37 protein-coding genes and 1 pseudogene are annotated in these 40,680 nt (G+C 68.0%); 19 read left to right on the top strand and 19 right to left on the bottom strand.

Annotation, left to right across the window (positions count from 1 at the left end):
- Positions 1 to 203 precede the first annotated feature (203 nt).
- The 4 genes from ACFUEJ_RS21830 to ACFUEJ_RS21815 form a co-directional block, all read right to left on the bottom strand.
- Positions 204 to 629 carry a DUF779 domain-containing protein gene (locus tag ACFUEJ_RS21830; RefSeq protein ID WP_065631317.1) on the bottom strand — a complete coding sequence of 142 codons (426 nt, stop codon included), beginning with the start codon at positions 627 to 629 and terminating at the stop codon, positions 204 to 206.
- 103 nt (positions 630 to 732) lie between these two features.
- Positions 733 to 2,256, bottom strand: a complete 1,524-nt coding sequence (gene adh / locus ACFUEJ_RS21825; protein WP_068971491.1) for an aldehyde dehydrogenase — start codon at positions 2,254 to 2,256, stop codon at positions 733 to 735.
- 157 nt (positions 2,257 to 2,413) lie between these two features.
- Positions 2,414 to 3,706 (bottom strand): GAF domain-containing protein, encoded by a 1,293-nt coding sequence (locus tag ACFUEJ_RS21820; RefSeq protein ID WP_065631318.1) that lies wholly within the window; start codon positions 3,704 to 3,706, stop codon positions 2,414 to 2,416.
- A 123-nt stretch (positions 3,707 to 3,829) separates the two neighbouring features.
- Entirely contained in the window at positions 3,830 to 4,657 is an 828-nt protein-coding gene (locus tag ACFUEJ_RS21815) for an AraC family transcriptional regulator (protein WP_065631319.1), read from the bottom strand.
- Positions 4,658 to 4,694: 37 nt separating this feature from the next.
- On the opposite strand from ACFUEJ_RS21815, the gene ACFUEJ_RS21810 reads away from it, so the two are divergent.
- Positions 4,695 to 5,258, top strand: a complete 564-nt coding sequence (locus tag ACFUEJ_RS21810; RefSeq protein WP_388031797.1) for a maleylpyruvate isomerase family mycothiol-dependent enzyme — start codon at positions 4,695 to 4,697, stop codon at positions 5,256 to 5,258.
- Between the two features lie 236 nt (positions 5,259 to 5,494).
- Here the strand turns inward: ACFUEJ_RS21810 and ACFUEJ_RS21805 are convergent, their stop codons facing one another.
- Positions 5,495 to 5,758 carry a hypothetical protein gene (locus tag ACFUEJ_RS21805; protein WP_058253394.1) on the bottom strand — a complete coding sequence of 88 codons (264 nt, stop codon included), beginning with the start codon at positions 5,756 to 5,758 and terminating at the stop codon, positions 5,495 to 5,497.
- Between the two features lie 83 nt (positions 5,759 to 5,841).
- Here ACFUEJ_RS21805 and ACFUEJ_RS21800 point away from each other — a divergent pair, with 83 nt between their 5' ends.
- Both ACFUEJ_RS21800 and ACFUEJ_RS21795 read left to right on the top strand, forming a co-directional pair.
- Positions 5,842 to 6,249 (top strand): YccF domain-containing protein, encoded by a 408-nt coding sequence (locus ACFUEJ_RS21800; protein ID WP_058253395.1) that lies wholly within the window; start codon positions 5,842 to 5,844, stop codon positions 6,247 to 6,249.
- A 366-nt stretch (positions 6,250 to 6,615) separates the two neighbouring features.
- Positions 6,616 to 7,482: an anti-sigma factor gene (locus ACFUEJ_RS21795; RefSeq protein ID WP_388031794.1), complete on the top strand. Its 867-nt coding sequence runs from the start codon at positions 6,616 to 6,618 to the stop codon at positions 7,480 to 7,482.
- Between the two features lie 81 nt (positions 7,483 to 7,563).
- On the opposite strand, the gene ACFUEJ_RS21790 is transcribed toward ACFUEJ_RS21795, so the two are convergent.
- The 3 genes from ACFUEJ_RS21790 to ACFUEJ_RS21780 all read right to left on the bottom strand — a co-directional run bounded on the left by ACFUEJ_RS21790 (position 7,564) and on the right by ACFUEJ_RS21780 (position 11,112).
- The gene (locus ACFUEJ_RS21790) at positions 7,564 to 9,081 is read right to left on the bottom strand and encodes an ATP-dependent DNA ligase (RefSeq protein ID WP_388031792.1); all 1,518 of its coding nucleotides are present in this window, start codon (positions 9,079 to 9,081) and stop codon (positions 7,564 to 7,566) included.
- 72 nt (positions 9,082 to 9,153) lie between these two features.
- The gene (locus ACFUEJ_RS21785) at positions 9,154 to 10,521 is read right to left on the bottom strand and encodes an MFS transporter (RefSeq protein ID WP_065631324.1); all 1,368 of its coding nucleotides are present in this window, start codon (positions 10,519 to 10,521) and stop codon (positions 9,154 to 9,156) included.
- A 111-nt stretch (positions 10,522 to 10,632) separates the two neighbouring features.
- On the bottom strand, positions 10,633 to 11,112 hold the full coding sequence (locus ACFUEJ_RS21780) for a hypothetical protein (protein WP_388031789.1): 480 nt from the start codon (positions 11,110 to 11,112) through the stop codon (positions 10,633 to 10,635).
- Positions 11,113 to 11,331: 219 nt separating this feature from the next.
- On the opposite strand from ACFUEJ_RS21780, the gene ACFUEJ_RS21775 reads away from it, so the two are divergent.
- Positions 11,332 to 11,772 (top strand): MarR family winged helix-turn-helix transcriptional regulator, encoded by a 441-nt coding sequence (locus tag ACFUEJ_RS21775; protein ID WP_388031787.1) that lies wholly within the window; start codon positions 11,332 to 11,334, stop codon positions 11,770 to 11,772.
- A gap of 60 nt (positions 11,773 to 11,832) precedes the next feature.
- On the opposite strand, the gene ACFUEJ_RS21770 is transcribed toward ACFUEJ_RS21775, so the two are convergent.
- Together ACFUEJ_RS21770 and ACFUEJ_RS21765 are read right to left on the bottom strand one after the other, a co-directional pair.
- Positions 11,833 to 12,465, bottom strand: a complete 633-nt coding sequence (locus ACFUEJ_RS21770) for an MBL fold metallo-hydrolase (RefSeq protein ID WP_058253400.1) — start codon at positions 12,463 to 12,465, stop codon at positions 11,833 to 11,835.
- Positions 12,462 to 13,550, bottom strand: a complete 1,089-nt coding sequence (locus ACFUEJ_RS21765; RefSeq protein ID WP_388031784.1) for an S-(hydroxymethyl)mycothiol dehydrogenase — start codon at positions 13,548 to 13,550, stop codon at positions 12,462 to 12,464. The genes ACFUEJ_RS21770 and ACFUEJ_RS21765 overlap by 4 nt, the downstream gene beginning before the upstream one ends.
- Before the next feature lie 328 nt (positions 13,551 to 13,878).
- Here ACFUEJ_RS21765 and ACFUEJ_RS21760 point away from each other — a divergent pair, with 328 nt between their 5' ends.
- On the top strand, positions 13,879 to 14,154 hold the full coding sequence (locus ACFUEJ_RS21760) for a Rho termination factor N-terminal domain-containing protein (RefSeq protein WP_058253403.1): 276 nt from the start codon (positions 13,879 to 13,881) through the stop codon (positions 14,152 to 14,154).
- A gap of 240 nt (positions 14,155 to 14,394) precedes the next feature.
- On the opposite strand, the gene ACFUEJ_RS21755 is transcribed toward ACFUEJ_RS21760, so the two are convergent.
- Both ACFUEJ_RS21755 and ACFUEJ_RS21750 read right to left on the bottom strand, forming a co-directional pair.
- The gene (locus ACFUEJ_RS21755) at positions 14,395 to 15,282 is read right to left on the bottom strand and encodes a DUF5995 family protein (protein ID WP_068971475.1); all 888 of its coding nucleotides are present in this window, start codon (positions 15,280 to 15,282) and stop codon (positions 14,395 to 14,397) included.
- Positions 15,283 to 15,397: 115 nt separating this feature from the next.
- Complete coding sequence (locus tag ACFUEJ_RS21750) at positions 15,398 to 16,201, bottom strand: LuxR C-terminal-related transcriptional regulator (RefSeq protein WP_388031781.1); 804 nt, start codon at positions 16,199 to 16,201, stop codon at positions 15,398 to 15,400.
- Between the two features lie 95 nt (positions 16,202 to 16,296).
- Here ACFUEJ_RS21750 and ACFUEJ_RS21745 point away from each other — a divergent pair, with 95 nt between their 5' ends.
- Positions 16,297 to 17,874, top strand: a complete 1,578-nt coding sequence (locus tag ACFUEJ_RS21745) for an AMP-binding protein (RefSeq protein ID WP_388031778.1) — start codon at positions 16,297 to 16,299, stop codon at positions 17,872 to 17,874.
- Between the two features lie 214 nt (positions 17,875 to 18,088).
- On the opposite strand, the gene ACFUEJ_RS21740 is transcribed toward ACFUEJ_RS21745, so the two are convergent.
- Positions 18,089 to 18,724, bottom strand: a complete 636-nt coding sequence (locus ACFUEJ_RS21740; protein ID WP_388031776.1) for a pyridoxamine 5'-phosphate oxidase family protein — start codon at positions 18,722 to 18,724, stop codon at positions 18,089 to 18,091.
- 246 nt (positions 18,725 to 18,970) lie between these two features.
- Between ACFUEJ_RS21740 and ACFUEJ_RS21735 the strand changes: the two genes are divergently transcribed.
- Both ACFUEJ_RS21735 and ACFUEJ_RS21730 read left to right on the top strand, forming a co-directional pair.
- Positions 18,971 to 19,552 carry a DinB family protein gene (locus ACFUEJ_RS21735; protein ID WP_388031774.1) on the top strand — a complete coding sequence of 194 codons (582 nt, stop codon included), beginning with the start codon at positions 18,971 to 18,973 and terminating at the stop codon, positions 19,550 to 19,552.
- 136 nt (positions 19,553 to 19,688) lie between these two features.
- On the top strand, positions 19,689 to 20,354 hold the full coding sequence (locus ACFUEJ_RS21730) for a fasciclin domain-containing protein (RefSeq protein ID WP_171011559.1): 666 nt from the start codon (positions 19,689 to 19,691) through the stop codon (positions 20,352 to 20,354).
- A gap of 228 nt (positions 20,355 to 20,582) precedes the next feature.
- Here the strand turns inward: ACFUEJ_RS21730 and ACFUEJ_RS21725 are convergent, their stop codons facing one another.
- The gene (locus ACFUEJ_RS21725; protein ID WP_388031771.1) at positions 20,583 to 22,823 is read right to left on the bottom strand and encodes a molybdopterin-dependent oxidoreductase; all 2,241 of its coding nucleotides are present in this window, start codon (positions 22,821 to 22,823) and stop codon (positions 20,583 to 20,585) included.
- Positions 22,824 to 23,000: 177 nt separating this feature from the next.
- Here ACFUEJ_RS21725 and ACFUEJ_RS21720 point away from each other — a divergent pair, with 177 nt between their 5' ends.
- The 4 genes from ACFUEJ_RS21720 (at position 23,001) to ACFUEJ_RS21705 (ending at position 28,707) form a co-directional block, all read left to right on the top strand.
- Positions 23,001 to 24,434: a flavin-containing monooxygenase gene (locus ACFUEJ_RS21720; protein WP_388031803.1), complete on the top strand. Its 1,434-nt coding sequence runs from the start codon at positions 23,001 to 23,003 to the stop codon at positions 24,432 to 24,434.
- Positions 24,435 to 24,637: 203 nt separating this feature from the next.
- Complete coding sequence (locus ACFUEJ_RS21715; protein ID WP_388031768.1) at positions 24,638 to 26,413, top strand: DUF6777 domain-containing protein; 1,776 nt, start codon at positions 24,638 to 24,640, stop codon at positions 26,411 to 26,413.
- A 71-nt stretch (positions 26,414 to 26,484) separates the two neighbouring features.
- Positions 26,485 to 27,117 carry an LGFP repeat-containing protein gene (locus ACFUEJ_RS21710; RefSeq protein WP_065631336.1) on the top strand — a complete coding sequence of 211 codons (633 nt, stop codon included), beginning with the start codon at positions 26,485 to 26,487 and terminating at the stop codon, positions 27,115 to 27,117.
- Positions 27,118 to 27,186: 69 nt separating this feature from the next.
- Entirely contained in the window at positions 27,187 to 28,707 is a 1,521-nt protein-coding gene (locus ACFUEJ_RS21705) for an acyl-CoA synthetase (RefSeq protein ID WP_388031765.1), read from the top strand.
- Between the two features lie 30 nt (positions 28,708 to 28,737).
- Here ACFUEJ_RS21705 and ACFUEJ_RS21700 read toward each other — a convergent pair whose 3' ends face one another.
- Positions 28,738 to 29,388, bottom strand: a complete 651-nt coding sequence (locus tag ACFUEJ_RS21700) for a hypothetical protein (RefSeq protein ID WP_269553101.1) — start codon at positions 29,386 to 29,388, stop codon at positions 28,738 to 28,740.
- Between the two features lie 137 nt (positions 29,389 to 29,525).
- On the opposite strand from ACFUEJ_RS21700, the gene ACFUEJ_RS21695 reads away from it, so the two are divergent.
- From ACFUEJ_RS21695 to ACFUEJ_RS21670, 6 genes are all read left to right on the top strand, one after another.
- Entirely contained in the window at positions 29,526 to 30,725 is a 1,200-nt protein-coding gene (locus tag ACFUEJ_RS21695; protein WP_388031762.1) for a lipase family protein, read from the top strand.
- 147 nt (positions 30,726 to 30,872) lie between these two features.
- Complete coding sequence (locus ACFUEJ_RS21690; RefSeq protein WP_065631340.1) at positions 30,873 to 31,304, top strand: STAS domain-containing protein; 432 nt, start codon at positions 30,873 to 30,875, stop codon at positions 31,302 to 31,304.
- Between the two features lie 6 nt (positions 31,305 to 31,310).
- Positions 31,311 to 31,772, top strand: a complete 462-nt coding sequence (locus ACFUEJ_RS21685; protein ID WP_269553102.1) for an ATP-binding protein — start codon at positions 31,311 to 31,313, stop codon at positions 31,770 to 31,772.
- A gap of 285 nt (positions 31,773 to 32,057) precedes the next feature.
- Complete coding sequence (locus ACFUEJ_RS21680) at positions 32,058 to 33,227, top strand: hypothetical protein (protein ID WP_137809082.1); 1,170 nt, start codon at positions 32,058 to 32,060, stop codon at positions 33,225 to 33,227.
- A 143-nt stretch (positions 33,228 to 33,370) separates the two neighbouring features.
- Positions 33,371 to 34,168, top strand: coding sequence for a hypothetical protein (locus ACFUEJ_RS21675; RefSeq protein ID WP_211539172.1), 798 nt, complete (start codon positions 33,371 to 33,373; stop codon positions 34,166 to 34,168).
- An 87-nt stretch (positions 34,169 to 34,255) separates the two neighbouring features.
- A complete protein-coding gene (locus tag ACFUEJ_RS21670; protein ID WP_388031758.1) occupies positions 34,256 to 35,569 on the top strand; it encodes a hypothetical protein in 1,314 nt (437 codons plus the stop codon).
- 166 nt (positions 35,570 to 35,735) lie between these two features.
- On the opposite strand, the gene ACFUEJ_RS21665 is transcribed toward ACFUEJ_RS21670, so the two are convergent.
- Positions 35,736 to 36,278, bottom strand: a complete 543-nt coding sequence (locus ACFUEJ_RS21665; RefSeq protein WP_065631344.1) for a dihydrofolate reductase family protein — start codon at positions 36,276 to 36,278, stop codon at positions 35,736 to 35,738.
- A gap of 199 nt (positions 36,279 to 36,477) precedes the next feature.
- Between ACFUEJ_RS21665 and ACFUEJ_RS21660 the strand changes: the two genes are divergently transcribed.
- The gene (locus tag ACFUEJ_RS21660) at positions 36,478 to 37,275 is read left to right on the top strand and encodes an SDR family oxidoreductase (protein WP_388031755.1); all 798 of its coding nucleotides are present in this window, start codon (positions 36,478 to 36,480) and stop codon (positions 37,273 to 37,275) included.
- 21 nt (positions 37,276 to 37,296) lie between these two features.
- On the opposite strand, the gene ACFUEJ_RS21655 is transcribed toward ACFUEJ_RS21660, so the two are convergent.
- The 3 genes and pseudogenes from ACFUEJ_RS21655 to ACFUEJ_RS21645 all read right to left on the bottom strand — a co-directional run.
- Positions 37,297 to 38,256 (bottom strand): phosphotriesterase, encoded by a 960-nt coding sequence (locus ACFUEJ_RS21655; protein WP_058253421.1) that lies wholly within the window; start codon positions 38,254 to 38,256, stop codon positions 37,297 to 37,299.
- A gap of 123 nt (positions 38,257 to 38,379) precedes the next feature.
- The gene (locus ACFUEJ_RS21650; protein ID WP_058253433.1) at positions 38,380 to 39,819 is read right to left on the bottom strand and encodes a cytosine permease; all 1,440 of its coding nucleotides are present in this window, start codon (positions 39,817 to 39,819) and stop codon (positions 38,380 to 38,382) included.
- A gap of 742 nt (positions 39,820 to 40,561) precedes the next feature.
- Positions 40,562 to 40,680: pseudogene (locus tag ACFUEJ_RS21645) on the bottom strand (IS630 family transposase); the annotation flags it as partial.

The following is a 40,680-nucleotide window of genomic DNA, read 5'->3' as shown; positions in this document are numbered from 1 at the left end:
AACCACCCCCACAACGTCAACACCGCCATGAGCAGCATCTGGGGACCCCACGCCCAGAACTACTGGATGAACAACCACATCGACACCGGATACCCCCAGGTCAACGTCGGCTTCGACCAGTGGTGACACACCGCGGACAAACGCAGAATGCGTCGTGGGTACCGGTTTCCGGTACCTACGACGCAATCTGCGTGGGTCGGACCTCAGGGGCCGGCGGTGGCCCCCGTCAGTGGTGGCGACGTCGCCAGCAGGTCGTTCTCCTCGTCGGTGAAAGTCCGTGCACGCGAGAGGAAACGAACCCCTTCCGGTGCCTCGAGACTGAATCCGGCACCGCGGCCTTTCACGACGTCGAGGATCAACTGGGTGTGTTTCCACAGCTCGAACTGGTCACCGTTGATCCAGACCCGAACGGCCGGAATGGGTTCGGGTAATTCGATCTCGCCGACCAGCACGTCTCGCTGGCCCACGCGATACTCCCCGACCGGATAACACATCGGGGCCGAGCCGTCACAGCACCCACCGGACTGGTGGATCATGAGGCCGCCGTGCAGCTCCGACAACTTGGTCAGGAGCTGCACGGCGGAGTCTGTGGCGACCACGCGATCAGGAACACTCTGCTCGGCGGTCATCGTCAATCACCTTTCATCTGCTCCCTGAGGTGCGAGGAGCGCGACCCCTCCGCTCCCTGAGGTGCGAGGAGCGTTAGCGACGAGCCTCGAAGGGCTCGACGGGTCAGAAGAAACCCTTGGCGCTCTGAGCGTAACCGACCAGGAGGTTCTTGGTCTGCTGGTAGTGCTCGAGCATCATGAGGTGGTTCTCGCGACCGATACCGGACTGCTTGTAACCGCCGAAGGCAGCGTGTGCCGGGTAGTCGTGGTAGGTGTTCGTCCACACCCGGCCGGCCTGGATCTCGCGGCCGGCCCGATAGGCAGTCGCGCCGTCGCGGCTCCACACTCCGGCGCCGAGGCCGTAGAGGGTGTCGTTGGCGATGTGCATGGCGTCGGCGAAGTCCTTGAAGGTGGTGACCGCCAGAACCGGGCCGAAGATCTCTTCCTGGAAGATGCGCATCTTGTTGTTGCCCTGGAACACAGTCGGTTTGATGTAGAAGCCCTCCGACAGGTCACCGCCGAGATCCGCCGCCTCGCCGCCGATCAGCACCTCGGCGCCCTCGTCCTTGCCGATGGCGAGGTAGGAGGAGATCTTCTCGAACTGATCGTTGGAGGCCTGCGCGCCCATCATCGTGTCGGTGTCGAGGGGGTTGCCCTGCTTGATCTTTCCGACGCGGTCGACGGCCTTGGCGATGAACTCGTCGTAGATGTCCTGCTGGATGAGTGCGCGGCTGGGGCAGGTGCACACCTCGCCCTGGTTGAGCGCGAACATCGAGAAGCCTTCCAGCGCACGGTCGAGGAACCCGTCGTCGGCGGACATCACGTCGTTGAAGAAGATGTTCGGGCTCTTGCCGCCCAGCTCGAGGGTGACCGGGATCAGGTTCTCCGAGGCGTACTGCATGATGAGCCGGCCGGTGGTGGTCTCACCGGTGAACGCGATCTTGCGGATACGGTTGCTCGACGCGAGCGGCTTGCCCGCCTCGACGCCGAACCCGTTGACCACGTTGAGGACTCCGGCGGGAAGCAGGTCGCTGATGAGGCTGACCAGGTACAGGATCGACGCGGGTGTCTGCTCGGCGGGCTTGAGCACGACCGCGTTGCCGGCGGCGAGCGCGGGCGCCAGCTTCCACACCGCCATCAGGATCGGGAAGTTCCAGGGGATGATCTGGCCGACGACGCCGAGCGGCTCGTGGAAGTGGTAGGCGACGGTGTCCTCGTCGACCTCGGAGATCGAACCCTCCTGGGCGCGGAGGGCGCCGGCGAAGTAGCGGAAGTGGTCGATGGCCAGCGGGATGTCGGCGGCCATGGTCTCGCGGACGGCCTTGCCGTTGTCCCAGGTCTCGGCGACGGCCAGCTTCTCGAGGTTCTCCTCCATGCGATCGGCGATGCGCAGCAGGGCCAGCGAGCGCTCGGCGACGGGGGTCTTGCCCCATCCGGGTGCGGCCTTGTGTGCGGCGTCGAGCGCGAGGTCGATGTCCTCGGCGGTCGAACGTGCGACCTCGCAGAAGATCTTGCCGTCGACGGGCGACGGGTTCTCGAAGTACTGACCCTTCACCGGCGGGGTCCACTGTCCGCCGATCCAGTTGTCGTAGCGCGACTCGTAGCTCATCACCGAGCCATCGGCACCCGGCTTTGCGAAGACGGTCATGGTTGCTCCTTGCGTGTGGGCCTCAAGCTGAGGACGCTCTGCGGATGTCACACGGGACACCGGAGGCGTCCGTTGTGATCTGCTCCACACTCTAGGAGCGGGGTGGTTGCACGAGCGTTGCAACGTTGGCCACCTGCTGTTGACGCAGCTCAGCCGGTTACGCCCCGTACCTCTTGTCCAGGAGTCGGATGCGTCCGCCGACGACGGCCCGGTCGGGATCGCCGACCGGCAGGCGGTGTTCGAGGCGGCGCCAGGCGGCGAGGTCGTCGCGTCCGTGGGTCGACGACGTCCACCGGCGGAGGGCCGCGACGTCGCCGGACGCGAAGAGACGCGACCGCAGGTCCTCGCGGAGTTCCTCGAAGATCTCGACGATCCCCGGTGCGGTCGATTCGGCGAGCAACCCGCCGCGGCCGAGGTCATCGACGACCGACGCGAGGTCCGAACCCGACGAGATGCGCGACCGGAGATCGTCGACGTCGGAGGTGATGTCGAGTGTGAGCCGGTACGGCCGGCTCGCGACGACGTCGGCACCGAGGTCGCGGCGGAGTCGGGAGATCTCGGCCCGCACGGTGACCGGGTCGAGCCCGTCCTCGGCCAGCTTCAACGCGAGCTGTTCGGTGTTCAGACCTTCCGGAAACGCTTGCAGCAGAACGAGGATCTCGGCGTGCCTGCGCGACAGGGTGCGGGCGCCGGGCCCGTCGGCGGCGCGATGCCAGCGTCCCGGACCGTCACCGAGCACGGCGAGGTGGGCCGCGGCCCGCGGGCCCGGTGCCGGGTCGAAGGTGGCCGGGTCGGCGAGATCGACGGCGCCCGCCCGCAATTCGCGCTCGACAGCGGCGACGACCGACCGGACCGCCGCCAGCGCGAACGGCGCCGCGACCTCGCGCCCGCCGGTCACGTCGATGACACCGATCACGTGCCCGGTCAGCGGGTCGTGCACGGGCGCCGCCGCACAACTCCACTCCTGGACGGGTCCGGCGAAGTGTTCGGGGCCGACGACCTGCACACTCCGATCCACGGCCAGTGCCAGTCCGGGGGCGTTGGTGCCGACGACCTCCTCGCTCCACACCGAGCCCTCGACGAAGTCGATGTGGCCCGCGCGATCACGGGCGGCCGAGTCGCCCTCGATCCACAGCAGGCGCCCGGACTGGTCGGTCAGGGCGACGACGACCCCCGTGTCGGCGATGGCGTCGACCATCAGGGACTGCACCAACGGCCGGACGGCGGTGATGGGATGCGCGGCGCGGTAGGCGGCGAACTCCGCAGGCGACATCGTGGAGGCACGATCGCCGTTCGGGGTCGCGTCGCTGGGGTCCACTCCGCCGGTCAGGGACCTCGCCCACGAGTCGCGGACGATCGACCGAACCGCATCGGCCGGCGGATTGCCGCCGGAGAGGAAGTCCTCGTACGCCCGGCGGATGCGCGTGGCCACCGAAGCCGCGTCCGTCATGCACCCTCCGTACGATCAGCCGAGTCGATTGCCCGATATGTCGACGATTCTGCCTGCCGCGATGTGATCTCGGCAACAACCACCGAGGTCGTCGTCGTTGCGCCCCGCTCGACCGCACCCGGTCTAACCGAACCGCGCGGAGAACGTCCGCGGGGTCATACCGGTGACGGTCTTGAAGTCACGCACGAAGTGCGCCTCGTCGGCGTAGGACAGCTCCGCCGCCAGCGAGGCGAGCGTCCCCGACCGGTCGCGCAGCCGCTCGGCCGCCTCGTGGAGCCGTCGACGTTGGATGAGCCACTTCGGGGTGAGACCGAGACGACGCCGGGTCAGCCGCTGCAGGCTGCGTTCGGTGAGGTGGAATCGCTCGCAGATCTGCGCGACCGCGACGACCGACGAATCGGTTTCCACGTACTCCACGATCGCGTTGATCAGCCGGCCGTCGTCGTCGAGCGGGAGATACGACCGAAGCCAGTCCTCGACGCGGTCGGTCGCGGTCCGCTGGGTCGCCTCGACTCCGGGTTCGACGGCCATCACCGACCGCACCGACCGCTCGAGGTCGGTGCCCCGGTCGCCGAAGACCTCGGACAGTTCGGCATGCCGATCGGTCCATTTCCCGACGTCGCCGGTCAGCACTCCCCCGGCTGCCGGCGTGAGCATCACCCCGACTGCCCAGCCGTCGCCGGTCAGCACCGTCTCCGACAACCCGGTCACCACGCCGTAGAAGCGGGCGTAGGTGTTGCTGACGACGATGAGGCAGACGGGATACTGCAGGACGCGCTGCGGCGCCTCCGCCCCGGGCGGGACCCACCACACCGGGACCCAGAAGCGGCGCACCAGTTCGTCCAGATCGGGGCTCGGCGCCCACCGTCCGATGCGAAAGCTCGCGTCCGACGGGTCGATGAGGTGCGCGCGCTCGACGTCGTCGAGCCGCGCCGGATTGTCGGGTTTCATCAATCACCGTCCCGTGGTCTCGCGGTTGACTCTCATCATGACCGCAATCAACGACACCTCACCATTGCTCGACCACTACGTCCGCCTCGCCGACGGCTTCGCCACCGTCCTCGATGACGCGCCCGCCGGCACCTGGACCGCGGACTCGCCGTGCGAGGGATGGACCGGACGCGACGTCGTCGGCCACGTCATCGACACCCAGCGCGAGTTCTTCTCCCACCACGACATCGATGCCGGACCGGCACCCTCGCTCGACGACCCGGCCGCCGCCTGGCACACCCACCGCGACACCGTCGCCGGACTGCTCGCCGACCCGACCGTCGGCGAACGCACCTTCGACGGACACTTCGGACCGACGACGATCGGCGAGACCCTCATCCGCTTCTACGGTTTCGACATGGTCGCCCACCGCTGGGACATCGCCCGCGCAGCCGGTACCGACCATCGGTTCTCCGACGACGACCTGTCCGAGATGGAAGCCGCTATCGACGGTTTCGGCGACGCGATCTACTCCGAAGGCGTGTGTCGCAAGGTCGAGATCCCGGCCGGCGCCGATCGTCAGACGACGCTGCTCGCCCGTTTGGGTCGCGTCGCGTCCTGAGGTCCCTGCGGGGACCAGACGGCCCCTTCTGCCCCTGAGGTGCGAGCCTCCCCTTGCTCCCTGCGGTGCGAGTCTCCTCTTGCTCCCTGAGGTGCGAGGAGCGATAGCGACGAGCCTCGAAGGGCCTGGTGAGCGTGCCTCACCAGGACCCTTCGTGACGCGGCCTCCGCAAGCTCCGGCCGCTCCTCAGGGAGCGGGGGCGGGCCCGCACGCACCGAGGGAGCGGTGCGCAGAACTCACGGAATCCAGCCGTTGTGCCGCGGGTAGCGCGCGCGGAGGTGGCCGTAGACGTAGGTGCTCGCGAGCAGCGCGATGCCGGCACCGATCGACGGCCAGAGGAACGCGTTGTCGAGCGAATCGCGGACCGCCGCGACGGCCCATCCGATCACGAACAGCACGAGCGCGATGGTCGCCAGAATGCGGATCACGAGGACGACCGTGGCGAGCACCGCCCACACCGCCTCACGCGCCCGCCCCGGACTTCCCGCCACGTCGGTCATCGTAATGTCGGGCCGGGCCGCGGGCAGGCCTCGCGCGTCTCGCATTTGTCCCCACCGGTCGGTGCCGCATGGACAATGGTGGGATGAAGACCATCCTCAACGTCATCTGGCTCGTCCTGTGCGGACTGTGGATGGCGATCGGCTACGTCGTCGCCGGCATCATCTGCTGCATCCTGATCATCACGATCCCGTTCGGCATCGCCTCGTTCCGGATGGCGAGCTACGCGCTCTGGCCCTTCGGACGAACTGTCATCCGCAAGCCGACCGCGGGCGTCGCGTCGACCATCGGCAACGTCATCTGGATCATCGTGGCCGGGTTGTGGCTCGCGATCGGGCACATCACCACCGGCATCGCGATGTGCCTCACGATCATCGGCATCCCCCTCGGCATCGCGAGTTTCAAGATGGTGCCGGTGTCGCTTCTGCCCCTCGGCGCCGAGATCGTCCCGACCGATCAGCGGATGCCCGGCGGTACGCCGGTGCGGATGTGATCCACCGAACGTCGCGCTGACCTCCCCCGACCCATCCGCCACCCAACCCATCCGGGACGCCGATGGATCCGAACAGGTGGCATGACACTCGGGTCCCAGACTGACGTCGCGAGCGCGTGGCTCGGCACGGACGCGACGCTGCCGCCGGTGGCGACGGCCTGTCTCTCGTTGTACGCGACCGGCGCCCGACTCCACCAGGAGTCGTTCAGCCGACATCCCGGATACCCCGGACACCATCCGCGCACGTCATACTTCTTGCCGCAGCCTCGTTGCCTCCGGGCCCACGCGGAAACGTGACGCCCGCCCGCCGAGAGCGGCGTTCGGAGGGACAGCAACAGATCGTTCGACGACGGCAGGAGGCACGTGATGGCTGATCATCTCGATCCCGACGCTGCCGAATTGCTGGAGATGGCACCCCTGGTCGCGCTCGACGCACTGTCCGCCGACGAATTGCGCGACGTCCAGGCTCGGGTCGCGGCCGCGCCGCAGGATCTTCAGACCTTGTTCGACAAGCAGGTCCGCGCGACCCGCGAGGCGCTGGCCGCGATGAGCAAGACGACGGCCACGCCGCCTCCGCCGACCCTCCGTGACCGCATCCTCTCCGCTGCGCGCGCCGACACCGGTCTCGACGCGCCGGACGTCGCCGCCCCGGGCGCCGAGGCGCCGACCGGGCCGGGATCGCCGCCTCCGCAGCAGCAATCCGCGCCTGCCGCATCCGATCCGAGCGTTCCCGCCCCCGTGACGCAGACGGACGAATCGGACGACCGACGGCGCTTGCCTCGCCGCTGGACGTATCTCGCCGCCGCGGCGGTGGCGGCCGTCGCCATCGGCGCCGCCGGGTGGGTCATGGGAGAGTCGAGCTCGCCGGAACCGGAGGTCCGCCCACTGGCCTCACCGGCCGAACAGGTCTTCTCCGCGGAGGACCTGCGGTCGACGGGCGGCCCGGTAGCTACCGGCAATGTCACCGTCTATCTCGCCAAGTCGGCGGATACCGGTGTACTGGTGATGGATTCGGTCCCGCCACCACAGCCGGGGACCGTCTACCAGATGTGGCTCATCGGGCCGGGCGGCGCTCGCTCGGCCGGCACGATGACCGACCAGGACGTCGAACCGGTCACCACCGCCGTGCTCTCCGGGATCAACGACGCCTCGACGCTCGCGTTCACCGTCGAACCGCCCGGCGGTTCGGACCGTCCCACCACCACCCCTGTCGCCCAGCTGTCGTTGCTCTGAGCATCTCGCCGAAAACCACCCTGTGGAACCGGACACGCGACGCATCGTCGGCTGTCCGTTTCCTACGGGTGGTTTTCGGACTTACTTCAACAGCGCGCGAATCGCCTCGATGCTGTCGGCCTGCGCGGGAGTCTTGTCCGGGCGGTAACGCACCACGCGCGCGAAGCGCAGCGCGACCCCGCCTGGATACCTCGAACTCCGTTGCGCGCCATCGAGTTCGATCTCGACGACGATCTCCGGACGCAGGTACACCGTGTACGAGTCCCGGTGCGTCTCGTGCTTCAGGAACTCCTCGGTCTGCCAGCGCAACAGCTCGTCCGTCAGGCCCTTGAACGTCTTGCCGACCATCACGAGCTCACCCGTCTCGGGATCGCGGGCGCCGAGATGCAGATTCGACAGCCACCCCGACCGCCGGCCCGAGCCCCATTCGGCACCGAGCACCACCAGATCGAACGTGTGCGTCGGTTTGACCTTCTGCCAGGCCTTTCCGCGGCGACCCGCCACATACAGGCCGTCGAGCGACTTCACCATCACACCCTCGTGACCGTCGGCCATCGCGGCGTCGAAGTGGCTGCGGGCCTCCTCGACGTTCGGCCGGGTGACCGCGGGGATGCGCAACTGCGGCGCGATCGAGTCGATCGCAGCGAGCCGCTCGGACAGCGGCCGGTCGATGAGGTCGACGCCGTCGAGATGGAGGCAGTCGAAAAAGAACGGCTTGAGCAGGCGTTCGGGTTCGCCGGCCGCGGTGGGTCCAGAGCCGAACCGGCTCATGGTGTCCTGGAACGACCGCGGGCGCCCGTCGTCGGAGAGCATCAACGTCTCGCCGTCGAGGATGACCGAGTCGCAGGGCAGGGAGGCGATCACCGAGACGAGGTCGGGTACGTTCGCCGTCACGTCGCGCAGCGTGCGGGTGAACACCGAGATCTCGGTTCCGTTGCGGTGCACCTGGATTCGGGCCCCGTCGAGTTTGTAGTCGACGACGAGGTCGGGCCCGAGGAGCGCAAGCGCGGAGTCGAGGTCGTCGGCGGGTGTCGCGAGCATCGGTTCGACGGCGCGTCCGACCTCCAGGCCGACCCCCGCCAGCGACTCCGCGCCGAACCGGGCCAACGCGGCAGTGACCGGCAGCGAACCGGTCAGCATGTTCGCGCGACGCACCAGAGCCAGATCCTGGCCGGTGACCTTCGCGATGGCGTCGGTCATGACACCGGCCAGCGCCCCCTGCCGCAATTCACCGGTGAGCAGTGCCACGAGGAACTTCTGCTCGGACTCGGTTGACGCGCCGAACAACGACGCGATGATCTCACCTCGGCGCTTCGTCGAACCCGGGCCCGACGCGGACGCGAGCTCGCCGAGCGCGGCGTCGACGGCAGCGACCTCGAGGGTCGGCGAATCGGCCGGTGGTGCCATCAGTTTGGACAGGGACCGCCACCCGACGCCGAGCCGGCCCTGCGGGATCTCACCCGACAGCCAGGCGACGACGACCGGCAGTTCCTCGTCGGTCGCCTGGGAGAGCGCGTCGGCGAGCACCGTCGTCTTCCGGATCCGCGACCGGTCTCGCGCCACATCTGCGGAGGTCTCGACGACGTCGATCAGCCTCATGTCGTCTCGCCTGGTGTCGGACGCGCATTCACCTGTCCGACGGTACGCCGAGCCCCCGACAACCCGTCCTGCTCAGACCTCCGTGAGGTCGACGGACTTGGTCTCGCGGACGCTGAGCAGGGCGATCATCGTGGCGCAGGCGGCGACCGCAAGGTACACGCCCACCCAGCCGACGCCGTAGTCGGCGACGATCCACGTGGCGATGAACGGCGCCACGGCGGCGCCGAGGATCGACGCCACGTTGTAGGCCACGCCCGAACCCGTGTAGCGCACGTTGGTCGGGAACAGCTCGGGCAGGATCGCGCTCATCGGCCCGAAGGTGAGACCCATCAGCGTCATTCCGAGGATCAGGAAGAACAGCATCATGCCGTCGGTCATCGACGCCGGGTCGAGCAGCCACTGGAAGCACAGACCGAAGACGATGATCGCCGCGGTGATCACGATGAGGAAGGCGCGGCGGCCGTACCGGTCGGCGAGGCGACCCGAGATCGGCACGCACGCGGCGAAGAACAGGACCGCGACGAGCTGCAGCTGCAGGAAGTCGACGTAGCTGATGGAGAGCTTCACACCCGATTCGTCGGTCACCTTGCCGGTGCCGTAGGAGATCACCCAGGTGGTCACGATGTAGAACAGCGTGTACGTCGCGACCATGATGAACGTGCCCGCGATGAGCGGACGCCAGCTGGTCTTGACGACCTCTGCCAGCGGCGCCTTGACCTTCTTGCCGTCCGCGACGGCCTTCGCGAACACCGGTGTCTCGGTGAGCTTCAGACGCACGTACAGCCCGACGGCCACCATGATCGCACTGGCCAGGAACGGGATTCGCCAGCCCCAGGTCATGAAGGCGTGGTCGGGGTCGGCGGTCGCGGCATCGAAATCGAGGGCGAGCATCAGCAGCAGGAAGGTGCCGTTGGCGAAGAAGAACCCGATCGGCGCACCCAGTTGCGGCCACATGGCCGCCCACGCCCGTTTGCCCTTCTCCGCGGTCTCGGTCGCGAGAAGCGCTGCGCCCGACCACTCCCCACCGAGCCCGAGGCCCTGACAGAACCGCATCAGCGCCAGCAGCGCGGGCGCGAGGTAACCGACGGAGTCGTAGGTGGGCAGCAGGCCGATGACGAAGGTCGCGATGCCCATGGTGAGCAGCGAACCGACGAGCGTCGCCTTGCGTCCGATGCGATCGCCGAAGTGCCCGAACAGGATCGAGCCGATGGGCCGCGCGACGAACGCGAGACCGAAGGTCGCGAACGACGACAGCAGCGCCGCGGTGTCGTCCCCCTTGGGGAAGAACAGCACCGGGAACACGAGGACCGCAGCCGTGGCATAGATGTAGAAGTCGAAGAACTCGATGCTCGTCCCGATCATCGACGCGACCACGATGCGGCTGCGGGGCACCGGCGCCTGATCGGGGTGGTCGATGTTGCGGACCGCGGAATCGCTCATTCGCGCGACGTTACGCCTGCGGCTCGAGCGGCCGATTCCGACCCCTGAGAAAAAGCTGAGCGGACCGCGACACCCAGCGGACGCGGCTCATCGCAGTCCAACCGCGACTGCTCACTTGTCCCGGTGTGGACCCGTCAGTTGGACGAGGACGTCGACTGCCGTTGCCAGATCGGCATCCTCGAGGTCCGAGAGCATCGTCTGTACGGCCCCTCGGACGATGTCGGGTCGCGGCTGGTACCGGATGTCGATTGCGGTCGCGATGTTCCACGTGAGCAGGAAGGCATCGCGGACCGCGTGGTCGTAGAGCGCTTGCACAGTTGTGTGGGTGCCGTCGAGGTCGACGACCCGTTGCGTGTCGAGGATTCCGGCGAAGGCGGCGACCAGCAGGTCGGCACTTCGACGGTATCGGTGCTCGAAACCGCCTCCGTACTGGTCCGCCACCAGCGGGAACGATGCCCTGTCCATCGGTGCAGCTCGCCGAGAGTTCAGCTCCTCGCCGGTGAGGAGCGCTGTGAGACCGGTGTTTCGTTCGACGGCGGCCAGGTACAGTTCACCGAGGTCGCCCCACCCCGAAGTGGTCCGGATGGCCATGTCACCGACTGTCATCTCCGAGACTTGCGCACCCAGATCGTCAGTGACCGCCCGCAAAGCCGATGTATCCATTCGACGTCCCTTCTTCCAGACAGTGCCCGATCAATCTGTCGATCAGTCCCTGTGGACCGCGATGATGAGAGGATGCTCCCGCACCGCACGGGAGAAGCCGTTCGCAGCGATCGTCTACCACGGTAGACGATCGCAGAGGGGATGTCGATGGTGAACGACGACAGGGGCTCGGGCGCAGAGCCCGATCTCGGCGCACTTCTCGGGCGACTGATACCGCATCTGATCACCCTCGAGGAGCCGATCCTCCGGGCCGCCGGACTGTCGATGTGGGAGTACGCCATCGTGAGCGAGATCGCCGCGACACCGGCAGTGTCGCAGCGTGAATTGTCCGAACGCACCGGGCGAGATCCGACACGGCTCGGCAAGCACCTGGACGAACTCCAACGGCGGGGCATCGTGTCCAGGGACAGGTCGGGGAGTCGTCGCCAGTGGACCGTCTCGATCACGGCGGAGGGGCGTTCACTACTCGACGGTGTCCGGGCCGAGATCCGGGCCGTGGAAGACGAGCTACTCAGCGGCGCCATGTCGGACAGTCAGGCGGCGACCTTCCGGCGGTTGCTCAAAAGCCTTGTCGCAGAGATCTCCTGAAGGTCTTCGAGGCCGGCCGACTACCGGCAACTGCCGGTAGTCAGCCGAGCCACAACGCCGTCAGCTACCCCGTTTGATCCACTCTTCGAGATGAGGTGCTTCGTCGCCGACAGTCGTGCCGTCGCCGTGTCCGGTGTAGACCTTGGTCTCGGGGTCGAGGGTGAAGATCTTCTCGGTGATCGAGGCGATGATCGTCGGGAAGCTCGAGTACGAGCGGCCTGTTGCGCCGGGCCCGCCCTGGAACAGGGTGTCGCCGGAGAACAGCACCTTGGCCTCGGGCAGGTGGATGACCGACGAGCCCGGCGAGTGGCCTGGGGTGTTGATGATCGTCAGCTCGGTACCGGCGACCCCGATCTTCTGCCCGTCCTCGAGATCCTGGTGAGCGACATCGGGATGGGTGTCGTTCCACAGCATGTCGTCGCCGGGGTGCAGCAGGATCGGCGCTCCGGTGGCCTGCGACAGTTCCGGGGCAACGGTGACGTGGTCGTTGTGCCCGTGGGTCAGCACGATCGCCTTGACCGTGCGGTTGCCGACGCCGGCGAGGATCGGCTGCGCCGAGTGTGCGGCGTCGATGATGATGACCTCGTCGTCGTCGCCGACCAGCCACACATTGTTGTCGACGTCCCAGGTGCCGCCGTCGAGGCTGAAGGTGCCCGAGGTGACGACGTTGTCGATACGCAGTTCGCCGCTCACAGCTCGACCACCGATCGCAGCACCTTGCCGGCCTCCATCGCCGAGAACGCGGCCTCGACGTCGTTGATGCCGATGCGTTCGGTGACGAACTTGTCCAGCGGCAGACGACCCTGCTCGTAGAGATCGATCAGCATCGGGAAATCTCGTTCGGGGAGGCAATCGCCGTACCACGACGACTTCAACGCACCACCGCGGGAGAAGAAGTCGACCAGCGGCATCTCCAAGGTCATCTCTGGGGTCGGCACACCGACCAGCACGACGACCCCGGCGAGATCGCGCGCGTAGAAGGCCTGCTTGTAGGTTTCCGGGCGGCCGACCGCATCGATCACGACATCGGCGCCGTTGCCGTCGGTCAATTCCTGCACCGCGGCGATCACATCTTCGACCTTCGAGCCGTCGATGGTGTGGGTGGCACCGAGATCGGTGGCCCACTCCAGCTTCGACGCATCGCGGTCGATCGCGATGATCGTCGTCGCACCGGCCAACCGGGCACCGGCGATCGCGGCGTCACCGACACCGCCACACCCGATGACCGCGACCGAGTCGCCGCGGCCGACGTTGCCGGTGTTCATCGCCGCCCCGATACCGGCCATCACGCCGCAGCCGAGCAGCCCGGCCACGGCAGGGTCGGTGTCGGGATTGACCTTGGTGCACTGCAATTCGTGGATCAGGGTCTTCTCGGCGAACGCGCCGATGCCCAGCGCCGGGGTCAGTTCGGTGCCGTCGGTCAGGGTCATCGGGACGCTGGCGTTGAAGGTGTCGAAGCAGTACCACGGACGCCCCCGCTTACACGCTCGACACTGCCCGCACACCGCCCGCCAGTTCAGGACGACGAAGTCGCCGACCTCGACGTGGGTGACATCGGAACCGACCGACTCGACCACACCCGCGGCCTCGTGGCCGAGCAGGAACGGATACTCGTCGTTGATGCCGCCCTCGCGGTAGGCCAGGTCGGTGTGGCAGACACCGCACGCCTTGATCGCCACCACCACATCACGCGCACCCGGGTCCGGGATCACCACGTCCACGACCTCTGTCGGCGCCTTCTTGCTGCGCGAGATGACTCCCTTGACTGTCTGCGACATACGTTGTTCCTTCCGCAACTGCGTTGTTCGGGGTACGGGTGCGACGTGTGCTGCGAGTGCGGCGACGCATGGGTGACGTCGCCGGAACACATCGCCACAACCTTATCGGTATCGACCAAAGTCGACTACTCAGAGTGGTCGTCGTCTACCGTGATTATCCACGCGCCCGTTCGGACGTAACCGTAGTTCGACGAACCGCGCACCCGCGTCGGGTTCGGTCATCGTGAACACCGCGTCCGATCCGTCCACCCCGATCCCGTTGTTTGACCACCGACGCATCTGGCAACCCTGGTGCGGACCGCTCATCTCCACCACGAGGAGGTAGACCATGGCAGAGAAGAAGAAGGACCCTGGACCTTCGGTCAAGGACGACGAGCTCTACGAGAAGCTGCGCGACGAGGGCAACTCGAAGGAGAAGTCCGCTCGGATCGCCAACGCCGCGGCCAACAGCTCACGGTCGGACGTCGGCAAGAGCGGCGGCAAGTCCGGGTCCTACGAGGACTGGACGGTCGACGAGCTCAAGGACCGCGCCAAGGAACTCGACCTCTCGGGTTACTCCGACCTGAAGAAGGACGAGCTCATCGAGAAGCTGCGGGACCACTGAGACCCGTCTGCTCGGAGAACAGCGAAGCCGCCGACCCGAGGGGTCGGCGGCTTCGATGTGTAAAGGGACGGTGCCGGTCAGTGCGCCTCTCGGCAAACAGGCCGCTCGAAGCGGCAAAAGGGTGGGACCCGGGGCATTGAGTCCGTCACCGTCGCGGGGTACAACTACGACCCCGCTCGGGATATTCCGGCCCTTCCGACGTGACCTGCCCGCCACCCACCGATGAGGCCGACCGGCCGGTCATCGGACCAGCCCGACCCGCTGGAACGCGGTCAACGCCGTCTCGCCGGTGTTCCACAGCCCGGTCACGTCGCCGCGTGCCCGAGCAGCGGTCGCCGGATCCTGGAGCGCGAGTCCGTTGCGGAACGTCAGCACGTTGTATCCGACGTCGGCGGCCCGCAGCATCGGCCCGGTCGCCCGGCCGGCGCCCACGACGCGGTCGAGGCCCTCACCGACCACGTAGAACCGGAAGATCGGTCCGAGGTTGACGCCGTATTCACGGAGTGTCGCGGTGACGATCGAATTACCATGTGCGGCAATCGCATCGACGATGAAGAAGAAATCCCGCGCATTCGCCGTCGTGGCCCGGGCGTCGGCGGTCGCATAGGCGAGGTCGACGGTGATGTGCGCGTTGTAACCGGCCATCGCGACCCGTTGGCCGGGGACTGCGCAGTCGTCGGCCATGTCGAAGTAGTGCCGCCACTGGGGTGCGACAGGTCCGCCGCCGAATTCGCCTCGCACGGCGTCGAGGAACCGGTTGAGGAGTTCGAGACTGATGACGGGCGCCCACCGCGGAGTCTGGAAGACGCGCGGGTTGTTCTGCAGCGGCATCACCGCGTCGCGTTCCACCGCTGCCAGCCCGAGGGCGAACAATCCGCGCCGGTCGCGGCGGTCGGTGAGGATGTCGACGATCCCGTACAGCTTGTCGACGTTTCGTCGTAGCTGGACGAGAGGGAGGTCCTTCGAATCCTGCTCGTAGGTACTGAGTTCGACGATCCGCTCGCGGTCGGCCGGGCGGAGATCGGTTCCACACGTCTCGGCCGGTGCCGCATGCGCCGGCGCCGGGGCGGCGACCACGAGTGTTCCGATGAGGCCGAGGGCCAGCAGTGCCGCTGAGAGTGCTCGCATGGGACCCGGTGATACCCATCTGCGCGCGGATCAACCCCTCCCCACCGGGGACGCGAGACCCTTCGTGACGCGCCCTCCGCAAGCTCCGGGCGCTCCTCAGGGAGCAGAGGAAGCGTCAGGGCAGCAGACCGGCACTGCGGGCGGTCACCACGGCCTCCAGCCGCGACGACGCCCCGAGCTTGCGCATCGCATCCTTCATGTAGCCCTTGACCGTGTACACGGTGACACCGAGGGTCTCTCCGATACGGGCGTTCGAATAGCCCAGAGCGGCAAGGGAGATCACGTCCTGCTCCCGGCCGGTCAGTTCCACCTGCGCCGTCGACGCCGGGCTCGCGGCGATCAGGGCCTCGGTGATCGCGGCGAGTTCGTCGGCGAGCCGGGCGTCGTCGACCGTCTCGGCCAGCGACCGAAGCCGCGCGTAGGCCGCGGTCATCCGGTCGCGCATCTCCGCCTCGTCCTGCGCGGCGTGCTCGAGCCGGGCGCGGGACGCGACGATTTCGTGTTCGACGGTGCGGGCCTCCATCGCGAGGACGTCGAGCATCCGCCCGCCGATCGGGTCAGGGGTGTGCAGCGCGCCGTAGAGGACCGCGACGGGCGTCCGATCGACGATGACCGGAGCGGCCATCATGGCGCGCAACCCTTCCCGCTCGATGATCGTGTTGTAGCGATGGGTGATCCGCGGCGTGCGGAGGTAGTCGTCGACGACCATCGGGCGGTTCAGCGAGACGACCTTGCCGCCCAGCCCGTGCCCGACGTCGACCGACACCCCGTTCAACGCGCCCACGGTCGTACCGGCGAAATGCTGCAGACGCAGGTTCGACGGTCCGTTCAGGACACCCGCGAAGGCCAGTGGCACCCCACTGGACTTGCGCACCCGGCGCAACGCCTCGGTGACGATCCCGCTCAGCGGCTCGGGCATCTCACCTCACTTCTCCCCCTCTTCCGAGGGTGTTCCTGGGGCCGGTCGCGGAGGACACTGTGACTCAGCTTACTCAGTACGGAGCGAGGTTCACGATGACACAGGCCACCACGACCCCCACCGACATGGTCGAACGATGGTTGGCAATCTACGGGGCGTCCGACGCCGATGCGGCGGCACTCCTCGTCGACGGGCACGATCCCGAGGCGATCGCCTTCACGGTGATCGAGGTCGAGCAGACCGACGATCAGCAGTCCGGCGGCGTACGTCCGGTCACCACCGACATCACCTACGGCGAACTGGCCGAGCGGTCCAAGAGACTCGCGGCGGCCCTTGCGGAGATGGGCATCGGTCGTGGCGACACGGTGGGCGTCCTCATGGGCAAGCGCGAGGAGCTCGTCGTCTCGCTGCTGGCCATCGCCCGCCTCGGCGCGATCTACATCCCGCTGTTCACCGCGTTCGCGACACCCGCGATCGAGATGCGGTTGCAGGCCGGCGCCGCGAAGGTCGTGATCACCGAGTCGAGTCAGGCGGACAAGCTCGCGGGCATCGACGGGATCACCACAGTGGTCGCCGGCGACCAGTTCGAGGAACTCATCGCTGCGCACGAGCCGGTCACCGAGTCGGTCGCGGTCGGCGGCGACGGCACCCTGATCCTGCTCTTCACCAGCGGCACGACCGGCGCGCCGAAGGGCGTCCCGGTCCCGGTCAAGGCGCTCGCCTCGTTCGTCGCGTACATGCACTTCGGCCTGGATGTCCGCGCCGACGACGTGTTCTGGAACGCCGCCGACCCCGGCTGGGCCTATGGTCTCTACTACGGCGTGCTCGGGCCGCTGGCCGCCGGCCGGCGCAACCTCCTGCTGCACGCCGGGTTCACCCCCGAACTGACCGCGAAGATCCTCGGCGACCTCGGCGTCACCAACTTCGCCGCGGCACCGACCGTCTACCGGGCGCTCAGCAAGGACCCGCGCATCTCGGGTTTCTCGCTGCGCCGCGCGTCGTCGGCGGGCGAACCGCTGACCCCCGACGTCATCGACTGGGCGCTGCGGGCCATCGGCACCGAGGTCCGCGACCACTACGGCCAGACCGAACACGGCATGTTCATCAACAACCACTGGCACGAGTCGGTCCACGAGACCCTCGTCCCGGGCTCGATGGGACAGCCGATGCCCGGCTTCGCCGCGGGGATCGTCGACGGTCAGATCGCCATCGACGTCCCGGCCAGCCCGCTGATGTGGTTCGAGGGGTACCTCGACGCTCCGGAGAAGACCAAACAGCGCTTCTCGCCGGACGGGCGGTGGTACCTGACCGGTGACACCGGGCGGGTGGACGACGAGGGCCGCTATTTCTTCTCCGCACGCGACGACGACGTGATCATCATGGCCGGCTACCGGATCGGCCCGTTCGACGTCGAGAGCGTGCTGATCACCCATCCGTCGATCGTCGATGTCGCCGTCGTCGGGCGCCCCGACGAGCTCCGCGGCGAGGTCCTCGAAGCGTTCGTCGTCCTCGCGGACGGGGTCGACGGCACCGATGCGCTCGAAGCCGAGCTCCAGCAGCTGGTCAAGACGCAGTTCGCCGCGCACGCCTACCCGCGCACCGTGCATTTCGTCGACGCCCTGCCCAAGACGCCGAGCGGCAAGATCCAGCGGTTCCTCCTGCGCCAGAGGTGAATGGCTGCCGTGGTGCGCCAACCCGGCGCGTAACGGCGACACCGTGCGCGAACGATGAACAGAGTGCGCGACCCGACGCATTCGGGCCGCGCCAACAGCCGATCGCGTCGGGCAGACTTCGACGACCTCGCCTGCCCCACGACGCGATCACCGGACGCGCAACCAGCGGGTCACACCCCTATCCGCTGGTTGCGCATCTCCGTTTTAGGCGAGATCAGTCCACGAGCGCTCGTACCGAGTCGGGCGGCACGTCGCCGCTGTAGGTGACCGGGGCGTCGTACACGGTCCGCACGGGAACCACGCCGGTCCAGTCCGCCGACTCCCCACCCGGCCCGCCCGTCCGCGCCTTGGCGATCCACTGGCCGTCGACGATCGGCAGTCGCAGGGCCACCGTCGCTGCCAACTCTTTGCGCGTCGTCGGCCGGACCTCGGCCACCCTCCCCGGAATCAGCTTGTCGGACAACACTTCCAAAGCTACCTGGGCGTCGTCGGCGACTTCGAGGACTCCGCGTACGACCGCCGACCGATAGTTCGCCGAATGGTCGAAGAGGGTGTCGGCGACGACGAGCCCGTCCAGCGCGAACACCGTGAACGTCACCGGCGCACCCGCGGCGACGTGCCGGAGCGCACCCGCCCCGGTCGATCCGTGCAGCAGGATCGAGTCGCCGTCCCGGGCGAAGAGCATCGGCACCGACCATGGCAGACCGTCGACGACGGTGCTGAGGGTCCCCGCCTTGGTCTCGTCGAGCAGGGCGTCGAGCTGCTCGCGATCGGCTGCCCGATCGGGCTTGCGCGTCAACGACGCCAGACGCGAAGTCACGTCGGACGGGGTACCGCCGGTCGAAGTCATGCGGACATGGTCGCCCCCGAACGCGCCCGGCTCAACAGATTTGCTCGCCGGCGCCTCCGCCGAAGACTCCCCTTGCTGATATCCACCCACCAGGGCGGGCCTAGCCACATATCGACTTCCGGCTCGCTCTGCTGGGCGCATTCCACGCCGGGCCACCGGGACCCGGGGGGCTCCCGATTCAACGAGGACCATAGCTGTCCTCCATCACTCATAGCGTGGTCCTCACACCAACCGAGAGGACACATCATGAGCACCTACACCTCCACCGAACTCAGCGTCGACGTCACCGGCGAGAAGCGCGACCTGCTCATCCTGCTGCAGGATCAGCGCAACATGCTCAAGATCACCGCACGCAACCTCTCCGACGACGATGCCCGCAAGCAGTCGACGGTCAGCACCCTCACGATCGGCGCGCTGATCAAGCATCTCGCGCACGGCGAGGAGAACGCGGCCCGCGTCATCACCGAGCGGGACGAGAACGCCGAGTTCGACATGAGCCAGGCCATGACCGAGTACGAGATGACCGGCGACGAGACTCTCGCCGGCTGGCTGACCGCATACGACCGTGGGGCAGCCGAGTTCGACCGCGTGATCGCCGACGCCGAGAGCCTCGACGAGCTGATCCCTCAGCCCACGGCGCCGTGGCAGCCGGAACGCGAGTGGCTGTCCATCCGGGTCATGATCATTCATCTCATCCGGGAGACCGCACACCACTGCGGCCACGCCGACATCATCCGAGAGGCGCTCGACGGCCAGACCACGATGGGCGCCATCTCCGAGGGGCAGGAGTGGGCCGAGCAGTGGGCGGACGCCGACTGGGCGAAGTGACGCCTGCCGGGTGAGTTATCCCGGGCACTCGACGATCACTCTCATCTCCGACCAATCCGCGGGCCCCCGGGCGCCGAAGACGTTGTGAGGCTGCCGGCCAGGCGCAGTCGACACCCCAACACAGATTGGACCGACGATGATCAAGCGAATTCCCCGTGTAGCAGGAGCGTTGACCGGACTGGTCCTCGCCGTCGGCGTGATGGCCGGCTGCTCCAGCGACGATTCGGACACCTCGAGCGAAACGACCGGAGCGGCAACCGAATCCAGCGCCATGATGAGCGAGAGCGCGATGGCCGATCCGGCCGCCAACCTCGTCGGGCCGGGTTGTGCCGCCTACGCCGAGGCCAACCCCTCGGGACCGGCGTCGGTGAACGGGATGTCGACCGTGCCCGTTGCCACCGCTGCGGCCACCAACCCCGAGCTCACGACTCTGACACAAGCACTTTCGGGTCAGCTGAACCCCGAGGTCAACCTCGTGAAGACCCTCAACGAGGGTGAGTACACCGTGTTCGCGCCGACCGACGACGCATTCGCGAAGCTGCCCCCGGAGACCGTCGAGCAGCTCAAGACCGACGCTGACCTGCTCAACAAGATCCTGACCTACCACGTGGTCGAGGGCCAGGCGACCCCCGACCAGATCGTCGGGGAGCACACCACTCTCGAGGGTCAGCAGGTCAATGTGACCGGATCGGGCGACAACCTGAAGGTCAATGAGGCCGGCGTGGTCTGCGGTGGCGTCACCACCTCGAACGCGCAGGTGTACCTCATCGACAGCGTGCTCATGCCCCCGGCCGGCATGTGATCGCCCCGTAAACACTGCGCGAGAGCGCTTTCCACGATTCTCACCGACGCGATCCGTCGGTGAGAATCGTGCTGCGTGACCCGGGTGCGATCCGTTCGCCTCGAACACGGAAGAGTTCGGACTCCGTGGGCGGGATGACGTACGGACGCACGGGCCACCGCGCCACACCCTGAACACGCTCCGGTTCCCTGAGTGAGCAGTACCTTCTTCGGGAACCGGTGCGTGCGTTCAGGTTCGAGCGGGTTGCGCATCCGTCTCGGACCGCACCCAACTCTCGGTCAACGCCGACACCTGTATCGGCACCCCGGTCATGTTCGCCATCCCGGCAAGTCGCTCCAGGTCGGCCGGGTTGGACGAGATGAGTGCGTTGACGTTCACGCCACCGGCACCCAGATCGTTCTGCGCAGCCGCGTTCGCCTGCGTCCAACCGCCGGAGCCGTTGTGTCCCCAGCCATGCGGGATCGCGACGACGCCGGGCTTGATGTCCTCGGTGACGGTCACGGGCAACGAGATCCGACCGTGCCGGGACTCCACCGTCGCGAGGTCGCCTTCGGCGAGCCCGCGTGCCGTGGCATCGTCGGGGTGCATCCGGGCCGCGTGGGACCGTCCGCCGCGCAACAACATCGGCGCATTGTGCTGCCAACTGTTCTCCGACCGGATCTCGCGCATCCCGATGAGCCGCAACGGATACCCTGCGTCGTCAGCGGCACCGAGTCGCTGAATCTCGGCCATCAACTCCGGTGCGGTCAACCGGATCCGGCCATCGAGGTACGTGACGTTCTTGGCCAGCTGCCCGGGCGCGAGGTCGTCGGCGACCACGACACCGTGCGGGTGGTCCTCGACGAGCCGGCGGTAGGTCAGTCCACCGCGTCGAAGGCCGAATCGGTCTCCTCCCAATCCCATTCGGATCACCAGGTCCGAGACCCGGCGCGGGGTGACCGGCCGGCCCACGCGTCGCGCCAGCTGGTTGCCGACGTGCAGCGAGCGGATCAGCAGGCTCTCCGACGACAGGAAGCCGATCAGTTCGTTGATGACCGTCCACTCTTCTCGCGCCTCGCCCTGCGGTGGGATCACCGCCTCGGTGGCCTGTTTGAACGGAGTGGTGAACAGGGCCTGGAACGGGAGCAGGAAGTCCTCGCGTTCGTACATCGTGGTGGCCGGCAGGATGTAGTCGGCCCGGGCGTTGGTTTCGTTACGGTAGATGTCCAGGGACACCATGAGGTCGAGTTCGTCGAGCGCCAAACGTAATTCGTCGCCGTTCGGAACCGACAGCACCGGATTGCCCGCGCTGACGAACAGCGCGCGCAGCTGCCCGCGGCCCGGGGTCGTGATCTCCTTGGCCATCAACGACGCCGGCGCGGTCCCGAGGACCTGCGGCAGGCCGCCGACGCGGCTTCGGCGTCCGGCCCAGCGGAAGCTCGAAAGCCGTTGCAGCGCGGTCACGCCAAGGCGCTGGCCGGGAATCCCCAGGTCCCCGAACATCGATCCGCCCGGCACGTCCAGGTTGCCCGCGACGAGGTTCACCATGTCCAGCAGGGCGGTCGTCAGCGTGCCGGTGCGCCCCAGTGAGGTACCCACCCGTCCGTACACCGCGGCCCGTTCCGTGCGGGCGAGCGAGCGGGCGACAGCGCGCACCCGCTCCGGATCGATGTCCGTACGGCCCGCGGTCACCTCCGGCGCATAGGCCGCGACGAGCGTCTCGAGCTCCGCCACGCCGCGCGCCTGCCGCCGGAGCCGGTCACGGTCGGCGAGGTTCTCGTCGAACAGCACGTGCAACAGCGACAGCAGGAACAGCGCGTCGGTGTCGGGCGTGATCGGCAGCCAGTCGAACTCACGGGCCGTCTCGGTGTGCCGGGGATCGACGACGACGACGGACCCGCCGCGCGCGGTGATCGCGTTCAGACCCTCACGGATACGCGGCGAACTCATCACGCTGCCATGCGACACCACCGGATTCGCCCCGATGATGACGAGGTAGTCGACCCGGTTGATGTCGGGAATCGGCGCGGTCAGCGGGTTGCCGTACAGGAAGTGACTGGCGACGAAGCGGTTGTTCACGTCCTGGGATCCCGCCGAGTACACGTGCGGCGTCCCGAGGAGGTTCATGAAGATCGCGGTCCACAGCGTGTGCCCGGTCGAGAACGTCGCCGGGTTGCCGAAGTACCAGCCGATCGAGTCGCTGCCGGATTTCTGGTGCACCTCGACGAGCCGGCGGCCGATCTCCTCGAGCGCCGTGTCCCATGAGATCTGCTCGAACTCGCCGTCGGGGCGTCGCCGGAGCGGGTGCCGGAGACGATCGGGATCGTTGACGATCTCGGTGAACGCGATCCCCTTCGGACACGCGAAGCCCCGCGACAGCGGGTGCTCCTTGTCCGGCCGCAACGAGATCAGCCGATCGTCCTCGACGGTCGCGATCATGCCGCACAGCGGCTCGCAGATTCGGCAGTAAGTGTGTTTCTCCATCGGCATCTTGCGTCCCCTGACCTCGCGCGATGACTGGCCGCAGGCGGGCAGGCCTACGGTTGGTGTGATTCCGTTCACATCTGAAGACAAGTGTTGCATGATGACAGCACCTGAGGCATCCCCACCGAGGAGGTCCCCGTGACCGACAGCGACACCGACGCCACACAGCCATCCGTGCGCGACATGATCATCATCGGCGCCGGCCTGTCCGGCATCGACTGCGCGTACCGGTTCACCGAGCAGAATCCCGGCGCCGACTATCTGATCCTGGAACGCCGCGAACGCATGGGCGGCACCTGGGACCTCTTCCGGTATCCCGGCGTGCGGTCGGACAGCGACATCTATTCGCTGAGCTACCCGTTCGAGCCGTGGCGCAAGCCGCGCGCGTTGGCCCACGGGACCGACATCCGGGAGTACATCGAGGACACCGCCGCCAAGTACTCGATCACCGACCAGATCAGGTTCGGTCAGCACGTCCTGACCGCCGACTGGGATTCGACGACCGACACCTGGACGCTCGGGGTCGAGGTCGGCGAGGACCGGCGCCGCGAGACCTACCGCGCCAGGTTCGTCATCTTCGCGACCGGCTACTACGACTACGACAACCCGTACACGCCGAGGTTCGCCGGTGCCGACGACTTCACCGGTCAGATCGTGCACCCGCAGCACTGGCCGGAGGACCTCGACTACCGAGGCAAGAAGATCGTGGTGATCGGCAGCGGCGCGACGGCGGTGAGCCTCATCCCGAGCCTCGCCGAGCAGGCCGAGCACGTCACCATGCTCCAACGCTCACCGTCGTACATCTTCTCGTCCAAGCAGAAGCAATACCTCGCGCCACTCGTGCAGAAGCTGCTGCCGCCCCACGCCGCGCACAAGGTCATCCGCACCCGATATGCGGCGCAGACCGCGGCGATCGTGCACCTCACCCACCGGTTCCCGAAGCTCGGGCGCAAGATGATCCGGAGCAACGTCGTGGCGAACCTGCCCGAGGACTATCCGGTCGATCTTCACTTCAATCCCACCTACAACCCGTGGGATCAGCGCATGTGCATGGTCCCCGACGCCGATCTGTTCGCCGACATCGCCGAGGGCACCGTCGAGATGGTCACCGACCACATCGACCGGTTCGATGCCTCCGGCGTCACCCTCACCTCGGGTCGCCACCTCGACGCCGACATCATCGTCACCGCGACCGGGCTCCAACTCCTCGGCTTCGGCGGCACCCGGCTCCGCGTCGACGGCGCCGAGGTGAAACCCCACGACCGATTCGTCTTCAAGAGCTACCTCATCGAGGACGTGCCTAACCTCGCCTGGTCGGTCGGCTACACGAACGCGTCGTGGACCCTGCGCGCGGACATGACCGCTCGCGCCGTCGCCGACCTGGTCAAGTACATGCGCACCAACGGCTACACCCATGCCTATCCCCATCTCGGTTCGGAGGTCATGGGTTCGCGGCCGCTGTGGGACCTCAAGGCGGGTTACGTCGAACGGTCCCCGGAGGCGCTGCCGAAGTCGGGCACCCGAGGTCACTGGCAGGTGCGGCACAACTACTACCGCGATGCCATCGACCACCGCATCAACAAGGTCGAGGAATCGATGGTGTTCGGCCGGGCCTGACCCGGCTCCGCGCGCGGGACCCGGACTGGTGTCGGTGCCCCGCGGCGCGGCGTTACGGCGGTGTGGTCCAAACGGTCGAGATTTGCCATCGACGGTGTGAAAATGCTGGTCAAGCCTTGCTCCCCGTTCTGTGACGCGCCGATACTGGGCTCGGGTCGAACGATTGCCCGCCCGGGCAGGAGTGGACCAGTAGGAGCTGCGCGATGACCTATCCACCCGGTCCCCCGACCCACCCGTCGACCCCGTACGGCGCGATCCCGCCGCAGCCCGACGGTCGTCGCGCACTGACCCTCGTACTGAGCGCCGTCGTGGTCGTCCTCGCGCTCGTCCTCGCCGCGGGCATCGTCTTCGTCGTCAAGGCCCGCGACGGGGACATCTACGTCCCCGGCCTCACCCTGACCGCGGCGAACGACCCCGGGATCGATCCGTTCACCGATCCGGTCCTCGTGTCCGGGGCCGGCGACCTCCCGGCGAACGTGGCACTCACCGGTACCGCGGGCGCAGCCGACCTCGGTGGCCGCGCGGTCAACGGCACCGACGCCGGGCTGTATGCCGCGGGAGACACCGCCGCCTGCGACACCGCGGCACTCAGCAACCGGTTGCTCGCCGATCCCCCGGCGGCTCGCGCCTGGGCCGGCGTCTACGGCATCGGCACCGCCGACATCCCGCACTATCTGAACACCCTCACCCCCGTGGTGCTGACCACCGACACCTGGGTGACCAACCACTCGTACACCTCCGGCCGAGCGGTCCCGTTCCAGTCCGTCCTGCAGCGTGGGACGGCGGTCTACGTCGACTCCGCCGGCGTCCCGCGCGCCATGTGCTCGTGCGGCAATCCGCTCGCTCCGCCGGCCGCCGCCCCGCTCGGCGGGTACCGGCTGGAGGGCCAGACGTGGGAGGGCTACAAGAGTCGATCGGTCACCCGCATCGCGTACAACAACCAGAACGTCACCGCGGTCGGCAAGTCGACGACCATCGTGCCCGCGCCGTCGGTCCCGGCTGCCCCCGGCACACCGGTTGGCGACGCGCTCCAACTGCTGAATTTCCTGACCGGGCAGATCTTCTCGCAACCGCTCGGCGGACTGCTCGACCTCAGCCGCTTCCCGCCACCGTCGGGTCTCCTGCCCACCCCGGCCGCGCTCAACACGCCGTTCGAGGCAGACACCGAAGAAGACGCCGAGCACAACGGACTGATCGCGCCGGGCGATCCCGCGGCCGCCCCGGCCCTCGAGGAGCGCGCCGCAGAGCACGGCGGTCTGCCGGAAGGAGCTCCGGACTCGGACTCGGCGGCTCCGGACTCCGCTGGACCGGACTCGTCCGAATCGGACTCCTCGGTGCCACCCGCCGCGCCGGGCAGCCCGGGACCAGCCTCGGACGCGCCGCCTCCGGATGCATCGGTGCCCGCCTCCGACGCCCCGGTCCCCGAGGCGCCCGGGTACGAGGCGCCGGGTCCGGCGGCGCCCGAACCCGGGTCGGAGCCGGGCCTCCCCGGCGCGCCGGCACCGGAAGCCCCGGCCGAGGCCCCCGCGACGCCGACCTCGTTCAGCGGTTCGGGGGAGTTCATCGGCAGTTTCAGCTTCGACGACGCCGGGCTGTCGGTGGGCTGCACGGCCCCCGGCAACTCTTCGGCGGGTACGGTCGCCCTCTCGTGCACCGACGGCGTGACCCGGTCGGTCGCCGGTTCGGCCCTACAGCGCACCTCGGTGTCCGGCTCCACCACCAGCACCGGGGTGTGGACCTTGACGCTGACGGCGGTCGGCGCGTCGAAGCCGGTGACCGTCCGGTCGGCGAACTGGATCGTCGCACCGCCCGCCGCCCCGGCTCCCGAACCGTCTGCGCCGGACCCCCTGACGACGGATCCGCCGGCGCCGGACCCCTCCACCCATGCCGCGCCGCCCGCCGCAGAAGCCCCGGAGGAGACGACCACCACGACCACCACGGAGAACCCACCCCTACCCGAGGCTCCCGCGGGCCCCTGACACCTGCGGTGACACCCCTGATGTGAGCTGCCCAACAGCAGGCGTCGTGGGACGTCCGTACCATCGCGCGAATGTCTGCTCTCACCACGTCGACGCCGAGCCCCGCCCGCGACCTCCGTCCGGAGTCCGTTCGCAGACGCGTCCGACGACGGGTGGCGAGCGTCGCGGTCGTGGCGACGATGGTGTCGCTGGTGATGCTCGCGCCCAGCGCGCAGGCCGATCGGATCATCAACGGTCACCTCGTCGGCGGCAAGATCGGCGAGGCCTACTCGTCGACGGGCGGCTTCTTCAAGTGGGGCGTCCCGACCGGCCCCGAGCGCGCGGGAGCCAAGCGCGGCAGATTCCAGGTGTTCTCACGCGACACGTCGTTCTACTGGCACCCCGCCGCCGACGGCGGTACGGCACACCAGGTCGGCGGCGCGATCCGGAGCCGGTGGCAGAAGGCCGGGGCCGAGCGCGGCGCGCTGGGTTATCCGGTCAGCAACGAGTACCGGTCGGGCAGCGGACGGAGCAACGACTTCCAGGGCGGTGTGGTCACCTGGTCGAAAACCGGTGGCGCGCAGATCGTCTGGGGCCAGATCCGGCGCAAGTGGGAGGAGACCGGTGGAGCGGGCGGTTACTTCGGGGTCCCACTCGGCGGCGAGTACCGAACCGGCAACCGATTCGCCCAGGACTTCCTGAACGGCACCATCTTCTGGCCCTGACGGGCACACCCGGGCCCTGATGGGCGGATCCGCCACGGTTCACTAGGACGTCCAAGTATCGTCGACAGCATGGCTTCGCGACCTTCTTCCGCCAACACCATCGACGGCATCCTCCGCAGGTCCGCGGCGCGGCATCCCGACCGCACCGCGTTGGTCTTCGACGACCGTTCCTTCACCTACCGACAACTCGACGACGCGGTGTCCGCTGCCGCCGCCGGGCTGGTGGCCCGCGGACTGCAGCGGGGCGACCGGGTGGCGGCATACGGCACGAACTCGGACGCGTATGTCATCGGTTTCCTGGCGTGCTGCCGCGCGGGGCTCGTCCACGTCCCGATCAACTACGCGCTGCGGGGTGAGGAACTCCGCTATCTCGTCGTGCAGTCCGGCGCACGTGCCGTCCTCGTCGACCCCGCCCTGTCCGAACGGATCGACGAGATCCGCGGCGATCTCGCCGAGGTGGAGGAGATCGTCCCGCTGCGCGACGCCGACGATTCGCTTCTCGAGACGGCGACCAGACCGGCCGGCGAGTTCACCTCTGCGGCCGACGGCGACGATCTCGCCCAGCTCCTCTACACCTCCGGAACCACCTCGAAGCCCAAGGGCGCCATGATGTCCCACGCGGCACTCATCAGCGAATACGTGTCGTCGGTGATAGCCCTCGACTTCACCGCGGATGACAACCCGCTGATCGCCATGCCGCTCTACCACTCGGCGGGGATGCACGTCTTCATGCTTCCGTACCTCTCCGTGGGCGCGACCGTCCGGCTGATGGCGACCCCGGACATCCCGGAGATCCTGCGTCGCGTCGAGGCGGACCGCATCGGGTCGCTGTTCCTCGCGCCTACCGTCTGGGTTCCGCTCGCCGGTCACCCGGATCTGGCGACCAGGGATCTGTCCTCGCTGCGCAAGGCCCAGTACGGCGCGTCGATCATGCCGGTGACCGTGCTGAACCGGCTCCGCGAGCAGTTCCCCGGCATGCAGTTCTACAACTGCTTCGGACAGTCCGAGATCGGGCCGCTGGCAACGGTTCTGCGCCCGGAGGAGCACGAGGACCGGCCGTCCTCGTGCGGTCGGCCGGTGTTCTTCGTCGAGACCCGGGTCGTCGACTCCGACGGCAACGACGTCGAACCCGGGGTTCCCGGCGAGATCCTCTATCGTTCGCCGCAACTGTGCCGCGGTTACTGGGAGAACCCGGCCGCCACCGAGGACGCGTTCCGTGACGGCTGGTTCCACTCCGGCGATCTCGTCACCCGCGACGCGGAGGGTTTCATCACGGTGGTCGACCGCATCAAGGACGTGATCAACACCGGCGGCATCCTGGTCGCCTCCCGCGAGGTGGAGGACGCGATCTACGCCCACGAGGCGGTCTCGGAGGTGGCCGTCATCGGCGAGCCGGACGCGAAGTGGATCGAGGCCATCACCGCGGTCGTCGTGGTGCGGGACGGCCGGTCGGTGACCGAACAGGAACTGATCGAGCACGTCCGGACCCGGATCGCGCCGTTCAAGGTCCCGAAGAAGGTGCGGTTCGTCGACGAGCTCCCCCGCAACCAGAGCGGCAAACTGCTCAAGCGGGAACTGCGCTCGCGGTGACGGACGCGCGGCGCGACGGACCTGACATCGTCAGAAACGTTGTGCCGCAGCCACTGCCGCGTCGATGTCGGCGTGCGCGGCCGCCGGTCCGAGTATCCGCCGCAGGTCTGCCGCCGTCGGCGCATCACCGGCGGCGACCATCGCCCGGAGCCGGGTGCCGAGGTCGGCCTGCGACGTGAGTCCCAGCTCGCCGAACCAGTTGCCGAGTAGATCGACGAGTGCGTCGCCGGTTGTCTCGTCGTCGGTGAACGGCAGACCGACGCTGGTGAAGCCGTCGTCGGCGTCGTAGTCGGACCGCATCCACCGGCCGTCGAAGCCGTAGATGAACCCGATCCACATCCCCTCGGTGCGCTGCCGGTCGAGGTACGGCACGATCGCCGCTTCCCACCAGCCGGGCGCATCGGCGAGCAGGTCGGTCTCCTCCTCGCCGAAGTACGTCGCCCCCTCGCGGAAATACGTCTCGGAGTACTCATGGTCGTGCCCGACGAGCACCGCGCGGCCGGATCCGGCCGACACGACGTCGGCCCAGTTGCCTCCGCCGTCGTCGTAGTGCCACCCGTGAGCGGTCGCATGCGCCCCCTGCGCCCAGCGCTCACCCCGCACGGCCAGCAGTGCCGCATACGCAGCCCACCTCGGTTTCATCTCCGCCGGGGTCGGCAACCCGACCGTTCGCAACGCCATGCCGTGACACCTCTCTGCCGGGTTTGTCCGAACCAGGGTATGGCCGTGGCCGACGGTCCCGCTCCCGGCGCACCGAAAGGAACTGAGCGATAACGGAACAGGCGAGGAATCGACGACCGGCACCCGTTCGCAGTACGGTGTGGAACGTGACGCGATGGCACCGCAAGGTTCCGACACTGGCCGTGTGTGCGGCGATCGCGATCGGCGGTTCCGGAGCGGCCGGGACCCTCGCCGCCGGCCCGGCGATCTCCTCGCCGTCGAACCTCGGCGACGTCGGCACGGTCGTCTCCGCCAGGCCGCTCGCCCCGCAGTTCTGGGTGCCCGGCTCCGCCGACGCCACCGTCCTGACCTATGTCACGACCGACGCTTTCGGCAAGAAGGCGCTCAGCACCGGGACCGTGTTCACCCCACGGGGGACGGCACCGCCGGGCGGTTGGCCGGTGATCTCGTGGGCCCACGGGACGTCGGGGATCGGCGACGACTGCGCCCCCTCGGTCAGGGGTCCGGGCCTGCCCGAGCGCGACCTGCCGTACCTAGCCAAGTGGATGCAGCAGGGCTACGCCATCGTGGCCAGCGACTACGCCGGCCTGGGCACCCCGGGTCTGCACGCCTACCTCGACGGCCGCACGACGGCCCACAACGTCGTCGACATGGTGCGAGCGGGCCGGGAGTTCTCTTCGACTCGACCTGTCGCACAACGGTTGTCGCGCTCCTGGGCGGCGGTCGGGCAGTCACAGGGCGGCGGCGCGGCCATCTACACCGCGCGCTACGCGACCGAGTTCGGCGGTGAAGAGCTCGACTACCGGGGTGCCGTCGGCACCGGCACGCCGGCGTACATCGAACGACTGGTCCAGATCGCGGGTCCGGGTGTCCCGCCGGTGGCGATCACCCCGGCGCTGACCGCTTACCTCAGCTACATCCTCGCCGGACTCCGATACGCACACCCCGAGCTCGGCATCGACCGCATCCTCACGCCGACCGGCCGGAAGTATGTGGCCCTCGCCGAGACCCGCTGCGTCGGCGAATTCGAGGAGCAGCTGCGGGGCGTCTCGCTCGGCGACTACTTCACCGCCCCGCTGACCAGTCTGCCGACTTTCTCCGCGACCCTGGCGAATTACCTGGGCATGCCCGAAAAGGGTTTCGACAAGCCATTTTTCATGGGCCACGGCCTGTTCGACACCGACGTGCCGTATCCCACCACCGCGGCCTATGCGGCGACGCTGACCGCCAACCGCCAGCCGGTGACCTTCCGGACCTATCCGAGCGACCACAGCGGCACGCTTGTCCGGTCGCAGGCCGACACCATCCCCTTCCTCGGCCGGCTCTTCGGAAAGTAACCGCCGAGGGCGTTCGCGCACCCCGGTACCGGCGTGGCGTCATGCCGTGGCACGATGGGATCACCGGTTGAGCAGCTGCCGTCGTACATCTCCCGGGACGGGGCCGCGAGTCGGGCTGCCGCCGTCCCCCGTAGAGAGGGCCACCCGATGCAGGCAGAGAATCCTGATGCTGTGATCGTCGACGACAGTGGCCTGAGTGCCGGACGCGCGCTGATGTCGGTGGTGTCCGCAGCACATGAGCAACTGGTGATCCTGACCGTGGAGGGCAGCATCGACGTGCTCACCGCCCCCCAATTGTCCGACGCCGTGTCGCAGGCGCTGAGCGGACAACCCGACGGTCTGATCATCGACCTGACGACCACCGAGTTCCTGGCCTCGGCCGGGATGGCGGCGCTCGTCGCGGCACACGAGGCCATCGCACCCACCGGCATGTTCGGAGTCGTGGCCGCCGGGCCGGCGACCGCCCGCCCCCTCACCATCATGGGCCTCGACCAGACGATGGTGCTCTACCCGACGCTGAACCATGCGATCACGGCCATGACCACCACAGAGGGGCTGGCCGACCGTCCGGCTGGTTAGTCACAGATGGTTCGGATCTCATCGGCTCACCGAGACCCCGGCGACTCGGACGGGACGGACGCGACCGGTCTCGCATTTTCGGTCACGGCCTCTCCCGAGTCCGCCTACCGCTTCCGGCAACAGTTCGCGCAGTGGCTTGACGCGACGATCAGTGTGGACGCCGAGCGTCGCAGCGACATCGTCCTCGCGGTATACGAGGCGGTCGCCAACGCCGCCGAGCACGCCTACGCCACCCCATCGCCCGGCACCCGGCCCGGTGCCATCGATGTCCGCGCGCGGAAGACGCGCGACGATTCCCTGGAGGTCACCGTCACCGACACCGGGCAGTGGAAGACAGATGCGTCGTCCTCGCCGTACCGCGGTCGCGGACTCGCCCTGATCTCGGCACTCTGCGACGCATCCGACGTCACCAGCGGACCGCACGGGACCTCGGTGACCCTGAGCTGGCGTCAACGACAGAGCGTCTGAGAACCGCCCGTGAGACGGGTGTCCCCCGGGCTGGGGACTCACGTACTTCTTGTCGGTTAACAACCGATGCCTGAGTCAGCCGGGCCGCCGACCTAGGGGTACGGTTCGGGCAAGGCTTCGTCGACGGGTCTGTTCAAGTGACCAAGTCTGTCGGCCGAGTCACATAACCTGAAGTCCGAAGGCGGGTTCGGGGCCGGCCGTCGAACAGCTCGGTGGAGCGTGCTCCCGATCCTGACATCGCTGCACAATGCGCATGCACGTCAGCGCACGAGGAAGGGAGTCGAGATGACCGACTTCACCGTGGACTCGAACATCGACGACGCGTGGCGCACGTTCGCGTTGCACGTCGGAGATCGTCTGTCGCATCTCGAGCCGGGCGAGACCCTCACGATCCAGCAGGACCCCGCCATCCCGGAGGGTCCGCACGGGACGATGCGATTCTCGGTCACCGGTTCGCGCCGGCTGCGCTGCACCATCGAGGACACCGACCTGCATCCCACGCCGGAGTACTTCGCCGAGCATCTCGACCTCCTCGCCGCCCTCGGGTGGCGACGTCTGCGCAACGGCACCCACATCTTCGAAGTCGGGCGGCGCCGCGTCGATCAGCTCGCGCACACGACGGTGCTGACGCTCCGGCAGGTCTGGGAGGTCGTGCACCCCGCGTTCCTGGACCATTCCCCCGCCGCGCGCCCCGAACCCCAGATCGAGGTCGCGGTCCAGCCGTTCGACGCCGACCATCTGCGGGCCTTGCTCGTCGGCTCGCTCGAGGACCTCACCGGCTGCCGTATCCAGACCGACGCCGACGGCGACATCGCCCTGCCCACCAAGCCCGTCTCGTCGTGGCTGAGTCCGCGCAGCGACGCACCCCGCTTCGAGTTCTTCGCGCGCCTCGCCGGTGACATCACCGACCGCCGGCGCGCCGCCGACATCGTCGCCGCCCAGCCGACCATGGGGTCGGCGGTACGTGTGCATCTGCTCGAGGACGAGGTCTTCGCGACGCTGACCGTCGAGTGCGCCGTATTCCATCCGCACAACCTGAGCTCGGCGCTGGCCGAGTGGTTCACGTTCCTGGCCGACTGCGCCCCGTCGGTCATCGCCAAGGTCGGTGAGGACGCACCACTGACCGCGAGGAACGACGGCCGTTTCCCCGACGCTCTGCAGACACTGCTCGAACTCGACCCCGACGGCCGCTCGCTGTCCGCCCGCGAGGTCGCCAAGATCTGCCGGTACAGCCAGGCCGACATCCTCTCGTACATCAACACCAGCGAGGAGCAGCACCTCACCTGGCGGCGGTCGGCGGTCGACGCGGCCGCCGCGTCGGACCCGGCCGAGGCCGACGCGTGCCGCCATGAAGCCGAAGCCTGGAAGGCGACCACGCACAACCTGCGGGCGGCGCTGCGCGTCGTCGTGCTGTCCGACGACGACGCCGCGGATCGCAGCTCACCGGCCAAGTGACTCAGGCAAATCGGTACCGGCAACACCTCTGCACGTAGTCTGCGCGGACGATTTTCGACGCGGAGCATCGCACCGCGGCCAGATGAGGCGTTCAATCGGTCAGGCAACCCTCAGCGGTTCCAGTCATCGATCGGAGCCCTCACATGGCCATCACCACGGATCGCGGCGCACTCACGATCACCTTTCCCGAACTGGGTCGCGACGCGCGGTTGCACGTCACGTTTCAGCGGGCTCTGCGCACCCCGGACCCGGTCGGACGGCCCGGCGCGGTCGGCGGCCATGGCGCCCTCCGCCTCGCTCAGGGTTCACCCGACGGCGACGCGCACGCGACCATCCCGATGTGGCAGTCAGAGGCCACCTGGCTCGACTTCTCCTCGCCGCACCTGCACCCGTTCCTGGTGATGATCGGCGTCGACGGTGTCAACGTCGTCAGCGGTAGTGCGTTCACGGGCGTGCCGGACTTCGACGCCGGCGACTACCTCGAGGTGCCCACGCAACCGTCCCTCGCCTCGTATCGGAGCCTTGCCGGCGACAACCGTCAGTTCGTCGCACCGTCGACGCACGCCGTCGGAAGCGCCGCCGGGACGCTCGTGCAATTGACGGTCATCCCGATGCGCGCCGAAGCGTGGGCCAGACGCCGCCGTCATCTGCCGTCGGCGTCGGGGACCTGTGTGCTCTGCGACATGTCGCGAGCCGGGCAGTCCGGTGCGCATCCCCGGCTCCCCGCGCCGCGCGTGATGGGTCCGCTGGAGTCCGCGGACACCTGGCATCCGACGATGTTCGACGCCGCCGCGGTCCGCATCGTCAACTCGATCACGTGGAAATCGCTCACCGGGGAACCGGTACCCCACGTGGCGCTGACGAGCACCGACTACGCCGACCGCGATCTCCCGTGGGACCCGGTCTACGACGAGACGGTCGAGCACTCCGCCCCCCTGTAGTTCTGTTGCGGGTGTCGCCACGGGTGTCTGCGCGGCGTCGTACTATTCGGATCCGGTCCGCGTACGTCCCGCCCACGAGGAGCCTGCATGTCCCCCGATTTCGACGCCGACCTCGAGGCGGCCTGGCGGGACTTCGCCGACACTCTCGCGGTTCGGGTGCCACGTCTCCTGCCGGGTCAGACGCTGTCGATCGTCGAGGCGGCCGCCGGAGGATGGCGACGACGGATGACCTTCGCGGTGGCCGGAGGTCCCGAGTCGGCAGACCGCCTGCGCTGCACCATCTCGGCGGGGGACCTCACCTGGACCGACAAGGACCGGTGGATGCGCCAGGCCACCTACATCGTCGACCGAGGCTGGTGCCGGCTCGAGGGTCGCAGCGCCTTCTGCTTCGAAGCCGATGCCGTTCGGTCCGGCGACCTCGCCGGCGCCGCCGTGCGGGCGTTGCGCGAGGTGTGGGGTGTCATCCACCCGTCGTTCGTGAGCATCGGCGACCCGTCCTTCGCCCGACACCACTCCCCGGCTGACGGTCTCGACACCGACGACACCGACGACGCCGACGAGACCGACGCCGGCCGGCCGGCCGGCTCGGATCGAGCCGGCAGCACGGACGCCGACACCCTGCGCTTCACCGCCCCGGCCCGTTTCCTCGACGCCCCCGTCGAGGGCGGGGTGGTGCCGCAGTCGAAAGACCATCTCGTGGAACTGGCCCGCGCCGCGATGAGCGCGGCCGGACGTCCCGCCGTGGTGAGCCCACGCAAGGCCATCTTCCTGCGGTCGACGGGCACCTCACTGCTCCGGCCGACCCGAGACGCCCGCTCCCTGGAGATCGTGACCATCCTCAGCTCGTCGGTGCCCGCACCATCGCTGCTCGGAATGGTCGTCGCCGAGTTCTCGCCGCGGTGGCCCGAAGTCGCGCTGGTCGTGCGCAACGGGCTCGTCTTCGCCCAGCGCCGCATCGACGTCGCGGTCTTCAGTCCGGCCAATCTCGATGCCGCACTCCGACGCTGGGACGACTTCGCCCGGTCGGCGCGCGGGGAGATGATCCGACGCCTCGAGAGCGGCCCCAAACTGGAGCACCGCCGCCGCGGCGACCGCCTTCCCGTGGCGCTGCAGGGGCTCCTACGGGTCAACCAGAAGCTCGACAACAAGCTCTCCCCGACGACCGTGCTGGCCATGTGCCGTCAGGACCGTGAGCGCGTCCACGAGTTCTTCGACATCTGCGCGGCCGAGATGCGGGAGTGGATGGACAATCTCACGACCGCCCGCAAGGCCGAACTCGGCGACGAGGAGATCGCACTCTGCGAGGCCGAGCACCAGGCCTACGCCCGCGTCGCCCGGTTGCTCCTCACCGCGATGGACCTCGCCGGCGGGTCGTCACCCGGTCCCTCGCCGGGGGCGTGATCCCGGGGCGGGCGGAGGATTTCCGACTGCCGCGCCACCCCCCAACTGAAGTCGCATGCGACGTCAATCAGGCCGCGCGACTTCGATCGAAGTCGCGCCGACGGATCGATATCGCATGCGACGTCACTCGGCAGCGGAGTAACTGGTCTCGGCCCAGGCGGGGTTCTCAATCAGTGGGACCGTACGACAGGTGCACGACGCCGTTGTCGAACACGTCGGTGCCGACGAGCGTGAGCGGCAGGTCGGCCAGACCGTCGAACAGCCGGGCACCGTTGCCGAGGACCACCGGATAGACCAGCAGGTGCAACTCGTCGATCAGCTTGTCGCGCAGCAGCGCTCGCACGAGGGTGCCGCTGCCGCTGATGTAGAGGTCACGGTCCTTCTTGAGGTCGCGGATCCGGTCGGCGTCGTAGGCCCCGATGACCTGGGAGTTCTGCCACCCGGTCGCTTCGTCGAGGGTCGAGGACACCACGTACTTGGTGGTGTCGTTGAAGAACGGGGCGCCGGGATCGTCGTCGACGGACCGGTCCGACCATGCCGGGCCGAACATCTCGAAGGTGTTGCGTCCGAGCAGGATTCCGGTGCAGTCGTTCATGAACGAACTGAGCGTCTCGCCGAGCGCGTCGGGGAAACCGTACGGCATCGTGAAACTCGGATCCTCGTAGCTGCCGTCGAGGGTGATGAACTCGTGGACGTGGATCTTTCCCATTGCGCTGCCTCTCGTCACTTCGGTGAACGTCACGATGTCAGACCGTGGGGCGGCGGGAAAGTCATCGGCGTCGAGAGTCTCGTGACTTCTGTCGGGACCCTTCGAGGCTCGTCGCTTACGCTCCTCGCACCTCAGGGAGCGGGATTTCGCCCTCCGTCTGGTAACTCTGGACCCACACATCGGCGATCGAAGGAGATCCATGGACGTCGCAGGCAAGGTTGCCATCGTCACGGGTGGCGGTGGAGGTATCGGCGCGGCCATCGCGCATGCCCTGGTCGATGCGGGCGCGCGGGTCGTCGTCACGGATCTCGACGAGTCCGGTGCCCGGGCCGTCGCCGAGGAGCTGGGCGATTCGGCGGCCGCGCTCGCCGGCGATGCCTCGTCCGACGGCCACATTGATGCCGCGGTCCGCTTGGCGGAGAACACCTTCGGTCCGGTCGACCTCTACTTCGCCAACGCCGGGGTCGGACTGGGCGGCGGTGTCGACACCGAGGAGGACGTGTGGGATCTCGCCTTCGACGTCAACCTCCGCGCCCACATCCGGGCGGCTCGACGCCTGATCCCGGGCTGGGTGGAACGAGGCAGCGGTTACTTCGTCAGCACGGCGTCGGCCGCGGGTCTGCTCACCCAGATCGGCAACGCGCCGTACTCGGTCACCAAACATGCCGCGGTCGGCTTCGCGGAATGGCTCAACATCACCCACGGCGACGACGGGGTCCGCGTCAGTTGCCTCTGCCCGATGGGTGTCGACACCAAACTGCTACGGCCCGAGGGTGATTCCGCCACCGCCGAGCAGCGGTTGATGCAGCGGGCGGTGGAGAGCGCCGGCGCGGTGCTCACCCCCGGGACGGTGGCCGCGATCGTGCTCGACGCCGTCGCCGACGAACGCTTCCTGATCCTCCCCCACCCCGAGGTCCTCGAGATGTACCGGCAGAAGGGCGCCGACTACGACCGGTGGCTGCGCGGGATGCGCCGGTACCAGAGCAGCCTGCGCTGACCCTGTCGCCGTGTCGCGCCGCTACTCGAAGTAGCGTCGCGGCACGTCGACGAGCATCGTCGTGATGTCGGCCTCGCTCACCCCGCGTTCCCGTAGTGCCGGCAACACCTCTTCACTGATGTGCCGATAGTTCCACTTCGGGAGTGCCTGCTTCTTGGCCTCGTGGTCGAACCAGTCGATGAAGCAGGCGGCGTCGTGCGCGAGGGCCATGCGGTCGGCATAGCCGCGCTTGCACAGTTCGGCGGCCGTGTTCACGCGCTCGTCGAACGGCAGGAGGAGGTCGAGCCCGAAACGATCCATGCCGAGAACGGAACCGGCGTCGGCGAGTTTCATCAGGTAGTCGAGGTCGACGCTGTCTCCGGAGTGGCCGATGACGACCTTCGTCAGGTCGGCCCCTTCCTCGGCCAGGACCTTCTGGGCGACCAGTCCCGACTGACTGTGCGGATCGGTGTGCACGGTGATGGGCGCGCCGGTCTGGGCGCTGGTCTGTCCCACCGCGCGCATCACGCGCTCGACACCCGGTGTCAGTCCCTGGGATTCGATGGCGCACTTGAGGAAAGCCGCCCGCACACCGGTGTCCGCGATGCCCTCGGTGAGATCCTTCGTGAACAGGGTGACCAGCGGCTCCGGGACGTCGAAGAGCATTCCCGGTCCCGCGTAGTGGAATTGGAACGGGATGTCGTTGTAGGTGTACAACCCGGTCGCGACGACGATGTTGAGGTCTATCTGTTCGGCAATCCGCTGGATGCGTGGGATGTACCGGCCGAGACCGAGAACCGTCGGGTCGAGGATCGTGTCGATCCCGAGTTCCTTCAGTTCGGTCAGGTCGCGGACAGCTTCGGCGACCTTCTCGTCCTCGTCCCAATCGTCCTGATAGTTCTGCCGGAACTCCTCGCCGACGACGAACACATGCTCGTGCACCAACACGTTCCCGAGGTCAGCGGAATCGATCGGGCCGGTCGCGGTGTGGACGGTGGCCATGGAACCTCCTCACCAGGAGGCCGCGTTGCCTCCACTGCGCCGAACCCTAGTCGACGACCTGATGCGGCAGGCGGCTTTCGCCCGTCGTCGCCGCCGACCGCCACGGCTCTGGCGGGACGGGCTTCAGGCAGCGCGTGGCGCGGTGAGTTTCTCCATGGTCCAGTAGGAGGTGCCGGCAACGACTGCCCCGGCGAGCCACGACAGGTCGATCCCGCCCAGTGCGACCGCAACCGGCCCCTGCAGTGCCGGCAGCATCCCGTACATGAACATCCAGGTCGCGGTGACACCGAGAGCGAGTGCGACGAGGGCGGTCGGCCGGACCATCGGCAGGACGCTGTCCGCCGGTGTGGCGAACAGACTCTCGGCGTCGATCTGTTGCCGCGCGATCAGGAACCAGTGCACGAGAACAACGCTGCCCCAAGGGCTCAACCAGCCGACGATCGACACCAGCCAGAAGTCGATGGTGGTCGCGAAGTCGCTATTGAGCACGAAGTAGACGACGACCGCCATCGCCACGACGCCGATGATCAGGTTCAGCACGCGCCGGTCGACGCGGATGTCGAGCGCCTGCGTCGACACCGTGCACGTGTAGATGTTGAGGATGTTGGTCGCGAGCGGTCCGTGGATCACCAGCAACAGAACCGGCAGTGCGAGAACGCCGTAGGCGTCGACGATGATCTCACCCGGGTCGGCGGAGTCGCTCAATGTCGCCAGGGACGCACCCAGCACTCCGAGCCAGACGACCGGGATGAACTGCCCGAGTGCACTGGCGAGAAACAGCCTGCGCGACGGGACGTCCCGGGACACGAAGCGCGAGTAGTCGCCGGCGTAACCGATCCACGTCAGACCCCAGCCGATGCCGATCGCGGTCATCACCGCCGTGATCGCGCCGATGTGGGCCGATCCCGTGAGCTCCGGAGCGGTCGTCTGTCCCCAGTCGACGTCGAGGCCGACCCACGCGACGACGGTCATGACGAGCAGGATCGCGACCGTCGGAGGCACCGTCCATCGTTCGAACGCGGAGATCACCCGGTACCCGAACCACGCGATCGTCACCTGCATCCCCATGATGACCGCGGCCACGACGATCCGTGCGGCGTTGTTGTCGAGGTCCGGGTCGACGAGTCCCATCTCGCCGAGCAGCGCCATCACCAAGTCGAGAACGATCCAGGTGTTGACCGCGCACCAGCCCATGCAGACCAGGGCCTGGACGGCGGCGGGAACGTAGGCGCCGCGGCGTCCGAAGACGGCTCGCGACAGCACCATTCCGGTGACCCCGGTGCGCTGACCGATGACGACGAAGACGCCGAAGATGGTCATGCCGATGGCATTGCCGACGACGAGGACCGCCACCGTCTCCCACAGCCCGAGGCCCATCGTGACGCCGAGTGCACCCAGCACCCAGTTGATCGGCGCGATGTTCGCACCGGCCCAGATCCAGAACTGTCCGCGCACGTCATGGGTCTTCGCGGACTCGGGGATCAGTTCGAGTTCGGCCTCGGCCTGCGGGCCCGAATGGCCCGGTCCGGGTGCCGACGGGGTCGCGGCGTCGAGTGCGGTCATGGAGTCCGTCCAGGAAGTGTCGGCCCCCGATTGGGCGGGGTGCGTTCGGGCATGGCGCGCGACGATGCGCAGTGCATCCATGGTGGTCGCACCGCCCGTCGCGCGATACCTACAGAACGTTCGCACTCCTCGGGTACGGAACGGACAGAATGTCACACCTTCGGCGTTTCTCGCACAGCCAACTGGACTGTCCGGGCTTCTCGCGCTGACCGATCTGGAGGGCGATGCGTTGTTCGGCGGCGTCGGCGATGCGTAGCTGTTCTTAAGCCCGGTAGGCCAGGGCGACGTCGTGGTCGCGGCCGGTTTGGGCGTCGGCGGCCGCCGGGGTTGTGGCGCACGAGGGTTCCGAGGTCACGGCGGCATTGTCTGCAGGGGTGGCCCTGGGTGTCGGTGGGGATCGCGCAGCCGGGCAGGGCGCAGCGGGGGAAAAGTTCGGCGGTGATGGTCACGATGGTTCCTCGAGGTGGCGGGTGTGAGCGGGGCCGGGGCGCTGGGCCGCGACCGTGAGAGGTCGCGGCCCACCGCTGGACGGGGTCTAGTCGGGTGGCACGTCGACGGCATCGGTGTCCCCGGCGATGACCTTCTCGACGTCGGAGAGGGTGTACTCGTTCCGCAGGATCAGCTTGGAGAACGCCTCGACGGCCGAACGGTTCGTGATTGCTCCACAGTTTCGTCATTGATGACGAAATGACCTGATTTTCTCCAAGATTCGCCGATAACCTACGTTATGACATAATTCCCGCTAGTGTTCTGAGTCATTAATTCGTGTGCAGTAGTGGGCGATGGAGTCGAGGATCTGGTCAGCGGTCTTGACCCACACGTAGGGGCGGGGGTTGTCGTTCCAGGTCTCGATCCATGCTC

The organism is Gordonia sp. NPDC057258 (assembly GCF_042668985.1).
In the GTDB taxonomy this organism is placed as follows: Bacteria; Actinomycetota; Actinomycetes; order Mycobacteriales; family Mycobacteriaceae; genus Gordonia; species Gordonia hongkongensis.
The sequence above is the reverse complement of the archived record's forward strand: the minus strand, read 5'-3'. Positions and strand labels throughout refer to the sequence as shown.

Bases quoted from the DNA above. Each gene is read 5' to 3' on its own strand.
- ACFUEJ_RS21830 (WP_065631317.1), bottom strand. From the start codon at position 629: ATGACCGCCGAGCAGAGTGTTCCTGATCGCGTGGTCGCCACAGACTCC.
- adh (WP_068971491.1), bottom strand. From the start codon at position 2,256: ATGACCGTCTTCGCAAAGCCGGGTGCCGATGGCTCGGTGATGAGCTAC.
- ACFUEJ_RS21820 (WP_065631318.1), bottom strand. From the start codon at position 3,706: ATGACGGACGCGGCTTCGGTGGCCACGCGCATCCGCCGGGCGTACGAG.
- ACFUEJ_RS21815 (WP_065631319.1), bottom strand. From the start codon at position 4,657: ATGAAACCCGACAATCCGGCGCGGCTCGACGACGTCGAGCGCGCGCAC.
- ACFUEJ_RS21810 (WP_388031797.1), top strand. From the start codon at position 4,695: ATGACCGCAATCAACGACACCTCACCATTGCTCGACCACTACGTCCGC.
- ACFUEJ_RS21805 (WP_058253394.1), bottom strand. From the start codon at position 5,758: ATGACCGACGTGGCGGGAAGTCCGGGGCGGGCGCGTGAGGCGGTGTGG.
- ACFUEJ_RS21800 (WP_058253395.1), top strand. From the start codon at position 5,842: ATGAAGACCATCCTCAACGTCATCTGGCTCGTCCTGTGCGGACTGTGG.
- ACFUEJ_RS21795 (WP_388031794.1), top strand. From the start codon at position 6,616: ATGGCTGATCATCTCGATCCCGACGCTGCCGAATTGCTGGAGATGGCA.
- ACFUEJ_RS21790 (WP_388031792.1), bottom strand. From the start codon at position 9,081: ATGAGGCTGATCGACGTCGTCGAGACCTCCGCAGATGTGGCGCGAGAC.
- ACFUEJ_RS21785 (WP_065631324.1), bottom strand. From the start codon at position 10,521: ATGAGCGATTCCGCGGTCCGCAACATCGACCACCCCGATCAGGCGCCG.
- ACFUEJ_RS21780 (WP_388031789.1), bottom strand. From the start codon at position 11,112: ATGGCCATCCGGACCACTTCGGGGTGGGGCGACCTCGGTGAACTGTAC.
- ACFUEJ_RS21775 (WP_388031787.1), top strand. From the start codon at position 11,332: ATGGTGAACGACGACAGGGGCTCGGGCGCAGAGCCCGATCTCGGCGCA.
- ACFUEJ_RS21765 (WP_388031784.1), bottom strand. From the start codon at position 13,550: ATGTCGCAGACAGTCAAGGGAGTCATCTCGCGCAGCAAGAAGGCGCCG.
- ACFUEJ_RS21760 (WP_058253403.1), top strand. From the start codon at position 13,879: ATGGCAGAGAAGAAGAAGGACCCTGGACCTTCGGTCAAGGACGACGAG.
- ACFUEJ_RS21755 (WP_068971475.1), bottom strand. From the start codon at position 15,282: ATGCGAGCACTCTCAGCGGCACTGCTGGCCCTCGGCCTCATCGGAACA.
- ACFUEJ_RS21750 (WP_388031781.1), bottom strand. From the start codon at position 16,201: ATGCCCGAGCCGCTGAGCGGGATCGTCACCGAGGCGTTGCGCCGGGTG.
- ACFUEJ_RS21745 (WP_388031778.1), top strand. From the start codon at position 16,297: ATGACACAGGCCACCACGACCCCCACCGACATGGTCGAACGATGGTTG.
- ACFUEJ_RS21740 (WP_388031776.1), bottom strand. From the start codon at position 18,724: ATGACTTCGACCGGCGGTACCCCGTCCGACGTGACTTCGCGTCTGGCG.
- ACFUEJ_RS21735 (WP_388031774.1), top strand. From the start codon at position 18,971: ATGAGCACCTACACCTCCACCGAACTCAGCGTCGACGTCACCGGCGAG.
- ACFUEJ_RS21730 (WP_171011559.1), top strand. From the start codon at position 19,689: ATGATCAAGCGAATTCCCCGTGTAGCAGGAGCGTTGACCGGACTGGTC.
- ACFUEJ_RS21725 (WP_388031771.1), bottom strand. From the start codon at position 22,823: ATGCCGATGGAGAAACACACTTACTGCCGAATCTGCGAGCCGCTGTGC.
- ACFUEJ_RS21720 (WP_388031803.1), top strand. From the start codon at position 23,001: ATGATCATCATCGGCGCCGGCCTGTCCGGCATCGACTGCGCGTACCGG.
- ACFUEJ_RS21715 (WP_388031768.1), top strand. From the start codon at position 24,638: ATGACCTATCCACCCGGTCCCCCGACCCACCCGTCGACCCCGTACGGC.
- ACFUEJ_RS21710 (WP_065631336.1), top strand. From the start codon at position 26,485: ATGTCTGCTCTCACCACGTCGACGCCGAGCCCCGCCCGCGACCTCCGT.
- ACFUEJ_RS21705 (WP_388031765.1), top strand. From the start codon at position 27,187: ATGGCTTCGCGACCTTCTTCCGCCAACACCATCGACGGCATCCTCCGC.
- ACFUEJ_RS21700 (WP_269553101.1), bottom strand. From the start codon at position 29,388: ATGGCGTTGCGAACGGTCGGGTTGCCGACCCCGGCGGAGATGAAACCG.
- ACFUEJ_RS21690 (WP_065631340.1), top strand. From the start codon at position 30,873: ATGCAGGCAGAGAATCCTGATGCTGTGATCGTCGACGACAGTGGCCTG.
- ACFUEJ_RS21685 (WP_269553102.1), top strand. From the start codon at position 31,311: ATGGTTCGGATCTCATCGGCTCACCGAGACCCCGGCGACTCGGACGGG.
- ACFUEJ_RS21680 (WP_137809082.1), top strand. From the start codon at position 32,058: ATGACCGACTTCACCGTGGACTCGAACATCGACGACGCGTGGCGCACG.
- ACFUEJ_RS21675 (WP_211539172.1), top strand. From the start codon at position 33,371: ATGGCCATCACCACGGATCGCGGCGCACTCACGATCACCTTTCCCGAA.
- ACFUEJ_RS21670 (WP_388031758.1), top strand. From the start codon at position 34,256: ATGTCCCCCGATTTCGACGCCGACCTCGAGGCGGCCTGGCGGGACTTC.
- ACFUEJ_RS21665 (WP_065631344.1), bottom strand. From the start codon at position 36,278: ATGGGAAAGATCCACGTCCACGAGTTCATCACCCTCGACGGCAGCTAC.
- ACFUEJ_RS21660 (WP_388031755.1), top strand. From the start codon at position 36,478: ATGGACGTCGCAGGCAAGGTTGCCATCGTCACGGGTGGCGGTGGAGGT.
- ACFUEJ_RS21655 (WP_058253421.1), bottom strand. From the start codon at position 38,256: ATGGCCACCGTCCACACCGCGACCGGCCCGATCGATTCCGCTGACCTC.
- ACFUEJ_RS21650 (WP_058253433.1), bottom strand. From the start codon at position 39,819: ATGACCGCACTCGACGCCGCGACCCCGTCGGCACCCGGACCGGGCCAT.